At 49.5% G+C, this 56971-nt stretch carries 66 protein-coding genes (1 of these 66 cut by a window edge); 65 read left to right on the top strand and 1 reads right to left on the bottom strand.

Going from position 1 to position 56971, the window contains the following annotated elements; all coding sequences use genetic code 11:
- The 18 genes from ACTQ1O_RS10225 to ACTQ1O_RS10140 form a co-directional block, all read left to right on the top strand.
- Window positions 1–62 carry the 3' portion of an FMN-binding protein gene (locus ACTQ1O_RS10225; protein WP_441487155.1) on the top strand. Its footprint begins 583 nt before the window's first position, so only the last 62 of its 645 coding nucleotides appear in the window; the start codon falls outside the window, past its left edge; it ends in the stop codon at window positions 60–62.
- Window positions 59–898 (top strand): electron transport complex subunit RsxE, encoded by an 840-nt coding sequence (gene rsxE, locus ACTQ1O_RS10220; protein ID WP_441475474.1) that lies wholly within the window; start codon window positions 59–61, stop codon window positions 896–898. The genes ACTQ1O_RS10225 and rsxE overlap by 4 nt, the downstream gene beginning before the upstream one ends.
- The gene (locus ACTQ1O_RS10215; RefSeq protein WP_441475473.1) at window positions 895–1467 is read left to right on the top strand and encodes an electron transport complex protein RnfA; all 573 of its coding nucleotides are present in this window, start codon (window positions 895–897) and stop codon (window positions 1465–1467) included. The genes rsxE and ACTQ1O_RS10215 overlap by 4 nt, the downstream gene beginning before the upstream one ends.
- A gap of 21 nt (window positions 1468–1488) precedes the next feature.
- On the top strand, window positions 1489–2280 hold the full coding sequence (locus ACTQ1O_RS10210) for an RnfABCDGE type electron transport complex subunit B (RefSeq protein WP_441487154.1): 792 nt from the start codon (window positions 1489–1491) through the stop codon (window positions 2278–2280).
- Window positions 2281–2503: 223 nt separating this feature from the next.
- The gene (locus tag ACTQ1O_RS10205; protein WP_441487153.1) at window positions 2504–3061 is read left to right on the top strand and encodes a NusG domain II-containing protein; all 558 of its coding nucleotides are present in this window, start codon (window positions 2504–2506) and stop codon (window positions 3059–3061) included.
- 31 nt (window positions 3062–3092) lie between these two features.
- A complete protein-coding gene (locus tag ACTQ1O_RS10200) occupies window positions 3093–3605 on the top strand; it encodes a Gx transporter family protein (RefSeq protein WP_441487152.1) in 513 nt (170 codons plus the stop codon).
- A 242-nt stretch (window positions 3606–3847) separates the two neighbouring features.
- Entirely contained in the window at window positions 3848–4969 is a 1122-nt protein-coding gene (locus ACTQ1O_RS10195; RefSeq protein ID WP_441487151.1) for an FAD:protein FMN transferase, read from the top strand.
- A gap of 164 nt (window positions 4970–5133) precedes the next feature.
- A complete protein-coding gene (locus ACTQ1O_RS10190) occupies window positions 5134–6339 on the top strand; it encodes a metallophosphoesterase family protein (RefSeq protein ID WP_441487150.1) in 1206 nt (401 codons plus the stop codon).
- Entirely contained in the window at window positions 6336–9149 is a 2814-nt protein-coding gene (locus ACTQ1O_RS10185) for an AAA family ATPase (RefSeq protein WP_441487149.1), read from the top strand. The genes ACTQ1O_RS10190 and ACTQ1O_RS10185 overlap by 4 nt, the downstream gene beginning before the upstream one ends.
- 70 nt (window positions 9150–9219) lie before the next feature.
- Window positions 9220–9990, top strand: a complete 771-nt coding sequence (locus ACTQ1O_RS10180) for a type III pantothenate kinase (RefSeq protein ID WP_441487148.1) — start codon at window positions 9220–9222, stop codon at window positions 9988–9990.
- 182 nt (window positions 9991–10172) lie between these two features.
- Window positions 10173–11042: a class B sortase gene (locus tag ACTQ1O_RS10175; RefSeq protein WP_441487147.1), complete on the top strand. Its 870-nt coding sequence runs from the start codon at window positions 10173–10175 to the stop codon at window positions 11040–11042.
- Window positions 11043–11079: 37 nt separating this feature from the next.
- Window positions 11080–11265, top strand: coding sequence for a DUF951 domain-containing protein (locus ACTQ1O_RS10170; protein ID WP_441475464.1), 186 nt, complete (start codon window positions 11080–11082; stop codon window positions 11263–11265).
- Window positions 11266–11603: 338 nt separating this feature from the next.
- A complete protein-coding gene (locus ACTQ1O_RS10165; protein ID WP_441487146.1) occupies window positions 11604–12083 on the top strand; it encodes a single-stranded DNA-binding protein in 480 nt (159 codons plus the stop codon).
- Window positions 12084–12168: 85 nt separating this feature from the next.
- Window positions 12169–14220 (top strand): DHH family phosphoesterase, encoded by a 2052-nt coding sequence (locus tag ACTQ1O_RS10160; RefSeq protein ID WP_441487145.1) that lies wholly within the window; start codon window positions 12169–12171, stop codon window positions 14218–14220.
- The gene (gene rplI, locus ACTQ1O_RS10155; protein WP_441099062.1) at window positions 14220–14669 is read left to right on the top strand and encodes a 50S ribosomal protein L9; all 450 of its coding nucleotides are present in this window, start codon (window positions 14220–14222) and stop codon (window positions 14667–14669) included. The genes ACTQ1O_RS10160 and rplI overlap by 1 nt, the downstream gene beginning before the upstream one ends.
- Before the next feature lie 46 nt (window positions 14670–14715).
- The gene (gene dnaB, locus ACTQ1O_RS10150) at window positions 14716–16068 is read left to right on the top strand and encodes a replicative DNA helicase (protein ID WP_441099061.1); all 1353 of its coding nucleotides are present in this window, start codon (window positions 14716–14718) and stop codon (window positions 16066–16068) included.
- A gap of 216 nt (window positions 16069–16284) precedes the next feature.
- Window positions 16285–16458, top strand: a complete 174-nt coding sequence (locus ACTQ1O_RS10145; protein ID WP_441099060.1) for a DUF362 domain-containing protein — start codon at window positions 16285–16287, stop codon at window positions 16456–16458.
- Between the two features lie 199 nt (window positions 16459–16657).
- The gene (locus ACTQ1O_RS10140) at window positions 16658–16888 is read left to right on the top strand and encodes a DUF1858 domain-containing protein (RefSeq protein WP_441487144.1); all 231 of its coding nucleotides are present in this window, start codon (window positions 16658–16660) and stop codon (window positions 16886–16888) included.
- Between the two features lie 11 nt (window positions 16889–16899).
- On the opposite strand, the gene ACTQ1O_RS10135 is transcribed toward ACTQ1O_RS10140, so the two are convergent.
- On the bottom strand, window positions 16900–17652 hold the full coding sequence (locus ACTQ1O_RS10135; RefSeq protein ID WP_441487143.1) for a GNAT family N-acetyltransferase: 753 nt from the start codon (window positions 17650–17652) through the stop codon (window positions 16900–16902).
- 403 nt (window positions 17653–18055) lie between these two features.
- Between ACTQ1O_RS10135 and ACTQ1O_RS10130 the strand changes: the two genes are divergently transcribed.
- The 47 genes from ACTQ1O_RS10130 (at window position 18056) to glgA (ending at window position 56660) form a co-directional block, all read left to right on the top strand.
- The gene (locus tag ACTQ1O_RS10130; RefSeq protein ID WP_441487142.1) at window positions 18056–19093 is read left to right on the top strand and encodes a hypothetical protein; all 1038 of its coding nucleotides are present in this window, start codon (window positions 18056–18058) and stop codon (window positions 19091–19093) included.
- 589 nt (window positions 19094–19682) lie between these two features.
- A complete protein-coding gene (gene rpsJ / locus ACTQ1O_RS10125; RefSeq protein WP_441099056.1) occupies window positions 19683–20000 on the top strand; it encodes a 30S ribosomal protein S10 in 318 nt (105 codons plus the stop codon).
- 103 nt (window positions 20001–20103) lie between these two features.
- Window positions 20104–20739, top strand: coding sequence for a 50S ribosomal protein L3 (gene rplC / locus ACTQ1O_RS10120; protein WP_441487141.1), 636 nt, complete (start codon window positions 20104–20106; stop codon window positions 20737–20739).
- A gap of 28 nt (window positions 20740–20767) precedes the next feature.
- The gene (gene rplD / locus ACTQ1O_RS10115) at window positions 20768–21388 is read left to right on the top strand and encodes a 50S ribosomal protein L4 (protein WP_441487140.1); all 621 of its coding nucleotides are present in this window, start codon (window positions 20768–20770) and stop codon (window positions 21386–21388) included.
- Window positions 21388–21687, top strand: coding sequence for a 50S ribosomal protein L23 (gene rplW, locus ACTQ1O_RS10110; RefSeq protein ID WP_441099053.1), 300 nt, complete (start codon window positions 21388–21390; stop codon window positions 21685–21687). The genes rplD and rplW overlap by 1 nt, the downstream gene beginning before the upstream one ends.
- Window positions 21688–21743: 56 nt before the next feature.
- Window positions 21744–22583 carry a 50S ribosomal protein L2 gene (gene rplB / locus ACTQ1O_RS10105; protein ID WP_441099052.1) on the top strand — a complete coding sequence of 280 codons (840 nt, stop codon included), beginning with the start codon at window positions 21744–21746 and terminating at the stop codon, window positions 22581–22583.
- A gap of 16 nt (window positions 22584–22599) precedes the next feature.
- Window positions 22600–22878: a 30S ribosomal protein S19 gene (gene rpsS, locus ACTQ1O_RS10100; RefSeq protein ID WP_441099051.1), complete on the top strand. Its 279-nt coding sequence runs from the start codon at window positions 22600–22602 to the stop codon at window positions 22876–22878.
- Window positions 22879–22905: 27 nt separating this feature from the next.
- Entirely contained in the window at window positions 22906–23292 is a 387-nt protein-coding gene (gene rplV / locus ACTQ1O_RS10095) for a 50S ribosomal protein L22 (RefSeq protein ID WP_441099050.1), read from the top strand.
- A gap of 12 nt (window positions 23293–23304) precedes the next feature.
- Window positions 23305–23961, top strand: coding sequence for a 30S ribosomal protein S3 (gene rpsC / locus ACTQ1O_RS10090; RefSeq protein WP_441099049.1), 657 nt, complete (start codon window positions 23305–23307; stop codon window positions 23959–23961).
- Window positions 23962–23963: 2 nt separating this feature from the next.
- Window positions 23964–24401, top strand: a complete 438-nt coding sequence (rplP, locus tag ACTQ1O_RS10085; RefSeq protein WP_441099048.1) for a 50S ribosomal protein L16 — start codon at window positions 23964–23966, stop codon at window positions 24399–24401.
- Complete coding sequence (gene rpmC, locus ACTQ1O_RS10080; protein ID WP_441099047.1) at window positions 24391–24600, top strand: 50S ribosomal protein L29; 210 nt, start codon at window positions 24391–24393, stop codon at window positions 24598–24600. The genes rplP and rpmC overlap by 11 nt, the downstream gene beginning before the upstream one ends.
- 44 nt (window positions 24601–24644) lie before the next feature.
- The gene (gene rpsQ, locus ACTQ1O_RS10075; protein WP_441099046.1) at window positions 24645–24902 is read left to right on the top strand and encodes a 30S ribosomal protein S17; all 258 of its coding nucleotides are present in this window, start codon (window positions 24645–24647) and stop codon (window positions 24900–24902) included.
- A 28-nt stretch (window positions 24903–24930) separates the two neighbouring features.
- Window positions 24931–25299 carry a 50S ribosomal protein L14 gene (gene rplN / locus ACTQ1O_RS10070; protein WP_441475456.1) on the top strand — a complete coding sequence of 123 codons (369 nt, stop codon included), beginning with the start codon at window positions 24931–24933 and terminating at the stop codon, window positions 25297–25299.
- A gap of 11 nt (window positions 25300–25310) precedes the next feature.
- Window positions 25311–25619 (top strand): 50S ribosomal protein L24, encoded by a 309-nt coding sequence (rplX, locus tag ACTQ1O_RS10065; RefSeq protein ID WP_441099044.1) that lies wholly within the window; start codon window positions 25311–25313, stop codon window positions 25617–25619.
- 18 nt (window positions 25620–25637) lie between these two features.
- Complete coding sequence (gene rplE / locus ACTQ1O_RS10060; protein ID WP_441099043.1) at window positions 25638–26177, top strand: 50S ribosomal protein L5; 540 nt, start codon at window positions 25638–25640, stop codon at window positions 26175–26177.
- A gap of 19 nt (window positions 26178–26196) precedes the next feature.
- Window positions 26197–26382 carry a type Z 30S ribosomal protein S14 gene (locus ACTQ1O_RS10055; protein ID WP_441099042.1) on the top strand — a complete coding sequence of 62 codons (186 nt, stop codon included), beginning with the start codon at window positions 26197–26199 and terminating at the stop codon, window positions 26380–26382.
- A 19-nt stretch (window positions 26383–26401) separates the two neighbouring features.
- Entirely contained in the window at window positions 26402–26803 is a 402-nt protein-coding gene (gene rpsH / locus ACTQ1O_RS10050; RefSeq protein WP_441475455.1) for a 30S ribosomal protein S8, read from the top strand.
- Between the two features lie 133 nt (window positions 26804–26936).
- Window positions 26937–27476 (top strand): 50S ribosomal protein L6, encoded by a 540-nt coding sequence (rplF, locus tag ACTQ1O_RS10045; protein WP_441099040.1) that lies wholly within the window; start codon window positions 26937–26939, stop codon window positions 27474–27476.
- Window positions 27477–27494: 18 nt separating this feature from the next.
- Entirely contained in the window at window positions 27495–27863 is a 369-nt protein-coding gene (rplR, locus tag ACTQ1O_RS10040; protein WP_441475454.1) for a 50S ribosomal protein L18, read from the top strand.
- A gap of 21 nt (window positions 27864–27884) precedes the next feature.
- Window positions 27885–28394 (top strand): 30S ribosomal protein S5, encoded by a 510-nt coding sequence (rpsE, locus tag ACTQ1O_RS10035; protein WP_441099038.1) that lies wholly within the window; start codon window positions 27885–27887, stop codon window positions 28392–28394.
- Window positions 28395–28408: 14 nt separating this feature from the next.
- Window positions 28409–28591 carry a 50S ribosomal protein L30 gene (gene rpmD, locus ACTQ1O_RS10030; RefSeq protein ID WP_441099037.1) on the top strand — a complete coding sequence of 61 codons (183 nt, stop codon included), beginning with the start codon at window positions 28409–28411 and terminating at the stop codon, window positions 28589–28591.
- 17 nt (window positions 28592–28608) lie between these two features.
- Entirely contained in the window at window positions 28609–29049 is a 441-nt protein-coding gene (gene rplO / locus ACTQ1O_RS10025; protein ID WP_441099036.1) for a 50S ribosomal protein L15, read from the top strand.
- Entirely contained in the window at window positions 29049–30359 is a 1311-nt protein-coding gene (secY, locus tag ACTQ1O_RS10020; RefSeq protein ID WP_441475452.1) for a preprotein translocase subunit SecY, read from the top strand. Before rplO ends, secY begins: the two co-directional genes overlap by 1 nt.
- A 267-nt stretch (window positions 30360–30626) precedes the next feature.
- Complete coding sequence (locus ACTQ1O_RS10015) at window positions 30627–31268, top strand: adenylate kinase (protein WP_441487139.1); 642 nt, start codon at window positions 30627–30629, stop codon at window positions 31266–31268.
- A 30-nt stretch (window positions 31269–31298) separates the two neighbouring features.
- A complete protein-coding gene (map, locus tag ACTQ1O_RS10010) occupies window positions 31299–32060 on the top strand; it encodes a type I methionyl aminopeptidase (protein WP_441487138.1) in 762 nt (253 codons plus the stop codon).
- Window positions 32061–32070: 10 nt separating this feature from the next.
- Complete coding sequence (locus ACTQ1O_RS10005; protein ID WP_441099032.1) at window positions 32071–32337, top strand: RNA-binding protein; 267 nt, start codon at window positions 32071–32073, stop codon at window positions 32335–32337.
- Complete coding sequence (infA, locus tag ACTQ1O_RS10000) at window positions 32337–32555, top strand: translation initiation factor IF-1 (protein ID WP_441099031.1); 219 nt, start codon at window positions 32337–32339, stop codon at window positions 32553–32555. The genes ACTQ1O_RS10005 and infA overlap by 1 nt, the downstream gene beginning before the upstream one ends.
- 316 nt (window positions 32556–32871) lie before the next feature.
- Window positions 32872–32985 (top strand): 50S ribosomal protein L36, encoded by a 114-nt coding sequence (rpmJ, locus tag ACTQ1O_RS09995; RefSeq protein WP_003022746.1) that lies wholly within the window; start codon window positions 32872–32874, stop codon window positions 32983–32985.
- Window positions 32986–33282: 297 nt separating this feature from the next.
- Window positions 33283–33654: a 30S ribosomal protein S13 gene (gene rpsM / locus ACTQ1O_RS09990; RefSeq protein WP_441099030.1), complete on the top strand. Its 372-nt coding sequence runs from the start codon at window positions 33283–33285 to the stop codon at window positions 33652–33654.
- Window positions 33655–33736: 82 nt separating this feature from the next.
- Entirely contained in the window at window positions 33737–34129 is a 393-nt protein-coding gene (rpsK, locus tag ACTQ1O_RS09985) for a 30S ribosomal protein S11 (RefSeq protein ID WP_441099029.1), read from the top strand.
- Window positions 34130–34153: 24 nt separating this feature from the next.
- Complete coding sequence (gene rpsD, locus ACTQ1O_RS09980; RefSeq protein WP_441475449.1) at window positions 34154–34747, top strand: 30S ribosomal protein S4; 594 nt, start codon at window positions 34154–34156, stop codon at window positions 34745–34747.
- A gap of 93 nt (window positions 34748–34840) precedes the next feature.
- The gene (locus ACTQ1O_RS09975; RefSeq protein WP_441099027.1) at window positions 34841–35803 is read left to right on the top strand and encodes a DNA-directed RNA polymerase subunit alpha; all 963 of its coding nucleotides are present in this window, start codon (window positions 34841–34843) and stop codon (window positions 35801–35803) included.
- Window positions 35804–35953: 150 nt separating this feature from the next.
- On the top strand, window positions 35954–36490 hold the full coding sequence (gene rplQ / locus ACTQ1O_RS09970) for a 50S ribosomal protein L17 (protein WP_441099026.1): 537 nt from the start codon (window positions 35954–35956) through the stop codon (window positions 36488–36490).
- Between the two features lie 315 nt (window positions 36491–36805).
- A complete protein-coding gene (locus ACTQ1O_RS09965; RefSeq protein WP_441487137.1) occupies window positions 36806–37744 on the top strand; it encodes a diacylglycerol/lipid kinase family protein in 939 nt (312 codons plus the stop codon).
- A gap of 202 nt (window positions 37745–37946) precedes the next feature.
- Window positions 37947–38810: a class II fructose-1,6-bisphosphate aldolase gene (gene fba, locus ACTQ1O_RS09960; RefSeq protein WP_441099024.1), complete on the top strand. Its 864-nt coding sequence runs from the start codon at window positions 37947–37949 to the stop codon at window positions 38808–38810.
- A gap of 316 nt (window positions 38811–39126) precedes the next feature.
- A complete protein-coding gene (locus ACTQ1O_RS09955) occupies window positions 39127–41253 on the top strand; it encodes a glutamine synthetase III family protein (RefSeq protein WP_441487136.1) in 2127 nt (708 codons plus the stop codon).
- A 423-nt stretch (window positions 41254–41676) separates the two neighbouring features.
- A complete protein-coding gene (locus tag ACTQ1O_RS09950; RefSeq protein ID WP_441475446.1) occupies window positions 41677–42768 on the top strand; it encodes a PucR family transcriptional regulator in 1092 nt (363 codons plus the stop codon).
- Window positions 42769–42805: 37 nt separating this feature from the next.
- Entirely contained in the window at window positions 42806–43492 is a 687-nt protein-coding gene (gene ftsE, locus ACTQ1O_RS09945) for a cell division ATP-binding protein FtsE (RefSeq protein WP_441487135.1), read from the top strand.
- Window positions 43482–44402, top strand: coding sequence for a cell division protein FtsX (locus ACTQ1O_RS09940; protein ID WP_441099020.1), 921 nt, complete (start codon window positions 43482–43484; stop codon window positions 44400–44402). The genes ftsE and ACTQ1O_RS09940 overlap by 11 nt, the downstream gene beginning before the upstream one ends.
- Window positions 44403–44550: 148 nt before the next feature.
- A complete protein-coding gene (locus tag ACTQ1O_RS09935; RefSeq protein WP_441487134.1) occupies window positions 44551–45930 on the top strand; it encodes a S41 family peptidase in 1380 nt (459 codons plus the stop codon).
- A 106-nt stretch (window positions 45931–46036) separates the two neighbouring features.
- Window positions 46037–48019: an excinuclease ABC subunit UvrB gene (uvrB, locus tag ACTQ1O_RS09930; protein WP_441475444.1), complete on the top strand. Its 1983-nt coding sequence runs from the start codon at window positions 46037–46039 to the stop codon at window positions 48017–48019.
- Between the two features lie 163 nt (window positions 48020–48182).
- The gene (locus ACTQ1O_RS09925; protein WP_441487133.1) at window positions 48183–49184 is read left to right on the top strand and encodes a LacI family DNA-binding transcriptional regulator; all 1002 of its coding nucleotides are present in this window, start codon (window positions 48183–48185) and stop codon (window positions 49182–49184) included.
- Window positions 49185–49458: 274 nt separating this feature from the next.
- On the top strand, window positions 49459–51363 hold the full coding sequence (locus ACTQ1O_RS09920; protein ID WP_441487207.1) for a glucose PTS transporter subunit IIA: 1905 nt from the start codon (window positions 49459–49461) through the stop codon (window positions 51361–51363).
- The gene (locus tag ACTQ1O_RS09915; RefSeq protein WP_441487132.1) at window positions 51357–52790 is read left to right on the top strand and encodes a glycoside hydrolase family 32 protein; all 1434 of its coding nucleotides are present in this window, start codon (window positions 51357–51359) and stop codon (window positions 52788–52790) included. Before ACTQ1O_RS09920 ends, ACTQ1O_RS09915 begins: the two co-directional genes overlap by 7 nt.
- Before the next feature lie 132 nt (window positions 52791–52922).
- A complete protein-coding gene (locus ACTQ1O_RS09910; protein WP_441099014.1) occupies window positions 52923–53180 on the top strand; it encodes an HPr family phosphocarrier protein in 258 nt (85 codons plus the stop codon).
- Between the two features lie 189 nt (window positions 53181–53369).
- Window positions 53370–55028 (top strand): phosphoenolpyruvate--protein phosphotransferase, encoded by a 1659-nt coding sequence (gene ptsP / locus ACTQ1O_RS09905; protein ID WP_441487131.1) that lies wholly within the window; start codon window positions 53370–53372, stop codon window positions 55026–55028.
- Window positions 55029–55214: 186 nt separating this feature from the next.
- Complete coding sequence (gene glgA / locus ACTQ1O_RS09900) at window positions 55215–56660, top strand: glycogen synthase GlgA (RefSeq protein WP_441487130.1); 1446 nt, start codon at window positions 55215–55217, stop codon at window positions 56658–56660.
- The last annotated feature ends 311 nt before the right edge of the window (window positions 56661–56971 follow it).

The following is a 56971-nucleotide window of genomic DNA, read 5'->3' as shown; positions in this document are numbered from 1 at the left end:
CCAAGGCCGTCAACGGTGCTCTGGCTGCAGTGGAATATCTGGAGGGAGGCAGTGCATCATGAAATTGAAGAAAAACTCTCCGGCAGAACGGCTCTGGAACGGACTGTTCGTCGAAAATCCGGTATTTGTTCTGGTTCTCGGAACCTGCCCGACCCTTGCGACGACGACTTCCGCAATGAACGCGATCGGCATGGGGCTTTCTACCACCGTGATTCTGGCGCTGTCAAACCTGATTATTTCTGCGCTGCGCAAGATCATTCCCGAGCGGATGCGGATGCCGGCGTATATCGTCGTAATAGCTTCCTTTGTAACCATGGTCGACTTCCTGATGGAGGGATTCACACCTGCGCTTTACGCATCACTGGGCATCTATATCCCTCTGATCGTCGTGAACTGCATTATCATGGGCCGTGCTGAAGCGTATGCCGGCAAGGAACCAATGATCCCGTCCTTCTTCGACGGTCTCGGAATGGGAATCGGTTTCACCGTGGCAATTTTCTGTATTGCCTCGATCCGTGAGATCATCGGTGCCGGCACCTGGTTCGGCATGCAGGTTATGCCTTCCGGATACGTTCCGGTAAATATCTTTGTCCTTGCTCCCGGCGCATTCCTGGTTTACGCTTTCCTTGTTGCCGTGATGAACAAGCTGAAGATCGGTGCAGGACGCCGTCCGAAAAAGGACTGGGATCCCACCGAGAAAATCTGCGGCGACTGTCTGAGCTGCATGAAGCTCGGAATCTGTGACGAAAAACCGGAGTCCTGCTCCGAAACACCCGCACAGACCATTGCACGCAGCAAGGGAACCGTCGCGGATGCAATTGCGGCACCTGCCGGCGAAAAGTCTGCCGCACAGACGGCAGCTCCCTCATCTGAGAAAAAGGAGGCGACTAAGTCATGACATTACTTCTGCTGGCTGTAAATGCCTGCCTGATCAATAACGTCGTTCTCAGCCAGTTCCTCGGCATCTGTTCGTTCCTTGGCGTGTCCAAGAAGCCCGATACCGCGGCCGGCATGGGAATGGCGCTGACCTTCGTACTGACTCTTTCCAGTCTCGTCTGCGGAATTCTGTACCATTTTCTTCTGATTCCCTTCGGGCTGGAATATCTGAAGACCATTGTATTTATACTGATTGTTGCGGCCCTGGTTCAGTTCGTGGAGATGTTCCTGAAAAAATTCGCAAAGGCACTCTATGACGCACTCGGAATCTATCTTCCGCTGATTACCACAAACTGTGCGGTACTGGGAGTTGCGCTGATCAACGTGCAGAAGGATTACAGCATCCTCACTGGTACCGTTTACGGCTTTGCCACAGCGATCGGCTACACGATTGCAATCATTATTCTCGCAAATATCCGTGATAAGATGGTAAACAACGATGTTCCCGAATCCTTCCGTGGATTCCCGATCGTAATGATTACTGCCGCTCTGATGTCGATCGCATTCTTCGGATTCTCGGCACTGAAGTAAAGCGTAAAGGAGGTTATGGTTATGAGCGTAAGTACTATACTGGCGGCAACGCTGATGGTCGGCGGCGTCGGTTTATTCGTCGGCATCTTCCTCAGCTTTGCCAGTAAGGTCTTTGCCGTTCCTGTTGATGAGAAGGAACAGGCAATCGCAGAGGTCCTGCCCGGGGCGAACTGCGGCGGCTGCGGATTTTCGGGTTGCGCCGCTCTGGCGGCTGCAATCGCGTCAGGAAACGCGCCTGTCAATTCCTGCGTGGTGGGACAGAAACCTGTTGCCGATAAAATCGCGGAGATCATGGGAACTTCTGCCGGAAGTGACGAACGGAAAGTTGCCTTTGTCCGCTGTGTCGGGGACTGCGAGAAAACAACAGAGAACTACGTGTACACAGGCCCGAAGTCCTGTAACGTCGTAAAGTTCGCACCGACGGGAGGGCCGAAGTCCTGCCGCTTCGGCTGCACCGGATTCGGCGAGTGCGTCCAGGCGTGTGAATTTGGCGCGCTTTCTATTCAGAAGGGAGTTGCCCATGTGGACGAGGAGCTCTGCAAGGACTGCAAAAAATGTATGGCTGCCTGCCCGAAGGGACTGATCATAGAGGTTCCGTATCATTACGTATCGCATATCGGATGCGTCAATCCGGAGAAGGGAAAGCCGGTCATGAACAACTGCAAGATCGGCTGTATCTCCTGCCAGAAATGTGTGAAGACATGCCCGCAGCAGGCAATCGAGATGGCAGGCGGATTCCCGGTCATCGATTACGGCAAATGCACAAACTGCGGAGAATGCAAAGCAAACTGCCCGCGCAAGTGCATTGTCTGATACGTCCGCTCCGGAATTTCGAACAGAACCATTGTGCTGTACCGTAAATTTCGGGTAGAATCGTTGCGATTGTACCGTAAATTTCGCACAGAACCGTTGCATCTGTAAATATTTGTGATATTCAGATATCTTTCAGAGGCCGCCGCACATACGGCGGCCTCTTTTTACCCGAACAGTGAGACACATCAATCCCTCTGTTCCGGTGCAGACAAGAGGTTTGTTTATGAACAGAAAAAACTTCGGACGAAATGATTTACTCCTGATTCTCTGCATTTTCACTGCCGCGGTTCTGATGCTTGCCGCATATTCCCGGTATATGAGTCATGAAGATTCTCCCATGCTCGAAATCACTGTTGACAACAGAGTATTTGGCACTTACGATCTGAAGCATGACACGGTCATAAAAATTAATGACACAAATGTCTGCGAAATCAAAGACGGTGCCGTGCGAATGATCTCTGCCGACTGTCCGGATCAGATCTGCGTCCATTCCGTGCCGATCACCGCGAATGGAGGCAGCATTGTCTGCCTCCCGAACCGGGTGGTTCTCAAAATTATAAATGCCGATAGTTCCGGCTCTTCGCACGCTTCCCGAAGTACGGGCACCGAAGGCAAGAACATTTCCTCCGGGCAGGACACCGCCGGGATCCATTCCTCATCCGGTCAGGGAACAGATAAAAACAGCTCTGTATCCGGACAGGAGACCGATCACTCCGATTCTTCCACAGAAGATACAGATTCTGAGCCGTCCTCTCCGGAAATTGATACACTGGCAGAATAACCAAGTCGGGACAAGAAAGGCAGAACGCATCATGGATCAGAGAAACAAATCGAAAAGAGCAGCATACCTTGGCCTTATGACCGCACTTGCCATTCTCTGCGGATACATCGAAAGCCTTATTCCCTTCAGCTTCGGAATACCCGGCATCAAGCTCGGGCTCTGCAACGTGGTCATCCTGATCGTGCTTCTGCTGTTCGGCTGGAGGGAAGCCGTGCTCGTATCCGCCGCCAGAGTCGTGGTGATCGGTTTTCTCTTCGGAAATCTGTTCAGTATCGCGTACAGCATGGGCGGCGCCATGCTCAGCATCCTCGTCATGGTTCTGCTCATCCGCACTGGAAAATTTCACGAAACCGGCATCAGCGCAGCCGGCGGAGCCGCGCACAATATCGGCCAGATTCTGGTCGCATATCTTGTCACCCCCGATCTTCCTCTTCTCTGGTATCTCCCGATCCTGATGATTGCCGGCCTCATTACCGGAATCCTGATAGGCATTGCGGTCTGGGCAGTTCTCCTGAGAGTTCCGTCTTTTCCAAAGCAAATCTAAGATTCTGCTGCGTTTATTTTCCGGACTCGTTTAAAGCCGCTGTGTAAAAGGCTCACGGATGCGCAGATTTGCGCTTGATTATAAGAGAGTGTATAATAAAGCCCTGAACTTATGAAAAAGCAGCCCGCTGTTTGCGCGGGCCTTCGATGGAACATTTTTATCAGTTCCACGGATACCGGCAACTCGCTGTTCGCGCGGACTTCCGATTCGGACAGAAGATGAAAGCAACGGAGAAACCGATTATGAGAAAATTTCAGAGCATTCAGTCATATACCGCGCATGCGAAACGACGTCGGCGGCTATATCCCCGGATCGTCCCCTGTGTCCTCTGCGCCGCCCTCATTCTGGGCAGCTTATCCGCCGGATGCGGCATACCCTCCGGAGCTTCAGCGGCCCAGGGAACTTCCGCGGATGCGGAGATGGCTGAGGATGCCGGGACATACTTTGACACGGTAATTGACATCCGGGTATACGGGAAACAGGCTGAAAAGCTTCTGAAGGGCTGCTTTTCTATCTGTGAAGAGATGGAGAATACCCTTTCCGCACAGAAGGAGACCAGTGAGCTGTACAAGCTGAACCACCGCTCTGCCACCACCGTTGAGGTCTCGGACGACCTTGCGGAATGCATCCGCAGAGGGCTCCAGTACGGTGAGATGTCCGACGGCGCGTTTGACATCACGATCTATCCGGTAAAAGAACTGTGGGATTTTGAGGGAGACACCGATGATCCGGAGGTTCCGGACGACGCAGATATCCAGAAGGCTCTTGAGTTTGTGGACTATCGAAAGGTTCACATCGATGGCAATACGGTAACCTTTGATTCTCCGGATACGCAGATCGACCTCGGCGGAATCGCCAAAGGGTACATCTCACTGAAATTAAAGAACTATCTGAAGAATAACGGCTGTACCTCCGCTCTGATCAATCTGGGCGGCAACGTGAGCGTCCTTGGCGAAAAGCCGGATGGCAGCCCGTTTGTCGTCGGAATCCAGAAGCCGTTCGCTGACCGGGGAAGTGTTCTGACCACCATTAATGCCACAAATGACAGTGTGATATCCTCCGGCGTGTATGAGAGATATTTCCGGAAGAACGGCAGGCTCTATCATCACATTCTGGATCCGAAAACCGGGTATCCGGCAGATACCGGCCTGAACCAGGCCACGATCATCGGAACCGATGATGTACTCGGGGACGCTCTTTCCACCATCTGCATCCTGCTCGGCCGGGATCGGGCAGAAGAGCTGATCCGCAAAAACAGCCTGGATGTCACCGTACTGTTTACAGATACCGACAATCAGATGAGCTGGTATCCGGAGCCGCTCTCTGACACGTCTGACTCGGCTTCATCCGTCTCATCACCCTGACAGACCGATGAATGAAAGGATATCCTCCGTCATCAGCGGACAGTCTGACGTTCCTGACGCACCCTTTTCCGGTGTCAGCATTTGACAGAAAAGAAACACACTTATTCGGCATTTCTTTATGCCAGACGGCTGCGTCCATGGATAATCACAGGAGATGAAAAGTATTGAAGATCATACATTGTGCGGATCTGCATCTTGATTCCAGAATGACCTCTATTTTAAGCGCGTCAGAGGCGCGGGAGAGAAGAGCGGATCTGCTGAAGACGTTTATGAACATGGTCCGGAGCGCAAGCGAAAGCTCTGTGAAGGCCATCCTGATCAGTGGAGATCTGTTTGACTCCGAGCGAATTTCCGCGAACGCGAGAAACACGGTATTCGAGACAATCCTCACGCACCCGGGAATCCTTTTTTTCTATCTCACGGGGAACCATGAGCGCGACGGCTTTCTCAACAGGCTTTCGCGCCGGCCGGACAATCTGCTTACGTTCGGACCGGGATGGAAAACCTATACCATCCGTGTGGATCGCGCCGGAAGGCCCCATGCGGAGCCGGCCGGGGAGGATGATCCTGCCGGGGGAAGAATAACGATCAGCGGGCTGGAACTGAATGAGGCAAATGCGCCGGTCGCGGCGGCAGGCCTTCGTCTTTCTCCGAAAGATTTCAATATTGTCATGCTGCACGGTCAGGTGGCAGATTATCCCGTTAAGGGCAGACCGGAAATCATTGGCCTGCATCAATACGCAAACAGAAATATCGATTATCTGGCTCTTGGGCATGTTCACCGGTATCATCAGGATGTCCTTCCTCCCGGCGGCGCATGGTGCTACCCCGGCTGCCTTGAGGGAAGAGGCTTCGATGAGTGCGGGGAACACGGCTATGTTCTTCTTGAAATTGAGGACAGGAGCGATTCACGGCAACAGGAGGTTCCGGAACCGAACAGCCGCAAACCTTCCGGGAGCGGATTTGTCCTGAATGGAAGCTTTGTGCCGGTGCCCCAGCGTCATTTTCATGAGGAACCCGTAGACATTACAGACTGCGCCAGCACGCCGGCGATCATCTCGAAGATAGAGCGGCAGCTTGATTTTCCGGCAGGGGATCTGGTGAAGGCAATATTGACCGGAACTCCCGATGTGAGCGGTGAGAAAAATCTGGTACAAATTCAGAATTATTTTAACGCCAGATTTTTTGTCTTCCGCCTGGAGGACCAGACCAGACCCGCGGTGGACTATAACGCCTATGCGCTCGACGCTTCACTGAAGGGAGAATTCGTGCGGACCGTAGAAGAGGACCCGGACCTCCCGGAGGAGAGAAAGGCAGAAATCATCCGCTGCGGAATCCTTGCGCTTGCGGGGGAGGATACAGATCTATGAAATTAATCAGCTGCCACATTGAAAATTTCGGCCGCCTCAATAATCTTGACCTTGAATTTCACGACGGGCTCAATCCGATTCTCCGGGAAAACGGCTGGGGGAAAAGCACTTTTGCGCATTTTCTGCTGGTCATGTTCTATGGATTTGCAAACGAGCGCAAGAAAAATGACCTGGAGAACGAAAGAAGGCGATTTGCTCCGTGGCAGAACGGTGTGTACGGAGGAAGCATCACGTTCATCTGGCGCGACCGGAAATACCGTCTGGAGCGGACCTTCGGTCCGAGGGACGGAAAAGAAGACGCTCTGGCACAGTTCGATGCAGACACAGGCCTTGTCTGCCGCGACTTCTCTGCCGTTCCCGGCGAGGATATTTTTTCTCTTGACAGGCCATCCTTTGAACGAACGATCTTTATCGGACAGCAGTCCGTTCACACAGATGTAACCGCCGGCATTCATGCGAAAATCGGAGATCTGACCGGAGAGCAGGCCGATATGAGCATGTACGATGAAGTGCAGAAACGCCTTAAGACAGAGACCGACCGGCTGACTCCCTCCAGAAAAACGGGTGAAATTCATCAGCTGAAGACTCATCTGGCGGAGCTTTCCGCCACAATTTCCGGAAAATCCGGAGAAGAAGCCGCTTATCACCAGAATAATCTCCGGATCGCTTCTCTTCAGGAAGAGAAGCGGGATCTCCTCTCTCAGCTGGAGCAGCTGCAGAATGATCAGCGTGCGCTGAGCCGTGATAAGGATCTGGGCGTCAGAAGAGAAATCTATGAAAATTTCCGGCGTGAGGAGGCTGCAGCACTGAAGGATCGCGATGACATGCGGAATCAGTTTCCGGATGAGGTTCCGGATCCTGCGGATGTTGATGAGTGGCTGGAGACTGCCAGTTCGCTGGACCGTGTTACAGCTTCGGATCCAAACGATGATCTTTCCCCGGAGCAGCAGCAGGAATATATCCATCTGCGTTCCACCTTCCGGAATGAGGTTCCCGGGGAATCCGCGATTGCCCGTGCGGAGGAGCTGAACCGCAATCTTCAGATCGCTGTTCATCGCGCGTCCAGAAGCCGTCTCTCCCCGGAAGAGGAGAAAAAACGTCAGGAGGACGCGGACTTTTTCTCAAGTTACCTTCCGGAAAGTGATGAGCTCTCGGAGGCAATCCGGAGCTGGAACCGGAGAAATGCCATTGTGAGCGCGCTGCCGCAGAAAAAAGCAAACGCGCGTCTTCTGAAAAATATGCTGGACCGTGACTCCGGAGAAGAATCGCCGCGACGGCCTGCGCATTCCTTTGCCGGTATCTTTCTGATTTTCTGCGGTATCGCGATGATTGCTGCGGGATTTTTCATCAGCAGCAGTCCTTCCGGAGGCTTCGGAATCCCTGTTGTCGCGCTGATGGGCGCCGGAATTCTCAGTCTGCTCATCGGCTCCGGGCTGGAATTCGTAAACGGCAGAGGCGGGAGATCCAAAAGACGTCCTGCCCGACAGACAGCCACAGATTCCGATGACACTACATCTTCTGCTTCCCCGTCCGTATCTTCCGGTGCGCAACACAATTCTCTTCCGGAATCATCAGAGGAAGAGCTTCGACAGCTTTCCTATGAAATCCGGGCAGATGAAGCAGAAATCGACGAGATCGAACAGACGATCCGGGCTGTTTTCGACCGAATCGGCATCGATGTGCCGCCTGAAGACACCTATCAGACGCTTTATGACCTTCGCGGAAAGGTGAGAGAGTATCAGGAACTTGAGCGCCGGGACGAGAGGTTCCGGTCCGGCGAGGAAAACCGGAACATCAAAGAGATGGAAGATCAGCTGTACCGGTTCCTGACCGCCTTTTATCCCGCTCTCGATGAGGGCACCGACATGAGCCAGTCGCTTCAGGAACTGAAGTATGATGTCAGGCGATACCGTGAATTCCTCGACCGCAGGGAAAAACAGCGGCTCGCGGACGACCGCAGAAGCCGGAAGGAAAATGATCTTCGGGAATATCTGCGGAGCATCGGCTATCTGCCGGAACGCGATATGGCGAAGCAGCTCAGTCGCATTCGGGATCAGCTGAGACGGCTTTCCTCTCTTGAGGAAATCTATCAGAACCGTAAGACAGCGCGCGAACAGTTCGAGGATCGTCACAACATGGGACAGATTCTGGCGGGAACCTCCGGAACAGGCGCAAGCTATACTTCCGGAAGGCAGGGACAGACGCTGGAAGCCATTTCTGCCCGTCAGGAGGAAATCCACGAAAGGATCTCAGATCTGGAATCGAAAATCCAGTCCTGTCAGAGAGATTCCGAACGAATCAACGGCCGGCTCGAGGAAATCGCGGACGCAGAAAATGCACATGACCTCGGCGAACAAAAGCTGAAAAAGCTTGAGCACCGTTATCAGGTTCTCATGGCAACCCGCCGGTACCTTGAAGAGGCCAGAGCCCGTTTCTCCGCGAAATTCATGGAGCCGGTCCGTAAAGAATACATGAAATACTATCAGCTTCTTTCACCGGGCGACGGAAAGGAATACACCCTCGATGCGGACCTGAACATCCGGGTACGGGAGGCAGGTGCCTCGAGGGATGTCGGTTATCTGAGCGAAGGCTATCAGGACCTGATCGGACTCTGCCGAAGAATGGCAATGATCGATATCATGTACAGGAACGAGAAGCCGTTCCTGCTCTTCGATGATCCCTTTGTCAACCTGGACGACCAGAAACTGATCGGCGCCCGGGATTTTCTGACAAGGATTGCCGAAAATTATCAGATCATCTACCTGACCTGTCAGAATGCCCGGAACTATGGGGAAACTATTCGTCCGTGATCTCTTCCGTCCGAGTCCCGGATCCGTATCAGACAGAGACATACTGAAACAACAGATAGAGAGGACACAGATGTTTATTGCAATTGACGCAGGAAATACCAATATTGTCTTCAGCGTAATGGATGAGGAAACGGTCTGCTTCGCCAGCCAGCTCAGAGCCGACCGCTACAAGACGAGTGATGAGTACGCGGTTTTCTTTCGGGAGCTTCTGCACATCCACAGCATTTCTACCGGCGATGTAGAAGGCGGAATCATCTCTACCGTCGTCCCGTCCCTCAAGAAAAAACTATACGACGCAGTTCTCGCAATTACCGGAAGAAAATGCAGGATCGTCGGACCCGGCCTGAAAAATGGCCTGAAAATCCGTATCGACAACCCCGCGCAGCTCGGCAGTGACAGGGTCGCAGAGGGCGTCGCTGCCATAAATCTGTATCCGGCTCCGATTGTTATTTTTGACATGGGAACGGCGAGCACTTTCTCTGTCATCAGCCGCGACGGCAATTACATCGGAGGCATGATCATGCCGGGCACCCTGATCAGTCTGGACGCGCTGACCGAAAGAACAAGCCAGCTGCCGCAGATTGATCTGACGGAGCATCCGGAACATCTGATCGGCACAAATACCGTTGATTGCATGAGAAGCGGCATCATTTTCGGTACCGCAGCGATGTTGGACGGGATCATTGACCGCATTGCAGAAGAACTGGGAGAGAGGCCGTCTGTAATCGCGACCGGAAGCCTCTCCGAGGCTATCATTCCTTACTGCAGGCAGAAGATCATTCTGGACAAATACCTGCTTCTGAAGGGCCTTCGCATCATCTACCTGAAAAACCGCCGCTGAGAGCATTCTCGCATACGATGATCATCTGCGGCAGGCGAAGCCGGCAGCGGCATCACAAGATCATACGCGCGCATTGCCGGACGCCAAGGTCCAGGCTTTTTGCAGGTGATCTCACAAGATCATACGCGCGCATTGCCGGATGCAGCCGGCAGTTCGAATAATAAGGATACGGAGAATCAGAAATGGCACAGATACAGCCTGATAAGAAAAAGAAAAAAATAAGCGACAAGGTGCTGATTTTCGGCATTGTTCTCTGTCTTGCAGTCATGGCATTTTCCCTTTATCAGATCATAAAAACAGCCATGGCGTACCGTGAGGGAGAGGAGGAATACAACCAGCTGCGGCAATACACCACCGCACAGCAGGATTCCGGCGGAGACGGCGGGGAAAGCGTCTCCGGGTCTTCGGCTTCCACAGTTGCGAAAAGTTTGAGCGCAGTCTCTGTCTCCGGCGACCCGGAAGAGGAAACGCTCAAGGCACCGATCTCTGTCGACTGGAATTCTCTGAAATCCATTAACCAGGACATTGTAGGCTGGATCTACATCGGTGCGCTCAAACTGAGCTATCCGGTAACGCATTACACAGATAACGATTTCTATCTGCACCGGACCTTTGAAAAGAATGACAATTTTGCGGGTTCCATCTTTGAAGAGTATCAGAACAGCACAGATTTCAACGATCCGAATACCATCATCTACGGCCACAACATGAAAAACGGGTCCATGTTTGGAACACTTTCCCATCTGGAGGAAAAATATGCAGAGGATCCCTATATCTGGATGCTGACTCCAAACGGAAATTACTGTTACCGTATCTTCAGCATGAAAAATGCTGCAATCTCGGATGAGACATATACACTTTTCATGGGAACGGATGACACCTTCACGGACTGGTGTAATAAAATGAAATCATCATCAGATATCGATACCGGTGAGTTTTCCTTTACAACAGAAAGCAAAATTCTAACCCTTTCCACCTGCACGACAGACAGTGGACATCGTTTTGTTGTTCAGGCGCAGCGCATTGCAGACACAGATCGCAGCAGATCATAACAGATCACAGAAGGCCATGACACAGGAGGTTTTCGTTATGGAATATAAGGTCGGGCAGATTGTCAGACTCAGAAAAAAACATCCCTGCGGTTCCGAAGAGTGGGAGATTCTCAGGGTCGGCGCAGATTTCCGGCTGAAATGCCTGGGCTGCGGGCATCAGATTATGGTTCCCCGAAAGATGGTAGAGAAAAATACACGCGGTCTCAGAGATCCCGATACATAAGCGCCCCTGCTGTCCGGCACAGGCGGTGATGTCGTCGGAATTCCAATTCCGGCGTCATTCTGATCCCTGTGATGAAGCGGAAGTATCTCCGCTGTACAGGTATCGGAAACCGTGAGAGAATCCGGTGTTCCCTTTAATTGGCAGATATGCTAAAATAGGCATGTCGAAATATTATAGGCTTCCGGCCATGCTCCTCATCTGTTGCCGGCGATGACGGGCATATAGGCTGTTCCCCTTCGCGGGAAATGCTGCCGCAGTACAGGGTCATGCCCCGGAGACGGGACATCACGAACAGTACAAACACATTTTTTCAAAATACCAAAATACGAGGTAAAGCGATGAACAAAGTCATTTTAATGGGAAGATTAACAAGAGATCCCGATATCCGTTATTCACAGGGCGAGAACTCGCAGGCGATCGCGAGATATACGCTGGCGGTAGACCGGCGTTTCCGCAGAGAGGGGAGCGAGCAGACTGCCGACTTTATCGGCTGTGTTGCCTTCGGCCGCCAGGCGGAATTCGCGGAGAAGTATCTCCATCAGGGAATCAAGATCGCCATCACCGGACGGATTCAGACCGGAAGCTACACAAGACAGGACGGTACCAAGGTTTATACGACAGACGTCGTCGTGGAAGAGCAGGAATTTGCCGAGAGCAAAGCGGCAAGCCAGCAGAATGCGGCAGCTGCTTCTCAGCAGTACAGCAGATCTGCGGCTCCTGCTGCTCCGCAGGCCGGCTCAGACGCGGGAAGCGAAGCGCCCGGTGACGGATTCATGAATATTCCGGACGGAATTGACGAGGAGCTTCCGTTCAAGTAATCGGACATCGTTACAAACCAGCATTCCGGAAGGGCGGCCTTTGAACTTCTTCACTGGCCGCCCCTGTGTGTAAAGAGGATCAAATATGAGCAGAGTAAAAATGACCGGTCAGCTGAGAAGATTTCTGTTTTTCCCTCAGGTGTTGCTGATTCTTCTGGTCGTCTTCAACATTGCCATCTATTTCATCAATGTGAACGCCGGTCTTCTGGCAAGTGCCGGGCTCGCAATTTATGTGGTTTTTGTCGCTGTTGTGTACGCGAGGCAGCGTTCAGGGATCACAAATGAACTTGTCACCTTTGCCACCCAGTACGGACAGATCCAGCGCCAGCTGATGATGGATCTCTCTCTTCCCTATGCCATCACCGATGACCACGGAAGGCTGCTGTGGTTCAACGACGCCTTTGCGGATCTGACCGGTAAGAGCCGGAAGAATTTCTGCAAATCCATTGCCAGCATCTTCAACGGCCTTTCCCCGGACAAGTTTCCGGCGAGAGATCAGGAAGCTGATTATGAGATTATTTACAATAAACGTGACTATCGAATCCAGATCAAAAGCGTTGTACTCGATTCACTAATCGACGATTCCGGTCTCATTGACAGGAAGACCAGGGAAAAAAGCAGCTATATTTACGCATTTCTTCTGTACGATGATACGGAGCTGAACGAGTATATCCAGAAATACGAAGATGAGACGATGGTCTGCGGCATGATCTATCTGGACAACTACGACGAGGCGCTCGAAAGTGTCGAGGAGGTCCGCCATTCCCTTCTGACAGCTCTGATTGACCGGAAAATTAACAAGTATTTTCAGGACCTCGACGGAATTGTAAAGAAATACGAAAAGGACAAATATATCGTCCTGATGCGAAGCAGCACACTCAATGAACTCAAGTCCATGAAATTCAACATCCTTGAAGATGTGAAGACCGTAAATATCGGAAATGACATGGCCGTAACCCTCAGCATCGGCATCGGCGCCAATAACGGTTCCTACAACCGGAACGCTGACTGCGCCAGGATGGCGATTGATCTCGCCCTCGGAAGAGGAGGAGACCAGGTCGTGCTGAAGGACGGTGACAGCATTACCTATTTCGGCGGAAAGTCGCAGGCAGTAGAGAAGAGCACACGCGTGAAAGCCCGAGTAAAGGCGCACGCGCTCCAGGAATTTATCGAGAGCAAGGAAAAGGTCGTCGTTATGGGCCACAAGCTGCTGGACATCGATTCCTTTGGCGCCTCGATCGGTATCTACCGCGCCTGCCGCACCTTGAACAAGAAGGCCTATGTGGTCATCGACAGTCCCACTTCTTCCACAAGCCCCTTTATTCAGGAATTCGAGGACAATCCGGATTATGATCCGAAAATGCTCCTGAATATTCATGACGCAAAGGAAATGGTCGACGAAAATACCCTTCTCGTCGTGGTGGATACCAATAAGCCGGATTACACCGAATGCGAAGAGCTGCTTCACCAGACAAAGACCATTGTCGTGCTCGATCATCATCGTCAGGGGAACAATTATATCCGAAATGCGGTCCTTTCTTATATAGAACCGTATGCATCCTCGACCTGTGAAATGGTCGCCGAGATTCTTCAGTATTTTGCGGAAGGCGTAAAGCTGAAGAATATCGAGGCGGATTCTCTTTATGCCGGAATTATGGTGGATACCGACAACTTTATGTCGAAGACCGGCGTGCGGACCTTTGAGGCCGCCGCCTATCTGCGCCGAAGCGGCGCTGATGTCACCCGCGTAAGGAAGATGTTCCGCGAGGACCTCGGTGATTACCGCGCAAAGGGAGAGACTTTCAGCAACGCAGAGATTTACCGAGAGCATTTCGTAATCGCGGAATGCCCGAGTGAAAATGTTGAGAGTCCGACGATCGTCGGTTCTCAGGCCGCAAACCAGCTGCTGAATATCAAAAACGTGAGGGCCTCGTTTGTCCTCACAAGTTACAAAAATATTGTCTATATCAGTGCCAGAGCGATCGACGAAGTCAACGTCCAGATCATCATGGAACGACTCGGCGGGGGCGGCCATCTGAACATGGCCGGAGCCCAGATGCCGAGGGTGACTGTTGATGAGGCGAAGACAAGACTGAAGAATGTTCTGGACAACATGCTTGACGGAGGAGAAATCTGATGAAAGTTATTTTGCTTGAAGACGTAAAATCTCTTGGAAAAAAGGGCGACCTTGTGAATGTAAGCGACGGATATGCACGCAACATGCTGCTTCCGAAGAAGAAGGGCGTTGAGGCGACACCCGCCAATCTCAACACCCTGAAGCTGCAGAACAAACACGCGGAAAAGCTCGCCGCGGAGGCTCTGGAGGCCGCCAAAGAGCTGAAGGAACAGATCGAAAAGAAATCCATTTCCCTGAAAATCCGCACCGGAGAAGGCGGACGGGTTTTCGGCTCCATCTCCGCCAAGGAAATCGCGGACGCCGCAAAAGACCAGTTGGGATATGAGATTGACAAGAAGAAAATCTCCATGGACGGACCGCTGAAAGAGCTTGGGACCACTAAGGTTGATGTCCGCCTCCATCCGCAGGTAATCGCAAAGCTTGCCGTCAATGTGACAGAAGAAAAGTAATCATTCTTCCCTGATATGTGATTTGAAACAGAATGGGTGACGATTTATGGATGAATCCGTAATTAAAAGAATACTGCCGCACAGCGAGGAGGCGGAACAATCGGTCATCGGCTCCATGCTCATGAGCCGGGAAGCGATCGCCGCGGCATCGGAGACACTGACCGGTGCCGATTTTTACCAGCAGCAGTACGGTATTATTTTTGACACAATGGTAGAACTGAATAACGAGGGCGTCGCCGTTGATGTTGTCACCCTGCAGAACCGCCTGCGGGAGAAAAAGGTTCCACCGGAGATCTCAGATATGGAATATGTGAGAGATCTCCTGAAGGCGGTCCCGACGTCCGCCAATATCCGGCACTACGCGGGAATCGTAGCCGAGAAGGCACTCCTGCGGCGGCTGATCCGGGCTTCAGAGGAAGTAGAAAACAGCTGTTATCAGGACGATCTTCCCATAGAACAGCTTCTGGATGAGTCCGAGAAGAAGATGTTTCAGCTGTTTCAGCAGAAAACCGCGTCGGATTTTGTGCCCATCAAGCAGGTCGTGCTGAACGCCCTGAATACAATAGAGAAGGCCTCCCGGACGACAGGAAATGTCACCGGTCTCGCGACCGGATTTACCGATCTGGACTACAAGACCTCCGGTCTCCAGAACTCAGATCTTATCCTTGTGGCTGCCCGGCCTTCCATGGGAAAAACAGCCTTTGTACTGAATATTGCAGAGTACATGGCCTTCCGTCATGACAAGCACGTCGCGATTTTTTCTCTCGAGATGTCAAAGGAACAGCTTGTGAACCGTCTTCTGTCGATGGAATCGCATGTCGGATCACAGAACATCCGGAACGGAAATCTGAAGGACGATGAGTGGAAAAAGCTGATCGAGAGCGCGAATGTCATCGGCAAGTCGAATCTCATCATCGATGACACGCCCGGTATTACTGTCCGCGAGCTTCGCACCAAATGCAGAAAATATAAGCTGGAGCACGGGCTCGATATAGTAATGATCGATTACCTGCAGCTTATGAGCGGAAGCGGTGTCAGAAAATCCGATTCCCGCCAGCAGGAAATTTCCGATATTTCCCGGTCATTGAAGGCTCTTGCCCGTGAACTAAATGTACCGGTCGTTGCTCTTTCCCAGCTCAGCCGTGCCGTTGAGAGCCGGCCGGATCATCGGCCCATGCTGTCGGACCTCCGGGAATCCGGAGCAATTGAGCAGGACGCCGACGTCGTCATGTTCCTTTACCGGGATGACTACTATCATAAGGATTCAGAGAACAAGGGCATCTGCGAAATAATCATCGCAAAGCAGCGAAACGGCCCGATCGGAACAATCAATCTGGTCTGGCTTCCGGATTTCACAAAGTTCGAAAATGCGGCGCCGCGGGACCAATATGGAAACTGATCGCTGCCGCGCAAAGGTTAAATTTATACGCATGATTTGGACAGTCAGGCTCATCAGAGTGTGAGCATATGTGTCAGATGGGTCATCGGATGTTCTTGATTTTGTACTTGTCTTAAATGAGAAGATAGTATAGAATACTACTTGACAAGGCGGATGATGGGTTCCGCCGAGTTCTCTATTTGATATTAAAGTTTTCATTTAAGGAGGATTTTTAAGATGGCACGTGTTATTTCTGATGATTGTGTATCCTGCGGAACATGTGAGGGTGAGTGCCCGGTTGGAGCAATTTCTCAGGGCGATGAGCATTATGTAATCGATGCAGATACCTGCGTTGACTGCGGTGCCTGCGAAGCTGCATGCCCGACCGGAGCGATCAGCGAAGCTGAATAATCCGGATAACACATGACGAAAAACGCCGGCGCTGCTGCGTCGGCGTTTTTCTGTATAAGGCCAGCCGCACGTTCCTCGCCCTCGGGGGAGTCTTCCCGCCAGTGGACCAGGAGAACATTAGCGGTTCAAAAGCTGCGAGAGTTATAAAGCAGCTGGCTTGACACATGATCATAAGCCGTATAGGCTGTGGAGGACAGAAATGAAGATAAATAAGAATATGACTGTTACCGAAATCCTGAATGTAGATCCGATGATCAGCAACATTCTTGCCGGACACGGTATGAGCTGTCTCTTTTGCGGTGCCGCTGTCAATGAGACCCTGGAACAGGCCTGCCGTGTTCACGGAATCACCGCGGATCAGGTAGATCTTATGGTCGCGCAAATCAATGATTTTATCGGCGGACCGGAATCCACTGAAGAATCCTGCTGATCGGCCAAGGGTCAGCACAGCTTTTTCACGCGAAACGAATCTGTATAGAGATAACGGAAACCAAGCGACTCATACAGACGAATTGCTGCCGTGTTGCCTTCCACCACCTGAAGATATGCGTGAGATGCGCCCATTTTCTTCCCGTTCATCAGAATCGTGCTCACAATGGCGCGTGCAAGTCCCCTTCTTCGAAAATCCTGGCGGACATGAATGGCGTAGACACCGATATAGTCTCTGTCCAAAATCCCAAGCCCCGTTCCGATGATAGATTCACCGTCATGAATCGAAACGCATACCGTCTCCTTCGGGATTGCGCGGTACATGGAGGGAACGACCTGCCGATGCATGACGTTTGTCGTTCCCTTCAGGGCAAAGAGCCCTTCTATCCAGGATGAAGGAATAAAGCGTGATACATCTGTCCGAATGCCCGGCTTCAGATTCATCCGGTCCGGAAAATCCATCACCATATTATAGTTTACATGTTCCCTCACATAGCCGTTATGTTCCAGAAATGTGTCGAATGAGGCATCAAGGAGCGGTGAAATCTTGAAGATACAGGGAGTCCCCCACTTCCGGTAAACACTTTCGGTATATCGGAGTTTCTCTTCCAGCGGAATTTCCGATACGCCGATCTGTTCCACGCAATTTGTTCTGTGTGTATAAAAATAGGAAAATCGCAGAAGCCAGCCGTCATAGATCTCAATCTGATGGGACGGCCAGGCGTTCAGTGATAAATCTTCAATTGTTTTTACCAACGGATTCATTTGTAACCTCCGGAATCGGTGAAGACGCACGCAGTCTGTTTCGCAAGCCTACCGCGCGGCAATCCTGCATGCATTTTTATAGCGCCATTTACATCTTCATCATATTTGAAAAAACGGCTTCAAGCCGCGCGAAACTGCTGCCACATAAAGATCATGACAAAAAAGGGTTGATCGGAATGGCTTTATACCGCGCGCACCTGCAGCTTTATACGTATGAGCATAGCACAGATGCTGCACGAACTTCAATGACCTGTCCGGCATTTCTTCTATATAATATACAATTTCTTGCATTCAAAATTCTGTTGGGTTATAATTACGCTGTATGTACGGGATTATCAACCTTTCATCCCGTTACGTGGCAGAAAAAGCATGTTTTGTATGCATGTTACAAGGGGAGTACAATATGTCAAAAACACTTAAGATCATTGTGGGAATTATTCTTGCGCTGTTTATAGCATCCGGAGCGGCTCTTATCATTCCGCCGTTTGCCGGATATGACATGCGAGTTGTGCAGCAGCAGACGACAGGAAATATTCCTGTTGGAAGTGCTGTTTACTCGAAGGAACTCGATTCCTCCTCCATTTCAGCCGGCGAGAAAATTCTGGGAATCGGCACGGACTCGCTGAATATCTATACGGTTGAGAAGTACAGTTCTTCAGACGGGACGGTTCTTGTGAGCGACGGCACAAATGAGCAGACCTTTCAGGTCTCCGCGAAATATCTCAAGGTAATGTTTACCGTTCCGCTTATTGGATTTCTGATGATCGCCACACAGTCACTGGGTGGAATCATTGCTCTTGCACTTGTTCTTGCGCTTGTCATATTCCTTTTCATCTCAGCCGAGATCATTCGGAGGGGAGAAGAAATGGAGGAAGAGGAGGAAGAACAGGATCCGGAGGAAGACGAATTCTACCGCACGCTTGCAGCACGTAAGAAGAAACGGGACGCAGAATCCGATGTATCTGAGGAGTTAAATAGAAATGCGGCGCATCGTCAGGCTGCGCAGATGAAAAAACAACAGGCAAAAAATGACCCGGCAAAGGAACAGCCTTTATCCTCCGCTTTCGACAACGCAAATGGGATGACTGAAATCTCCGGTTCTGACGCAGAGCCCTCCTACGACATTCCCCGCGCAGTACCGGAGGAGAAGGATCTTGGAACGGATTCCCTCCCGGATGTTCAGGCGGCACTGGAAGCTGCGCTGGAAAGCCAGCCCTTGAATCACACAGCGGAAACATCCAGAATCAATATTCCGGCTGAGGAAACCGCTTCGGATTCCGATGCCACAGGAACAGCGCCGACGGGAGAAATCGAGCTTGCAATGCCTGTCCACACAGCAGATGAGCTTCTCTCCAAGGCATACAGCGATGGCCTTGACCCCAAGGTAAGGGATGATGAGATCACCGGGGTGACACTTGTTGATTACTCCGATTGTCTGTAAGAACCGAGATGAATTTGTTCCGTCTTACGGTGATTTTATAACAGAATCACCGTAAGACGGTTTTTTTACGCGAACAGTGAGCCGCAGCCGAATGCGAAGTATTCGTGTGCGGCGAGCGTCGCGATAGCAAGATAAAACTCGCGCAGCGTGTTTTATCTCGTTTCTTTATCCGTCTCTTTATCCGAACGGGTAGTGCCGAGATATTCCCTTCTATAAAAAGCATTACACAGCTTCCTGATACAGACTGCACACAGCTTCTTATCCACACTGTACACTTTTGTCCGGCTCAGGTTACCGACAGGTAGATTTATACAAAATTTCCGAAGAAAGTTCTTGCATTTTTTCTTACATGCTCGTATAATCATCATTGTTGTGACATAAAAGCGATGAAACATAAGATTGCAGCATTCCCGGCTGGTAACTTATGCGGAGCGAATGTCTAGTCATGATACAGGCGAAACGTCACTGTACAATCGAAAAGTCCGCCATAGAGCGGAAACGCCGGATGCCAGTTTAAGGACACACCCGGAAATGTGTACAGTCACCACCGCCGTGCTATCAAAAGTACGATAAGGAGGCGACTTTTTTTATGGCAAGTCAAGTAATGAGAATCACCCTGAAAGCGTATGATCATCAGTTGGTTGATGCATCTGCCGCAAAAATCATCGACACTGTGAAGAAAACCGGAGCAGTTGTCAGCGGACCGGTTCCGCTTCCAACCAAGAAGGAAGTAGTAACCATCCTGAGAGCCGTACATAAGTACAAAGACTCCCGTGAGCAGTTTGAGCAGAGAACCCACAAGAGACTGATTGATATCATAACACCGACACAGAAGACAGTCGATGCGCTGTCTCGCCTTGAAATGCCGGCTGGAGTCTACATCGATATTAAGATGAAGACAAAGTAACACCACGTAACTCTATAATGAGCTTCCCCATACAGGATGCTCCGCTGTAGGCTGACATGAGCTTGAACAGGAATCAGGCTCCGCTGTAGAAATGAGGTTTATCATGAAGAAAGCTATTTTAGCTACAAAAGTTGGAATGACTCAGATCTTCGATGAGAATGGTCTGGCTATTCCGGTAACTGTTCTTCAGGCAGGCCCCTGTGTTGTCACACAGGTAAAGACCCAGGAGAACGACGGCTACAGTGCCGTACAGGTAGGATTCGGCGATATCCGCGAGAAACTCGTCAACAAGCCGAAAAAAGGTCTGTTTGACAAGGCTGAGACTCCGGTAAAGAGATATCTTCAGGAGTTCCGTTTTGACAACGCGGAAGACTACGAAGTAAAGCAGGAAATCAAAGCCGATATCTTTGCTGCGGGAGACCACATTGATGCGTCCGCAATCAGCAAAGGTAAAGGATTCCAGGGTGCCATCAGAAGACATGGACAGTCCAGAGGACCCATGGCTCATGGTTCCAAATATCATCGTCATGCAGGTTCCAACGGTTCCTGTTCTGATCCGTCAAAGGTATTCAAGGGAAAACACATGCCCGGACATATGGGACATGTAAAGGTTACCGTTCAGAATCTGGAAGTCGTAAAGGTAGATGCTGAAAACAATCTGCTTCTTATCAAGGGCTCTGTTCCGGGACCGAAGAAGTCTCTTGTAACAATCAAAGAGTCTGTTAAGACAGTTCAGTAATCTCTAACGAGAAAGGAGGAACTTACAGATGGCAAACGTATCTGTTTACAATATGGAAGGCAGCGAAGTGGGAACACTTGAGCTTTCCGATGCCGTATTCGGCGTTGAAATAAAAGAAAATCTTGTTCATCAGGCAGTTGTTCAGTACCTTGCGAACAACCGTCAGGGAACGCAGAAGGCAAAGACCCGCTCAGAGGTAAGCGGCGGCGGCGCAAAGCCATGGAGGCAGAAGGGAACCGGTCACGCAAGACAGGGATCCACTAGAGCTCCGCAGTGGACGGGCGGCGGTATGGTTTTCGCCCCGGTTCCGCGCGATTATTCCTTCAAGATGAACAAGAAGGAGAAGAGAGCGGCTCTTAAGTCCGTTCTTACCGATAAGGTTCATGAGAACAAGTTCCTGGTTCTGGATGAGCTGAAGTTTGATGCTCCGAAAACCAAGGATATGAAAAAGGTTCTGGATGCTCTCAAGGTTGAGAAGGCACTCATCATTGTCGGAAATGACAGTGATAACGCAGTTATCTCCGCAAGAAACATTGCGGGCGTTGCTACTGCTTCACCTGAGACCATCAACGTATTCGATCTTCTGAAATACAACACCGTAATTGCTACAAAGAGCAGTGTAGCAGCAATTGAGGAGGTGTACGCATAATGGCATCCGTTCAGTACTATGACGTTATCATCCGTCCGGTAATCACCGAGAAGAGCATGAGCCAGATGAGTGACAAGAGATATTCCTTCCTTGTTCATCCGGACGCTACAAAATCTCAGGTTAAGGAAGCTGTTGAGAAAATGTTCGACGGAGTTAAGGTTGCGAAGGTCAACACCGTTAACTACGCGGGCAAGACAAAACGCCGCGGCGCGAATGTCGGCAAGACAGCTGCTACCAAGAAGGCCGTTGTGACACTCACCGAAGACAGCAAGGAAATAGAGATCTTCGAGGGCCTGTAAATATACAGTTTATGCGCGGCGACGCGCGATAACAAACATCGAAAGGAGATACTGTAATGGGAATCAAATCTTATAACCCATATACACCTTCCAGAAGACATATGACCGGATCGGATTTCGCGGAGATCACAAAGACCGTCCCGGAGAAATCCCTTACCGTATCACTGAAGAAGACTTCTGGCCGTAACAATCAGGGAAAAATCACCGTAAGACATCACGGCGGCGGAAACAGAAGAAAATACAGAATCATTGATTTCAAGAGATTCAAGGATGATGTTCCCGCAGTTGTAAAAGCGATCGAGTACGATCCGAACCGTACCGCAAACATCGCTCTGATCTGCTATGCAGACGGTGAAAAAGCATATATCCTCGCACCGGAAGGCCTTAAGGTCGGCATGAAGGTCATGAACGGAAGCAACGCTGAAGTTCGTCCCGGAAACTGCCTGCCGCTGAAGGACATCCCGGTTGGTACTATGGTACATAACGTTGAGCTGCACAAAGGTAAAGGCGGACAGCTTGTTCGCTCTGCCGGAGTAGGAGCGCAGCTGATGGCAAAGGAAGGCGGCTATGCTACCCTTCGACTTCCGTCAGGTGAGATGCGTATGGTATCCCTTGAGTGCCGTGCAACAATCGGTATCATCGGAAACGGTGACCACAACCTGGTAAATATCGGTAAAGCCGGAAGATCCCGCCATATGGGCATTCGTCCTCATGTTCGTGGATCTGTCATGAACCCGAACGACCATCCGCATGGTGGTGGTGAAGGTAAGGCTCCGGTCGGACGTCCGGGTCCCTGCACACCTTGGGGTAAGCCTGCTATGGGTCTTAAGACCAGAAAGAAAAACAAAGCATCTAACAAACTGATCGTTCGCAGAAGAAACGGTAAGACGTTATAATTAAGGAGGATAAACGATGGCTCGTTCATTAAAAAAAGGCCCGTTTGCTGATGAGAGCTTACTGAAAGCCGTTAATAAGGCTGTCGAGTCCGGCGACAAAACAGTCATTAAAACATGGTCTCGTCGCTCTACAATATTCCCTAACTTCGTTGGACTTACAATTGCGGTTCACGACGGAAGAAAGCATGTTCCGGTATACATCACCGAGGATATGGTAGGCCACAAGCTCGGAGAGTTCGTAGCAACCAGAACCTACAGAGGACATGAGAAGACCGAGAAGAGAACCGGCGCGTAATTGTAGATCGAAAGGAGGTTATTTGAAATGGCAAAGGGACATAGAAGCCAGATTAAACGTGAAAGAAATGAAAATAAAGAAACCAGACCGTCCGCAAAGCTTTCTTACGCAAGAATGTCTGTTCAGAAGGCCTGCTTCGTACTGGACGCAATCCGCGGCAAGGATGTCGAGACCGCTCTTGGCATTCTGACTTACAGCCCGAGATATGCTTCCTCTGTTATCAAGAAACTGCTGGAATCCGCTGTCGCAAACGCAGAGAACAACAACGGTCTTTCCAGAACAAATCTTTATGTAGCTGAGTGCTATGCAAACAAGGCACCGACGATGAAGAGAATTCAGCCAAGAGCACAGGGACGTGCGTACAGAATTGAAAAACGTACAAGCCATATCTCTGTTATCCTTGATGAGCGATAAGAGGAGGAAAGCATGGGACAGAAAGTAAATCCAAACGGATTAAGAGTCGGAATTATTAGAGACTGGAATTCCAAGTGGTATGCAGAAGCTGATTTTGCAGACAACCTGGCAGAGGATTACAAGATCCGCACATACCTGAAGAAGAGACTGTACACCTCCGGTGTATCCAAGATCGAGATTGAAAGAGCATCTGACCGCGTTAAAATCACCGTTTACACTTCCAAGCCTGGTGTGGTAATCGGAAAAGGCGGCGCTGAGATCGAGAAAGTTAAGAAAGAGCTCAAGCAGTTCACAGACAAGAAGCTTGTCGTTGATATCAAAGAGGTAAAGAGACCGGACCGCGACGCTCAGCTCGTTGCTGAGAACATCGCTCTTCAGCTTGAGAACCGTATGTCCTACAGACGCGCGATGAAATCCGCTATGCAGAGAACAATGCGCGCAGGAGCAAAGGGAATCAAAACCAGCATCTCCGGACGTATCGGCGGCGCTGATATCGCCCGCAGAGAGTTCTACAGTGATGGAACGATCCCGCTTCAGACCCTTCGCGCAGACATTGATTACGGTTTTGCTGAGGCAGATACCACATACGGAAAAGTCGGCGTAAAAGCATGGATCTACAACGGTGAAGTACTTCCAACCAAGAATCATAAGGAAGGGAGCGATAAATAATTATGTTAATGCCAAAGAGAGTAAAACATAGAAAGCAGTTCCGTGGTTCTATGAAAGGCAAAGCCCTGAGAGGCAATGCCGTAACACAGGGTGAGTATGGACTTGTTGCTACCGAGCCCTGCTGGATTAAGTCAAACCAGATTGAGGCTGCCCGTGTAGCTATGACCAGATACGTAAAACGTGGCGGTAAGGTTTGGATCAAGGTATTCCCGGATAAGCCAGTCACAGCAAAACCTGCTGAAACCCGAATGGGATCCGGAAAAGGTTCTGTAGAGTACTGGGTAGCTGTTGTTAAGCCGGGTCGCGTTATCTTCGAGATTGCTGGTGTTCCGGAAGAAGCTGCTCGTGAGGCGCTTCGTCTTGCTATGCATAAATTACCTTGCACCTGCAAGATTGTTGCCCGTGAGAAAGTAGAAGGCGGTGAAACAAGTGAAGAGTAAAAAGTACGTAGAAGATTTAAGAACAAAATCCGCAGCCGAGCTGAATGACGAGCTTGTTGCAGCAAAGAAAGAGCTTTTCAACCTGAGATTCCAGAATGCTACAAATCAGCTCGATAATACCGCACGTATTACCGAAGTTCGCAGAAACATTGCCAGAATTTCAACTATCATCGCGCAGAATGCGAAGTCAGCTGACTGATTTTTTCAGGTCAGAAATTCGTAACGATTGAAAGGAGACAGATCGTGGAAGAACGTAATTTAAGAAAAACACGTGTCGGCAAGGTTGTCAGCGATAAGATGGACAAGACCATCACAGTTGCAATCGAGGATCACGTTGAGCATCCGCTTTACCACAAGATTGTAAAAAAGACATACAAGCTGAAAGCACACGATGAGAATAACGAGTGCAAAATCGGCGATACCGTGCGTGTAATGGAGACCAGACCGCTGTCCAAGGACAAGAGATGGAGACTGGTTGAAATTATTGAGAGAGCGAAATAATCAGGATTGCTAAAGGAGGTTTACCAGAATGGTTCAGCAGGAAACCAGATTAAGAGTTGCTGATAATACCGGTGCCAAAGAGATCCTTTGCATCCGTGTTATGGGCGGTTCTACCAGAAGATATGCAAATATTGGTGATATCATCGTTGCTTCGGTCAAAGATGCAACACCAGGCGGCGTTGTTAAAAAGGGTGATGTAGTGAAGGCTGTCGTTGTACGTACCGTAAAGGGCGTACACCGCAAGGATGGTTCCTACATCAAGTTCGATGAGAACGCAGCAGTAATTATCAAGGATGACAAAACTCCAACAGGTACACGTATTTTCGGACCGGTTGCCAGAGAGCTTCGTGATAAACAGTTTATGAAGATTGTTTCCTTAGCTCCGGAAGTATTATAAGGAGGACGTCGATGTCAGTTAAGATTAGAAAAGGCGATACCGTCCGTGTAATCGCCGGAAAAGATAAAGACAAAGAAGGAAAAGTTCTCTCTGTTGACGCAAAGAATCATCGCGTGCTTGTTGAAGGCATCAACATGATCACAAAGAGTGTAAAACCGAATGCTGCAAACCAGCAGGGCGGCATCATCAACAAAGAGGCTCCGATCGATATTTCCAATGTTGCTTACCTGAAAGACGGCAAGACAACACGTATCGGATATAAGTTCGACGGAGACAAGAAAGTACGCGTAGCCAAGAAGACCGGCGAAGTGATTGATTGAGGAGAGGAGGCATAAAACATGAGCAGATATAAAGAGTTATACAGTAATACGATTGTTGATGCCATGACAAAGAAGTTCGGTTACAAGAACGTCATGGAAGTGCCGAAGCTCGCCAAAATCGTAATCAACATGGGTGTCGGTGAGGCCAAGGAGAATGCTAAGCTCCTTGACTCTGCCGTATCCGATCTGGAGAAGATTTCCGGCCAGAAACCCGTTGTTACAAAAGCGAAAAAATCCGTTGCAAACTTCAAGATCCGTGAGGGAATGCCGATCGGATGCAAGGTTACTCTTCGCGGAGAACGTATGTATGAGTTCGCTGATCGCCTGATCAACCTCTCCCTTCCCCGTGTACGTGACTTCCGCGGCGTAAATCCGAATGCATTTGACGGCAGAGGAAACTACGCTCTGGGAATCAAAGAGCAGCTGATCTTCCCCGAAATCGATTATGACAAGATCGACAAGGTAAGAGGAATGGACATCATCTTTGTTACTACCGCAAAGACAGATGAAGAAGCACGTGAGTTACTGGCACAGTTTGGCATGCCATTCGCAAAGTAATTGAGGAGGAATCGAATTCATGGCTAAAAAGTCAATGAAAATCAAGCAGGCACGGAAACCGAAATTCTCCACAAGAGCATACACACGCTGCAGAATCTGCGGACGTCCGCACTCTGTATTAAGAAAATACGGTATCTGCCGTATCTGTTTCCGTGAGTTAGCATATAAGGGAGAGATCCCGGGCGTAAAGAAAGCAAGCTGGTAAAGAAAGGAGGAAATGTAAAATGTCAATAAGCGATCCGATTGCAGATATGCTTACGAGAATTCGTAATGCAAACGCAGCAAAACATGATACTGTTGATGTTCCTGCATCTAAAATGAAGATTTCCATCGCTGATATTCTTGTTAACGAAGGATATATCGAGAAATATGATCTTGTTGACGAGGGTGCGTTCAAAAACATCCATATTACACTGAAATACGGTGCTGATAGAAACGAGAAGATCATCACTGGTATGAAGAGAATCTCCAAACCAGGTCTTCGTGTTTACGTCAATAAGGATGAGCTTCCAAAGGTTCTCGGCGGACTGGGTATTGCAATCCTTTCCACCAACCAGGGAGTAATCACCGACAAGGAAGCCAGAAAGCTTAAGGTCGGCGGTGAGGTTCTTGCATTCGTATGGTAATGCAGGACGCGGCATTCTGCCGCATTGAATTATGTTTGTAAGCAGGTTATACACACCTTTTACGAAATGTAACTGAAAACAGGGGGCTCGCACAGAGCTTCCCGAAAATCTAAGTTAATGGAGGAAATTGGCAATGTCACGTATTGGTAGAATGCCAGTGCCGGTACCTGCAGGGGTAACGGTTAATGTCGGAGAGGGCAATGTAGTTACAGTCAAGGGCGCTAAGGGTGAGCTTGTAAGAACTATGGCACCGATTCTGACAATTGAAGTAAAAGATGATGCAGTTGTAGTAACAAGACCTAACGATGAGAAATCAACAAAGGCTCTTCACGGACTGACCCGTTCCCTGATCCACAACATGGTAGTCGGAGTCAGCGAGGGATTTGAGAAGAAGCTTGAGATCAACGGTGTTGGTTATCGTGCTGCAAAACAGGGTAAGAAACTGGTTCTGAACCTGGGTTACTCTCACCCGGTAGAGATGGAAGACCCGGATGGTATTGAGACTGTTGTTGACGGCAACAATATCACCGTTAAGGGTATCTCCAAAGAGAAAGTCGGACAGTACGCTGCTGAAATCAGAGGCAAGAGAGCACCTGAACCTTACAAGGGCAAGGGAATCAAATATGCGGATGAAGTAATCAGACGTAAAGTCGGCAAGACCGGTAAGAAATAATTAAAGGAGAGTGTGATTATGATTAGTAAAGTATCCAGAGCACAGGTTCGCCAGAAAAAACATAGAAGATTGCGCAATCACATCGCAGGAACCTCCGAGAGACCGCGTCTTTCTGTCTTCCGCAGCAATGAGAACATTTATGCACAGATCATTGACGATAGTCAGGGCAAAACTCTTGTATCCGCTTCTACACTTCAGAAGGATGTCAAGAGCGAGCTTGAGAAGACAAATGATGTAGCTGCAGCAAAATATCTCGGTACAGTGATCGGCAAGAAGGCAATCGAAGCCGGCATCACCGAGGTAGTATTTGATCGTGGCGGTTATATTTATCACGGTAAAGTACAGGCCCTTGCTGACGGTGCAAGAGAAGCAGGACTGAAATTCTAAGGAAGGAGAAGAACACAGAATATGAGACACGTAATCATTGATCCCAGCCAGCTCGAGCTGGAAGATAATGTAGTATCCATCAAGAGAGTCTCCAAGACTGTAAAAGGTGGTCGTAACTCCCGCTTTACCGCACTTGTTATCGTAGGCGATCGCAATGGTCATGTAGGTGCAGGCCTTGGAAAAGCAGTTGAGATTCCTGAGGCAATCCGCAAGGGAAGAGAGGACGCTGTAAAGCATCTGATCTCTGTCGCAAGAGATGAGAACAACAGTATCACTCATGACTTTATCGGAAATTACGGAAGCGCTTCCGTTCTTTTGAAGAGAGCTCCCGAAGGTACCGGTATCATCGCAGGCGGCACAGCTCGTGCTGTCGTTGAGCTTGCCGGAATTCAGAACATCCGTACCAAATGTCTTGGTTCCAACAACAAGCAGAACGTAGTTCTTGCTACGCTTGAGGGACTGAAGGCTCTGAAGACTCCTGAAGAAGTTGCAAGACTCCGCGGAAAATCTGTTGATGAGATTCAGGCATAAGGAGGACAGTTAAGATGGCGGATAAGAAGATCAAAGTTACACTGGTTCGCTCTACAATCGGTTGTGTTCCGAAACACAGAAAGATCGTAGAGGGAATCGGGCTCAGAAAATTAAACCACTCAGTAGAGCTGCCTGACAACGAGTCTACTCGCGGCATCATTCGTCAGGTCGGCTATCTGCTCAAGGTTGAAGAGTAATTGGAAGGAGGTACCAAATGGACTTATCAAATTTAAGCCCTGCTGAGGGCTCCAGACAGAGCGACAACTTCCGCAGAGGCCGTGGACATGGTTCAGGAAATGGTAAAACTGCCGGTAAGGGACACAAGGGACAGAAGGCTCGTTCCGGAGCACCGAGACCGGGTTTTGAAGGCGGTCAGATGCCTTTATACAGACGTCTCCCGAAGAGAGGCTTCACCTGCAGAAACAGCAAGGATATCGTTGCCGTTAATGTAGATGTTCTCAACAGATTCGAAGACGGTTCAGAAGTGACAATCTCCTCACTCGTTGAGAGCGGTATTGTCTCCAATCCGCGCGATGGTGTTAAGATCCTTGGAAACGGCGAGCTTACAAAGAAGCTCAATGTCAAGGTTACCGCAGCCAGCGCAAGTGCAAAAGAAAAAATCGAAGCAGCCGGTGGAACAATTGAGGTGATCTGATGTTAAAGACATTGCGTGATGCATTCCGAATCAAGGAAATACGGCGGAGACTTTTTTATGTGTTTCTCATGCTTGTCATCATACGATTGGCTTCTCAGGTTCCGGTTCCCGGTGTGGACACCAAGTTTTTTGCAAACTATTTCAGCAGCAACTCGACGGATGCGTTCAACTTTCTGAACGCATTCACGGGTGGTGGATTTACCAACTTTTCTATCCTCGCGTTAAGTATTACGCCTTACATCACTGCTTCCATTATTGTACAGCTTCTGACCATCGCGTTTCCCGCGCTGGAGGAGATGACAAGGGACGGCGAAGAGGGCAGGAAAAAGCTTGACCGCATCACCAGATACCTTACCGTGGCTCTTTCCTTATTTGAATCTGTCGCAATGTGTATCGGATTCGGCAATGAGCTGATTCTCGATCTTAATGTCGTAAACGTCATTGTCGTCGTTGCCAGCCTTACGGCAGGCTCCTGTTTCCTGATGTGGATCGGTGAACAGATCAATGACAAAGGCGTTGGAAATGGTATCTCCATCGTACTTCTGATCAACATCCTGTCCCGCGTTCCGCAGGATATGATCACTCTTTACGATAACTTTGTAAAGGGCAAGACCATTGCGAAAGCAGCGGTTGCCTGGGTGGTAATTGCGGTTATTATCCTGGCAATTGTCGTTCTTACGCTTATCCTGAACGGGGCAGAAAGGAGAATACCGGTACAGTATTCTCAGAAAATGGTCGGTCGGCGTCTTATTGGCGGTCAGTCTTCCAGTATTCCCCTGAAAGTAAACACCGGTGGTGTAATTCCGATTATCTTTGCATCATCCATTATGTCTTTCCCGGGAATCATCGTTGCCTTTACTGGAAAATCCCCTGCAGGATGGGGCGGCAAGATCATAAAGATGCTCAGTTCAAGCAACTGGTTTGATACTTCAGACTGGTTCTCTACTCTGGGGCTCGTGCTCTATGTCCTGCTTGTTATCTTCTTTGCCTACTTCTATACTTCAATTACCTTCAATCCGATTGAAGTTGCAGACAACATGAAGAAACAGGGCGGTTTCATCCCGGGTATCCGGCCGGGAAAGGCTACCGAAGACTATCTGAATTCCGTTCTTAAATATGTAATCTTCATCGGCGCTGTCGGTCTGATTATCGTTTGTGTGATTCCTTACATATTTAATGGCCTGTTCAACGCAGATGTATCTTTCGGCGGAACTTCTCTGATCATTATCGTATCCGTCATTCTGGAGACACTGACACAGGTGGAATCTATGATGCTTGTTCGCAATTACAAGGGATTCCTTTCAGAATAATGAAATCATAAAATAGTTTTCGGAGGAGCTGCAGATATCTGCGGCTCCTTTTACTTACGCGAACAGTGAGCCGCAACCGAATGCGAAGTATTCGTGTGCGGCGAGCGTCGCGATCGCGAGATAAAACTCGCACAGCGTGTTTTATCTCGTTGTCTTGACGCCTTCTCGCAAAATGTATACAATAATAAAATAATGGTCGGTCTGCGCTGATTTCTGCGCAGAAAGACAGAATTCAGATATAACCATCATATCCGGGAGGTACACGTAATGAAAATCATCATGTTGGGCGCACCTGGCGCAGGTAAGGGAACACAAGCCAAGAAAATCGCCGCAAAATATGGAATTCCGCATATTTCCACGGGAGATATCTTCCGTGCGAACATCAAAGAGGGAACAGAGCTGGGCAGAAAAGCAAAGGAGTACATGGATCAGGGACTTCTGGTACCGGATGAGCTCACCTGCGATCTCGTTGTGGACAGAATCTCACAGCAGGATGCTTCCAACGGATACGTTCTGGATGGTTTCCCGAGGACAATTCCTCAGGCAGAAGCTCTCACCAAGGCTCTGGAGGCCCGCGGAGAGAAAATCGATTATGCAATTGATGTCACCGTGCCGGATGAGAACATCGTCAGCCGTATGTCGGGAAGACGTGCCTGCCTGAAGTGCGGAGCCACCTATCATCTTGTCTACAATCCGCCGAAGAAGGAAGGGGTCTGTGACAACTGCGGAGCAGAACTCGCACTTCGCGACGACGACAAACCGGAAACGGTTCAGAAACGACTGAACGTCTATCATGCACAGACACAGCCCCTGATCGATTACTATTCAAAAGCCGGCGTCCTGTTCTCTGTAGACGGCACACAGGATATTGACAAAGTTTTTGCCGATATCGTTGCAAAACTGGGCTGATTCTGTATAATAAAGCAGTTGGGGCAGATTATGTCAGTAACCATCAAGAATTCAATTGAAATTAAGGCAATGCGCAAGTCAAACCGTCTTTTGCAGGACGTCTTCGCAGGGCTGAGGGAGATGATCCGGCCGGGCGTTTCTACCTGGGAGATCAACGAGGCAGGTGAGAAACTGATCCGGGATCTGGGAGGAGTTCCGAACTTTCTGAATTATTCCGGCTATCCGGCATCCGTCTGCACCTCAATCAACGAAGAGGTTGTTCACGGGATACCAAGCAGAGAACGAATCCTCAGGGAGGGAGATATTATCAGTCTGGATGCCGGTCTGATCTATGACGGATACCATTCGGATGCAGCCAGAACATACGCGGTCGGAGAAATCAGCAGTGAGGCCAGGGATCTGATAGATGTCACACGACAGTCTTTTTTCGAGGGCATCCGTTATGCCAGAGCAGGTCTTCACCTGAATGATATCTGTACTGCCATCGGAGCTTATGCGGAAAGCAAAGGATACGGAGTCATCAGGGATCTCTGCGGACACGGCATCGGCAGAGAGATGCATGAAGATCCTCAGATTCCGAACTTTGCCCAGAAGACACGTGGAATTCGTCTTCAGCCGGGCATGACTCTCGCGATCGAGCCGATGATTTCCACCGGGTCTTATGAGGTTGAATGGCTCGACGACGGCTGGACCGTTGTGACAAAAGACAGATCACTTGCGGCTCACTACGAGAATACTATCCTCATTACAGAGGGGGAGCCTGAGATTCTGACTCTCTCATCAAATGAGTAAGGGGTAATTTATGAGACAGCTGAAGGAAGGAATGTATGCCAGAAGCCTTGCAGGACACGACAAGGGAAAGCTGTACATCGTAGCAAAAGTATCAGGCGGCGACATCTGGCTGACGGACGGAGCGTGCAGGAATCTGGCTCATCCGAAAAAGAAGAAACGGATACACATCCAGCCATGTTTTCAAACCGCGACGTCTCTGGAGTCCATGATCCTGAGACAGCAGACCCTGACCGACACCGATATCAGAGATGCACTTAAATGCAAGGAGGAACTTTAATGTCAAAAGCAGATGTAATTGAAGTAGAAGGCGTCGTGCTCGAAAAACTTCCGAACGCGATGTTCCGTGTTGAACTTGAGAACAAGCATGTAGTACTTGCTCATATCAGCGGCAAGCTGCGGATGAATTTTATCCGTATCCTTCCCGGCGACAAGGTGACACTGGAACTTTCCCCTTATGATCTTGACAAGGGCAGAATTATCTGGAGAGATAAATAATCGTCCCTGCGGGGCCTTTCTGACGGAGCAGTCCAGGCGGACGTGACGGCAGAAAGCCCCGTTTTTCGTCTATAAACAATATCTGATATTACCTTAATTAGTACAGTTCCCTAATTTTTGCAGCTTCCTGTCTATTGGCATTTCACACGAAAAAATCCTTTAAATTTCAGTAATTTTCTCTTGCATAAATCGAGCCTCAATGATACAATGCTATACGTATCTTTTTGTGCCGCTATAAGGACTAACCCACCGTAGGACGGCCGCTAAGGTACAGGCAATATCAATTATGCTTTCATCAAAGGAAAGGAGGATACTCATGAAGGTAAGATCTTCTGTAAAACCGATCTGCGAGAAATGCAAGGTTATCAAGAGAAAAGGCAGTATTCGTATCATTTGTGAGAATCCAAAGCATAAACAGAGACAGGGTTGATTCCCTTTAATCACTCTGACCTTCTGCTTATGCGGAACTGATATTATAAAGTGAGACCTGACTGGCTGCGTCAGGATACCTCCGGCGGACATCACCGGAACAGGGTATTTGCTCCGGGATTGATCCCTTATAATATCGCTTAAAACCTTACCGGCGCCGTCGTGACCGGGAAAGGAAAGGCTGCCGACGTCTGGGCAGCTGGATGTATCATACCGACATCCCATTTAAGATGGTATTAACCAGACCAGCTGAATTTCAGCAAATCATGACTGGTCAGAATCAAAGGAGGAAACGCACATGGCTCGTATAGCTGGTGTAGATTTACCAAGAGACAAACGTGTAGAGATAGGTCTTACCTATATCTATGGAATTGGAAGAACAACTTCCAATCGTATCCTTGCGCAGGCTGGAGTTAATCCGGATACACGTGTAAGAGATCTGACAGACGAAGAAGTAAAGAACCTTGCTGCCGCAATCGAAGAGCTTCAGGTTACTGTTGAGGGTGATCTGAGACGTCAGACGGCAATGGATATCAAACGTCTTCAGGAGATCGGCTGCTATCGTGGAAAACGTCACAGACAGGGACTTCCTGTTCGCGGACAGAAGACAAAGACCAATGCAAGAACACGCAAGGGTCCGAGAAGAACAGTTGCCAACAAGAAGAAATAATTGTTGCTGACAGTTCCGATAGAACATTTTGACAATCAGAAGATAAAGCGATTAATTTGGAAAAGGTAGGTTAGTTTTTATTATGCCAAAAGCAGTAAAGAAAGCGACAAAACGTCGCGTTAAGAAAAACGTTGAACGTGGACAGGCTCATATTCAGGCATCTTTCAACAATACAATCGTTACTCTGACAGATACTGCAGGTAACGCACTGTCTTGGGCAAGTGCCGGCGGGCTTGGCTTTAAAGGTTCAAGGAAATCTACTCCATATGCGGCACAGATGGCTGCAGAGACTGCCACAAAGGCAGCTCTTATTCATGGATTAAAGAGTGTTGACGTATTCGTAAAGGGACCTGGTTCAGGCCGTGAGGCGGCGATCCGCGCACTGGCTGCAGCAGGACTTGAGGTTACAAGTATCTGTGATGTTACACCGGTACCGCACAACGGATGCCGTCCGCCGAAACGTAGAAGAGTCTGATTGACAACAGGAGGTCATATATAAATGGCAGTAGATAGAACACCGGTCCTGAAGAGATGCAGATCCCTTGGACTTGATCCGACATATCTTGGAATTGATAAGAAATCCAATCGTCAGCTGAGAAATAACCGCCGCAAGATTTCCGAGTACGGCGCACAGCTGCGTGAAAAGCAGAAAGCAAAATTCATTTACGGAGTGCTTGAGAAGCCCTTCCGTAATTACTATGCAAAGGCTGACCGCATGAAAGGTCAGACTGGTGAGAACCTCATGGCTCTGCTTGAGCTTCGTCTTGACAATGTTCTTTTCCGCCTTGCATTCGCAAGAACCAGAAAAGAGGCAAGACAGATGGTAGATCACAAGTTCGTAACCGTTAACGGCAAGGTTGTAAACATCCCTTCTTATGAAGTAAAGCCGGGAGACGTTATCGAAATTAAGGAAAGCAAGAAATCCACCCAGCGGATGAAAGATATCGCTGACGCAACATCCGGACGCGTTGTTCCGTCCTGGCTGACTGTAAATGCAGAGGCCCTGCAGGGCACAGTCGCTCAGGTTCCGGCACGTGATCTGATCGATGTTCCGGTTAACGAGATGCAGATCGTCGAGCTGTACTCCAAGTAATCTCTGATATTCACTGATCACACATGCAATTGATGAATACAGAGTTATTTGCAGGAAATCGGACGACCGTGTATAAGAAGGAGGGACTTGAAGGTGTTTGATTTTAACAAACCCAAAATTGAAATTAGCGAGATTTCAGAAGATAAGAAATTCGGCAGATTTGTCGTTGAACCTCTGGAGCGCGGATACGGCACGACCCTTGGAAACTCTCTTCGCAGAATCATGCTTTCGTCCCTGCCGGGAGCTGCTGTCAGCCAGGTAAAGATCGAGGGTGTACTGCATGAGTTTAGTTCCATTCCGGGTGTAAAAGAGGATGTAACTGAAATCATCATGAACCTTAAGAGCCTTTCCATCAAGAATAACAGCAGTTCCGACGAGCCGAAGGTCGCATACATCGAGTATGAGGGCGAAGGTGTCGTGCGCGCTTCTGATATTCAGGTTGACCAGGATATTGAGATCATGAACCCGGATCAGGTGATTGCGCATCTCAATGGCGGCGCTGACTGCAAGCTCTACATGGAGCTCACAATCACAAACGGCCGCGGATATGTAGGCGCTGACAAGGGCAAGACCGATGATATGCCGATCGGAGTAATTGCGGTTGACGCGATTTACACACCGGTTGAACGTGTCAACATGACGGTTGAGAATACCCGTGTCGGGCAGGTGACCGATTATGACAAGCTGACACTGGATGTTTACACGGATGGAACACTCGGTCCGGATGAGGCTGTCAGTCTTGCCGCAAAGGTTCTCAGTGAGCACCTGAAGCTTTTCATCGACCTCTCTGAGAATGCAAAGACGGCAGAAGTCATGATTGAAAAAGAAAGCAACGAGAAAGAGAAAGTTCTTGAGATGAACATCGACGAGCTTGAGCTTTCCGTTCGTTCCTATAACTGCCTGAAACGTGCCGGTATCAATACGGTAGAAGAGCTCTGCAGCAAAACTTCTGAGGATATGATGAAGGTCCGGAATCTTGGACGCAAATCCCTCGAGGAAGTTCTCGCGAAGCTGAATGAGCTCGGATTGTCTCTTGCCCCGAGTGAAGAGCAGTAAGAATCATTTTTTTATTATTGCAGATATACAGTTAACCCGTAAGACCAGAAGCGCAGGGTGAACGTGTTCTATTTGTAGATTACGGCGGATGTTCAGTAAGTCCAAAGAAGCATGAATATCCGTTCCACAAATAATGGAGGAATTACAGAAATGGCTAAATACAGAAAGCTTGGCAGAACATCATCTCAGAGAAAAGCCCTTCTCAGAAACCAGGTTACAAACCTGCTCTATCACGGAAAAATCCGCACAACTGAGACCAAGGCCGGTGAAATCCGCAAGATCGCGGAGAGCCTGATTGCTCTTGCGGTTCGTGAGAAGGACAATTTTGAGACAGTTACCGTCACTGCAAAGGTTCCGCAGAAGGACGCCGATGGCAAGCGTGTGAAGAAGGTAGAAAACGGCAAGAAAGTTACCGTTTATACTGAGGTTCAGAAAGAACTCAAGAAAGATCTTCCTTCCAGACTTCATGCACGTCGTCAGATGAACAAGGTATTCTATCCGATTACCGAGGTTCCGGCAGAGGCGAAGGGCAGAAAAGCCAATACAAAGACTGTCGACATGGCAGCAAAAATGTTCGATGAAATCGCTCCGAAGTATGCAGACCGTAACGGTGGTTACACAAGAATCATCAAGATCGGTCAGCGCAAGGGCGACGGAGCAATGGAAGTCCTGATCGAGCTTGTATAATACGCTGTATTGTTACAGCCGGATATGACCGCATTCATTATGAATGCGGTCTTTTTATAGTTTTTTAATTTTTTCTCTGTTTATGACTGATTGAAACAGAAATCCTCTTGATGTAAAATACCTATTATCGTTATTCACAGTACTATATCTCCCGGATAATTACACCTTTTTGTTTCATTCTGATCATTGGCAGCTGTCTGTTCAGCCTGCTTATTACAGCCAGAATCCTGTTTCAATTCTGCTGCTTTTGGATCTGCTCTCTATTGTCACTAATACCTGCTGTTATCATTTATCAAGAATATTTAAGGACTATTTATGGGTAAAAAACTCCTGTTCGTTTACAATATGCATTCCGGCAAGGGAATGATCAAGGACCGGCTCGCGGACATCATCGATATTTTTACGCAGGGCGGATATGATGTGATTGCTCACCCCACGCAGGCGGTGGGGGATGCCACACGATTTGTGCGGAATTACGCCGCTATGAGTGACTGTGTGGTCTGCAGCGGTGGAGACGGAACCCTCGACGAAGTGGTAGACGGTGTAATGGACACAATACCCGGACTTCCCGTGGGATACATCCCGGCCGGCAGCACAAATGACTTTGCCAACAGCCTGGCAATTCCGCGTGACATGCTCCAGGCCGCCCGCGACATTGTTCTCGGCGACCTGTATCAGTGCGACGTCGGAGCCTTCAACGATAAGTTTTTCACTTATGTCGCGGCATTCGGCATGTTCACAAATGTATCCTACGAGACCGATCAGACACTGAAGAATAATCTCGGTCATCTCGCATATCTTCTGCAGGCAGGGAAGGAGGTCTTCCGAATTCCCAGCTATCACCTGGTCATTCAGGCAGATGGACGCCGGATCGAGGGCAACTACACCTACGGAATGATCACAAACACACGTGTCGTCGGCGGCATGCGGAATCTGACCGGCACATCGGTTGACATGAATGACGGCCTTTTTGAGGTGACACTTGTGCGCACACCGACAAACCCCATCGAGGTCAATGAGATCGTCCAGAATCTTCTGAATATCAATGAGAACAGCTCGCCCCTAGTGGACAAGCTGAAGGCACACCGGATTGTGATTGATTCATCTGAAGAGATTGCCTGGACTTTGGACGGCGAATATGGGGACTCTCATAACCATGTCAATATCGAAAACTGCTATAAGAAGCTTAATCTGTTCCTGAACCGCAGAAACAAGAGCTATCCAGACCAGAACAATGTGGCCGAGAAGCATTGAACAGCAAAACTGTCGCCATTTTTTGACATATAATTCACAAGCTATTGCAATAGCCAAACTATTTAGTATATAATGGGTGCGTCAGAAGATCAGTATCCGTCTGTATACAAGCTCACGCAGAGTCAGAATCAGACAGTGTTGCTTCTTCTATCAAAACGGTACACAGTAACAATGTACGCAGTAATCCTAAGGAGGATAAGATATGTTAGTTAACGCAGCTGAGATGCTTAAAAAAGCACAGGCCGGTCACTACGCAGTAGGCCAGTTCAATATCAACAATCTGGAATGGACGAAATCAATCCTTGAGACAGCGCAGAAGCTGAACTCCCCGGTTATTCTCGGTGTCTCCATGGGTGCCGGAAAGTACATGACAGGCTATAAGACAGTTGCTGCTATGGTTAAGGCAATGGATGAATCTCTCGGAATTACGGTTCCGGTTGCGCTTCATCTGGATCACGGCGACTATGATGCCTGCTACGCCTGCATCAAGGCCGGATTTACTTCCATCATGTTTGATGGCTCTCACCTTCCGTTTGACGAGAACTACGCGAAGACAACGGAACTGGTATCCGTATCTCATAAGCTTGGCCTTTCCATTGAGGCTGAGGTCGGAGCAATCGGCGGAGAAGAAGACGGTGTCGTAGGTATGGGCGAATGCGCAGATCCAGAAGAGTGCAAGAAAATTGCGGATCTCGGCGTAGATTTCCTCGCTGCAGGCATCGGCAACATCCACGGTGTATATCCCGCAAACTGGCCGGGACTTTCCTTCGACACTCTGGCAGCGATCAAGGCAAAGACCGGTGATATGCCGCTTGTACTTCACGGAGGCACAGGTATTCCGGATGATCAGATCACAAAGGCCATCTCTCTTGGCGTTTCCAAGATCAATGTAAATACCGAATGCCAGATTGTATTCGCGGAAGCGACACGTAAATACATTGAGGCCGGCAAGGATCAGCAGGGTAAGGGATTTGATCCCAGAAAGCTCCTGAAGCCCGGCGCTGAAGCAATCTGCGCAAAGGTAGAAGAGAAGATCAGGCTCTTCGGTTCCGTAGATAAAGCCTGAGGAAAAGGAGATAAAGGCACGCCACACATGTCTTTATCTCTCCATTGCGATGCATGACTCATCCGTTCCCTTTGCAGACGAATACGGTTCATGTTTCGCGTAAACGAGATAAAACACGCTGCGCGAGTTTTATCTCGCTATCGCGACGCTCGCCGCACACGAATACTTCGCATTCGGCTGCGGCTCACTGTTCGCGTAAATATGAAGACTGCCGCACTAGCCGCATTAGTGCGGCAGTCTTTTTGCAGTCATCATTTTCTGTAACTGCCCGGGCTGCAGCTGACAGAAACAATTTCCAGACAAGCAGGAGGAAATCATGACAGACGATTATAATCCCTATGTAAACCCGGCCGACATCTTCGGCGAACTCGTATTTAATGATGAAACCATGCAGGAGCGTCTGCCGAAGAAGGTTTACGCAAAACTGAAAAAAATCATCAATGAGGGCGGCGATCTGGATCTGGATACCGCAGATGTCATCGCACATGAAATGAAAGAGTGGGCGATCGAGAAGGGCGCCACACACTACACCCACTGGTTCCAGCCCCTGAACGGACTCACTGCCGAAAAGCATGATTCCTTTATCACCTCACCGCTTCCATCCGGGAAAACCCTGATGAGCTTCTCCGGAAAAGAGCTGATTAAGGGAGAACCTGACGCTTCCTCCTTCCCTTCCGGAGGGCTGCGCGCGACCTTCGAGGCAAGGGGATATACGGCGTGGGACTGCACCTCTCCGGCCTTTATCCGTAAGGATGCGGGTGGAGCCACTCTTTGCATTCCGACTGCATTCTGTTCCTATACAGGAGAAGCTCTGGATCAGAAGACGCCACTGCTTCGTTCCATGGAAGTGATCAATCGGGAATCGCTCCGTCTGCTGAAACTGTTCGGTAATACGACCTCCACAAAGGTGACTCCTTCCATCGGCGCAGAGCAGGAGTATTTCATCGTCGATGAAAAAAAATACCTGCAGAGAAAAGATCTGATCTATACCGGACGCACTCTGTTCGGAACTATGCCTGCGAAGGGACAGGAGATGGATGATCATTATTTCGGAATCATTCAGCCCCGCATCGCTTCTTTTATGAAGGACGTCGATATCGAGCTCTGGAAGATGGGGGTGACAGCAAAAACCGAACATAATGAGGTAGCTCCAGGGCAGCATGAACTTGCTGTCATTTATTCCGAGGCTAATGTAGCGACGGACGACAACCACCTCGTGATGCAGACTCTGAAGCGGGTTGCCAGAAAACATGGCCTGAAATGTCTTCTGCACGAAAAGCCCTTTGAGGGAGTCAACGGATCCGGAAAGCATGACAACTGGTCTCTGACAACGGATGACGGGATCAATCTGCTGGACCCGGGCAAAACCCCTCATGAGAACATTCAGTTTCTGTTGATTCTTTCCTGTATCGTAAAAGCGGTAGACGAACATGCAGGCCTTCTCAGAGAGTCCGCGGCAGATCCCGGAAATGACCACAGACTCGGCGCAAATGAGGCGCCGCCGGCTATTCTGTCTATTTTCCTCGGTGAACAGCTCGAGGATGTCGTGGAGCAGTTGATCAGCACCGGAGACGCAAAACGAAGCCTGAAAGGTGAACGGCTCTCTACAGGCGTATCCAGTCTGCCGGACCTGTACAAAGATGCGACCGACCGGAACCGTACCTCACCCTTCGCCTTTACCGGAAATAAATTTGAATTCCGCATGGTTGGTTCTCAGGATTCCATTGCAGAGCCGAATGTCGTACTGAATACGATCGTAGCGGAGGCTTTTTCCGACGCCTGTGATATCCTGGAGAAAGCAGATCAGTTCCAGCTGGCGGTTCACGATCTGATCAAGAAGAATTTCACGGAGCACGAACGGATCATCTTCAACGGCGACGGCTACTCTGACGAGTGGGTGAAGGAAGCTGCCAGAAGAGGTCTTCCCAATATCACCTGCGAAGTAGACGCGATACCGGAGCTCGTCACAGAGCAGACGGTCCGCATGTACGAAAAGTTCCATGTCTTCACCAGGACCGAACTTGAGTCCCGTGCTGAGATCAAATACGAGAACTACGCAAAGACAATCAATATCGAGGCAAAGGCAATGATCAACATCGCCAGCAAGCGTCTGATCCCTGCCGTTGTACGTTATACCACCGCACTTGCGGATTCCATCAATGCAGTGCGTGCTGCTGGTGTCGATGAGGTTTCTGTGCAGACAGAACTGCTTCAGAAGACCAGCGCCCTTCTTCGGGAGAGCATGAATGCACTCCGCGCTCTTTCTGAGGTTGACGGACAGGCCAACACGATGGCCAGGGGGCGGGATCAGGCGAAGTTCTGCCATGACAAGGTGACTCCGGCGATGGAGGCTCTCCGCAGACCGATCGACGAACTGGAGCAGATTGTTGATAAATCTCTCTGGCCTATGCCCTCTTATGGAGACCTTCTCTTCGAGGTATAAGCCGGATTTTCATAAAACCGCCGAGTCAAAAGCCTGCGTTTCATAAATTCCTACCGGCAGGAGTCTGAATTTCATATGACAATCAGGATAAAAGCTGCTGCCGCCGCATAACCGCGCGGCAGCAGCTGGCTTTATACCTCTCGCGAGACGGGGAAATCACGCATGACCATCTGTACGGACCACCACCCCGCTATATTTTGTCTTCTGCATGTAAAGGTTGCAATATATTTACGAAAGTGTTACAATTCGAACGTTGGTTTTAGGCCGTCGGACCTTGAAAATCGCGTAATCCAAAATAATGCACAAATATGCTTCCATTTTTGTGTCATTTATTATAGAATGTACTTGTTTAATTGCGTTTTGATCAGATTAAATGAGTAGAGGCGCGGTTTCCGGCAGCTTAGAATGAAAGAGGGTAGCAAAATGATTTCGAACCAGATTCTGCAGAGCACGATTGAGGGACTCAAAAACATCTCCAAGATGGATTTCGGTGTATATGATACTGCCGGAAAGCTCTTGGTCTCTACGTCCTCCCAGGCGGACGCGGCAAAAGATGATCTGCTTGATTTTGCCCAGTCACAGGCAGATTCCCAGACGATCCGCGGCGTACAGTTTTTCAAGGTGTACGATGAACATCAGCTCGAATATATTCTGCTTGCCCAGGGATCCGGCGACGAGAACCTTCTTGTCGGAAAAATGGCCGTATTTCAGCTTCAAAGTCTGCTGACCGCATATAAAGAGCGCTTCGATAAGGACAACTTCATCAAGAATCTGCTTCTGGACAATCTTCTCCTTGTCGATATCTATAATCGCGCCAAAAAGCTGCATATCACCCCTGACGCCAGAAGAGTGGTCTACATTCTGGAGGCTTCTCAGGAAAAGGATCATCCGGGAAATCTTGAAAATATCAGGAATACCATAAATGGCAAGAATTCTGATTTTATCACGGCCATTGATGAGAAGAGCATCATTATCGTAAAGGAATTGGAAGAGGATGACGACTACCCGGAGGCAGAGAAGTTCGCGAATTCCATTCTGGACGCCGTAGGAAGAGATCCGGAGGGAGAGGTCCATATTGCGTTTGGCACCATCGTCAAAGAACTGAAGGAGGTATCCAGATCCTACAAGGAAGCCAAGATGGCCATGGACGTAGGAAAGATCTTCTCCGATGGAAAGGATGTTTACGCATATAATCAGCTTGGAATCGGCCGTCTGATCTATCAGCTTCCCATCCCTCTGTGCAAGATGTTTATTCGGGAGATCTTCGCAAATAAATCCCCGGATGATTTTGATGAGGAGACCCTGACCACGATCAATAAGTTCTTTGAGAACAATCTGAATGTGTCAGAAACATCCAGACAGCTTTATATTCACAGAAACACCCTTGTATACCGGCTGGACAAGCTACAGAAGAGCACCGGTCTTGACCTGAGAGTATTTGAGGATGCCATCACATTCAAGATTGCACTCATGGTCGTGAAGTATATGAAGTATATGGAGACACTGGACTACTAATGCCCGGCTCTCCGGCCACACAGCAGGAGGAGTATAAATGATAACATTCGATAATGTTACAAAGATATATGAAAAAGGACAAAACCCTGCGATCGATCATATATCTCTGAACATCGAAAAGGGAGAGTTCGTATTCATTGTCGGCAACAGCGGATCCGGAAAAACAACCATGATCGAGCTGATGCTGAAGGAACTCAGTCCGACATCTGGGAAGATTACCATTAACGGACACAATCTGAACCGGATGAGAAGCAGCAGGATTGCGAAATATCGCCGAGGGATCGGCGTTGTATTCCAGGATTTCCGTCTTCTCAAGGACAGAAATGTATATGAGAATGTCGCTTTTGCCCAGCGTGTGATCGAGAAACCGAACCGCATCATCAAGAAGCGTGTGCCGGAGGTTCTCACTCTGGTCGGTCTTGCCACCAAGTACCGTTCCTATCCAAATGAGCTCTCCGGAGGAGAGCAGCAGAGAGTTGCGCTTGCCCGGGCTCTTGTCAATCGTCCGGATATCCTTCTAGCGGACGAACCGACCGGTAACCTTGATCCGAAGAATTCCGCTGAGATTATGGAGCTTCTTGAAGAAATCAATATGCGGGGAACCACCGTTGTAGTAGTTACTCATAACCGGGAAATCGTTAACAAAATGAAGAAACGAGTAATCCGATTGAGAAAAGGCGTCATTGTAAGCGACGAACAGGAAGGTGGTTATATTGAAGATTAGAAGTATCTTTTACAATGCCGGACAGGGTGCCAAGAACATCGTCAGAAACAAAATGTTCTCCCTGGCCTCCATTGCGACAATGGCAGCATGTATATTCATATTCGGCGTATTTTTCTCGATCGTATTGAACTTCTCCTATATTCTCCGGAATGTAGAGACAAATGTAGGCATCACCGTTTTCTTTAATGAGGATGTGGACCAGGCAGGAATTGACCGTATCGGCGCCGAGATCAGCAGCCAGACAGATATGATCAAGGAAATGCGCTATGTATCCGCGGATGAAGCCTGGGAAAGCTTTTCCGCCAGATACTTCAGCGGCAACGAGGAGGCTGCAGAGGGATGGAGAAATAACAACGACAATCCTCTGGCGAACTCCGCTCATTTCGAGGTTTACCCGAATAATATCGAGCAGCAGGACAAGCTGGTCAGCTACATCAAGGGACTGGACGGTGTCCGTCAGGTCAACCAGAGTGAGCAGGCATCCACGACCTTGTCAACGATGAATCGTCTCATTGCTACAATATCCATCATCATCATCCTTGTGCTTCTCGTTGTCTCTGCATTCCTGATTAACAATACCGTCACCGTCGGTATCAATGTCAGAAAAGAGGAGATCGCCATACAGAAGCTGATCGGAGCGACGAACGCGTTCGTCCGGCTTCCGTTTATTCTTGAAGGTATCCTGATCGGGCTGATCGGCGCTGCCATTCCGCTTGTGATTATATATTTTGTATACAATAAGGCGGTGAGCTACATACTCTCACGTTTCAGCGTACTGAGCAGCTTTATGAACGGACTGCTTCCGGTTAATTCCGTTTACCGCATTCTTCTTCCGGTCGGAATTATCCTGGGCGTCGGAATCGCCCTGATCGGATCCCTGGCAGCGATCCACAAGCATCTGAAAGTATAATCATGCCCGGACTCTGCCGCTATCTCAGGCAGAGTCGGACCGCCACAATATCACCCCGCCTTTTTCCATCTGATTTTTCATTAATCCGGACGGAAAAAGACGGGGTTTTCCTATCACACGCAATCCAAAAATTCAGGCAGGTTTACAAATGGCAGACAATAACAGCAATCATCCGGATACACATTCTTTTTTAACTCGTCTTCTTAAAAAATTATACAGAAATTGGAAGCCTTTCCTCGCAGGCATCCTGGTAACAGTCATCTCGGGGGCAGTCTTCTTTTCCGTTTATCTCAATCTCGGACCACTTGCCGCTCCCTCCAGTCCCACGAGCCTTTCCGCCTACCGGAAAACGCGTCAGATCCAGGATATCGTCCGGCGATATTATCTGAATGATATCGACGAGCAGGCTGAGACAGACACCATGTATCTCGGGCTCGTAACCGGACTCGGAGATAAATACTCCACCTACTACACGGCGGAGCAATACAGCAAAATAAAAATGTCGAACGATGGCAAGATGGAAGGAATCGGAATTACAATCTCAAAAAGTGAAGAAGACAAAGCTTTAAAGATTGAATCTGTGATGAATAATTCTCCGGCTGAAAAGGCGGAACTTCAAGAGGGAGATCTGATCACCGTGCTGAACGGAAAAGGCACGGAGGATATGACCTCCTCAGACGCGGTCTCGCTGATCCAGAACAGTGACAGCGATCAGGTCACTATGACCGTCGTATCTGCGTCAGGCGGGAATCCCAGAGAAGTCACTCTGACGAAGGAAACGCTGACCCGCGATGTCGTGACCGGCAGCATGCTGGACGGCGATATTGGGTACATTCAGATTACCAGCTTTAACCGCCTTACTTCCGGCCAGTTTCAGAATGCCTTCGACAGCCTCAATCAGCAGGGCATGAAGGGACTGATCATCGATCTTCGGGACAACCTCGGCGGACTGGTCAGCGCGTGCTGCGACACGCTTCGAATCTTCATGCCGGAGGGACCGCTGGTCTATGAACAGGATCGCAATGGAGAAGAGCGGCAGCGGGACAATGACACGGACCACCGGACGAGTCTTCCCGTTGTTCTTCTGGTCAACGGAAACACCGCCAGCGCATCCGAAATGTTTGCCGGAGCCGTACTGGATTACAATGTCGGCATTGCCGTCGGCACCGTCACCTATGGAAAGGGAATCGAACAGGACTCCTATACACTCTCGGACGGAAGCGTCCTGAAAATCACAACAACACATTATTACACACCGGACCACCATGACGTAAACGGCAACGGTATCACGCCGAACATTACCGTTAAAGCGGATAAGGATACCTCATCAGACATTCAGCTCGAGAAGGCATCCGCTGTAATCAGGGAAGAGCTCTCCGGAAAGTCAGCAGATCAGGTCATAAAGGAAAACGGAGGAACAACGAAAAACTACAGCAGTTCTGATCCGGACCAGGATGGTACGGAAAATGTTACCTCCGTCTCCGGCGCAGCAGACGGGAATGTATCAGACACCTCATCCCGCTCATAAGAAGACCGGAAAAACTATTTGATCAATTCTCCGGCGAAACGCCCGACAAAATACAGGATAATTAATAGAATTATAAAAAGGCAGAAACTGCAGAAAGGAAATACGTATGCCCGAGTTCAAGCTGCATTCTGAATACAAGCCCACCGGCGACCAGCCGCAGGCGATTGACAAACTGGTAAAAGGATTCCGGGAGGGGAATCAGTGCGAGACGCTTCTTGGCGCTACCGGATCCGGAAAAACCTTCACGATGGCAAATGTCATCGAAAAACTTCAGAAACCGACACTGATCATTGCGCACAACAAAACGCTGGCCGCGCAGCTTTACAGCGAGTTCAAGGAATTTTTTCCTGAAAATGCTGTGGAATACTTTGTGTCCTATTACGACTATTATCAACCGGAAGCCTACGTTCCGTCCTCTGATACCTATATTGCGAAGGATTCCTCCCGAAATGAGGAGATTGACAAGCTGCGTCTCTCTGCCACCTCCTCACTGATTGAACGCAGAGATGTCATTGTAGTATCTTCCGTTTCCTGTATATACGGTCTGGGGAGCCCTGCGGATTATGAGAAAATGATTATCCCCCTTCGCCCGGGCATGGAAATCGACCGCGATGACGTCATCCGGAAACTGATCGATATTCAGTATGAACGAAATGAAATCGATTTTCACCGCGGCACCTTCCGGGTACATGGGGACGTCCTCGACATTGTCCCCGCAGACGAAAGCGATATCGGTATCCGCGTCGAATTCTTCGGTGATGAAATTGATTCGATCAAACGCTTTGATCTGCTCACCGGACAGGTAAAGCAGGAGCTCAATTTTGTCTCAATAGCTCCGGCCTCTCACTACGTGATGCCCCAGGAGACAATCAACCGTGCGACAAAGGCGATTGAGAAAGAGCTCGAAGAAAGGGTTCGTTACTTTAAAAGCGAGGATAAGCTCCTGGAAGCACAGAGGATCGAGGAGCGGACAAATTTCGACATTGAAATGCTTCGTGAAACCGGTGTATGCTCCGGAATCGAGAATTACTCCCGCCATATGTCGAATCTGAAACCGGGAGAACCGCCCTATACACTCATGGATTTCTTCCCGGATGATTTTCTGATCATCATCGATGAGTCTCACCGGACCATCCCCCAGATCGGGGCCATGTATGCCGGAGACCGTTCCAGGAAGACAACACTCGTCGATTACGGATTCCGGCTTCCGTCTGCTCTGGACAACCGTCCCCTCAGTTTTGAAGAATTTGAGAACAAAATTGATCAGATCCTGTTTGTCTCCGCAACCCCCGGAGAATATGAAGCAAACCATGAGATGCTGCGGGCGGAACAGATCATCCGTCCCACCGGTCTCCTGGATCCCGAGGTTGAGGTACGGCCGGTGGAAGGACAGATCGATGATCTGATCAGCGAGGTGAAAAAAGAGGTCAGCGGCCACCACAAAGTCCTGGTAACCGCTCTTACCAAGCGGATGGCGGAAGATCTGACTACGTATCTGAAGGAGGCAGGCATACGGGCGAACTACCTGCACTCCGACATCGACGCTCTGGAGCGGACCAAAATAATCCGTGACATGCGTCTGGATGTTTTTGACGTTCTCGTCGGCATCAATCTTCTGCGAGAGGGGCTTGATATCCCTGAAATCACACTGGTCGCAATTCTGGACGCCGATAAGGAAGGCTTCCTCCGCTCGGAAACCTCCCTGATCCAGACGATCGGCCGCGCGGCCCGCAACTCGGAGGGCCATGTCATCATGTATGCCGACACGATCACCGATTCGATGCGGAGCGCCATCGATGAAACCAGACGAAGAAGAGCGATTCAGCAGAAATACAACGAAGAGCATCACATTACGCCGAAGACCATTCACAAAAAGGTAAGCGACCTGATCAGCATTGCCAGAGATGTAGCCGCCGATGAGAAAAAGCTGGAGAAGGACCCAGAATCCATGTCTCCTTCTGAAATCGAGAAACTCATCCGGAAACTGGAAAAACAGATGAAGGCGGCTGCAGCGGAGCTCAACTTTGAAATGGCTGCAGAGCTTCGTGACCGGATTGTTGAACTCCGGAAATTTCTGAATGGCGAATAACCACATCCAGCAGAATTCCTGATCCTTGCACTGTCCGGACATGCAGCAGGCGGAAGAATTTCAGATTTATTCGCTTCCCGATTGCATACCACACGCGGTTAAAGGTATAATCTTTCTGTGGAATGGATTCCACGCCTTACTCTTACCTAAAGGACGACAGCTTATGACAATCAATGAAATTGCAAGAATGGCCGGTGTTTCAAGAACCACCGTATCAAGATACCTCAATGACGGCTATGTAAGCCGGGAAAAAGCGGACCGTATCCGGTCCGTCATCGAATCGACCGGATATCAGCCTTCCAGACAGGCTCAGATGCTCAGAACCAAGCGCACAAATCTGATCGGTGTGATTCTCCCAAAATTGAATTCCGATTCGATCAGCCGGGAAATCGACGGCATTACGACCGTCCTCGCAAAAGCAGGCTATGAGGTACTTCTGGCCAATACGAATAACCAGGAGCAGGAGGAGATCAAATATCTGAAGCTTTTTGCCGCGAACGGCAGTGTCGATGCGGTCATACTCATCGGTACGATATGGACAAAGGAGCATGACGACATCCTCAGGGAGTATCCGCTCCCCGTAGTTGTTCTCGGACAGCACTGCAGCACATGCTCGTGTGTCTATTTTGATGACTACAAAGCCGCAAAGCAGCAGGCGGAGATTCTGGCCAGAACCGGAAAACGGATCGGATACATCGGGGTAACTGAACTGGATGAGGCAGCGGGACACAACCGCAAAGCGGGATTTCTCGACGCCATGAGCGAGGCCGGAATCGCTGTTCCGCCTGAAGCGATGGTTGTAACCGGCTTTCGTATTCAATCCGGCTATGAGGCTGCCGAGGAACTGCTCAGCCGTTATCCGGACCCGGATTCCATCTTCTGCGCCACGGACAGCATAGCGGTCGGCGCCATGGTCTGCCTCCGTGAAAGAGGGTACCGCATTCCAGAAGATATTCAAATCACCGGAATCGGCGATTCAGAGAAGGGACAGGTCGTCACACCGCGCCTTTCCACCGTCCACTATTACTATAAGACAAGCGGAAAGGAGACCGCCCGACTCCTCCTGGGTCTTCTCTCGGGCAGCAAACAGGACAACAGAGCTGTCCGGATGGGATGCAAGCTCACCAGCGGAGAATCCATCCGCCTCCCGAATACCGACTTCTGACTGTGAAAGTTGCACCAAAATGTCCCTCTATTTTCATGTATTAATTCTTTCCCGTTTTAGTTTACAAAAAATTTAGAAAGCCATATAATGAAAACATGTGAGAACGATTCCACATTTGTGCACAGCCTCTGCGGCAGGGCACTCCGCTTTCCGTTTTCTGTCTGTTAACGACGGCAGAATATGTCAGGAGATTACCCAACCGGACACACGTTTAGCCGGCTGCACCGCCTCAGATCTGACGCACACTACCTACAAGGAGGAAAGAAATATGGCACTGGATTACAGGAAAGCAGCGCAGGGCGTTCTGGACAATATCGGCGGCGCATCCAACGTCGCCTCCGCCGCTCATTGTGCTACGAGGCTGAGACTTGTCATCAAGGACAACAGCAAGGTCAACAAGGAAGCCGTTGAAAATGTAGAAGGCGTGAAGGGATGCTTTGAGGCGTCCGGTCAGCTTCAGGTCATTTTCGGCACAGGAACCGTAAACAAGGTATTCGATGAATTCATCAGCATCTCCGGCGTTGAAGCAGGAACGAAGGAGACCGCGAAGGAGGCGGCTGCTCAGAAGCAGAACCCGTTCATGCGCGCGATCAAGACTCTCGGTGATGTCTTCGTTCCGATTATTCCCGCAATCGTTGCATCCGGACTTCTGAACGGTATTCTCGGAGGCCTTGCAAATGCATTCCCGAACCTTGCGGGCAGCGATTATTACAACATGATCAACCTGTTCGCAGGCGCGGCTCTGTCCATGCTTCCGATCCTGATTGCTGTCAGCGCGGCGAAGAAGTTTGGCGGCAATCCGTATCTTGCCGCAGTTATCGGCTTCATCATGATTCATCCGAATCTGATTAACGCATGGAGCGTTGCTACAATGAAGGCCGCTGATATCCCGGTGTGGAAGGTATTTGGCCTGACTATACAGCAGACCGGATATCAGGGGCATGTCATCCCCGTCATCATCGCCATCCTGTTCATGAGTACGCTTGAGAAGTGGCTTCACAAGCATGTGCCCGAGATCATCGATCTCTTCGTAACTCCGCTTGTAACTGTACTGGTTACCGGTGTTCTGACCATGACAATCATCGGACCGATCTTCAAGGTAGTCGAGGACTGGATCCTTCTTGCAGCTCAGACACTGATCGGCCTTCCGTTCGGAATCGGCGGCCTGCTGATCGGTTTCTTCTACGCGTTCACCGTTGTAGCAGGCTTCCATCATATGTACAATATGATTGAGGCACAAATGGTCAGCCAGGATCCTCCGGCAAATATCTGGATGCCCGTTGCCACCGCCGCTAACGTCGGACAGGGAGCAGCAGCCATGGCTGTCGCATTCAAGACCAAAAGCGAAAAAACAAAATCGCTGGCACTCCCGGCTTCTCTTTCCGCGTTTCTGGGAATTACAGAGCCTGCAATCTTCGGTGTCAACATCCGTTACCGCACACCATTTATTGCCGGCTGCTTCGGAGGCGCGATCGGAGGCATGATTGCATCTCTGTTCGGAATCAAGGCAACCGCATACGGAATCACAGGTCTGTTCGGGTTCCTGATCACCACGGATTTCTGGCTGCAGTATGCCATTGTCATGATCGCATCCTTTGCGGTAGCGTTCATTATATCCTTCATTCTGTATAAAGACCCGGAGACGGTTGCAAAAGCTGCTCCTGAAGCCGCAAAGGCTGCCGATCCGTTGGAAAAGGATGTGCAGCAGGCAGTAGAATCTCCGGTCAAGGAGACTATTGTCTATGCTCCAGCAGAAGGCGAAGCCATTCCATCCTCAGAGGTAGAGGATCCTACTTTTGCATCTGAGGCTCTCGGAAAGGGCATGGCGATCCGCCCGTCTTCCGGTAAAATCTTTGCGCCCTTCGATGGAACCGTCGATATGGTATTCGACACAAAGCACGCCGTTGCCGTTTCGTCTGATAGCGGCGTCGAGGTTCTGATTCACGTCGGCATCGACACCGTGAATATGAAAGGAGAGGGCTTCACAGCGCATGTGAATTCCGGAGATTCCGTGAAGAAAGGCGACCTTCTTCTCGAATTTGACATGGACAAGATCCGCGCTGCCGGATACAAGACCACAATTCCTGTTATTGTCACAAACAGCGACGATTACAATGATGTGAAGGCTATGAAGACCGGTCCCGTAAAGCCTGGAGATGAGGTCCTCAAGGTATGCTGAAAGACAGAAAAGGCTGGAGGCTTCAGTATCACCTGATGCCTCCGGACGGCTGGCTGAATGATCCGAACGGCCTGTGTCAATTTCAGGGAATTTATCATATTTTCTTCCAGTATTCACCAAACACCCCGGGACCGGATGGCAGATTTGCCAGAACTTGGGGGCATTATGCCGGAAGAGATCTGCTTCATCTGAAATACACAGGCGTTCCGTTCTGGCCAACAGATCCGATAGACTGTAACGGATGTTATTCCGGATCCGCTCTCACGGAAGGGGATCACATCCGCCTCTACTATACGGGCAATGTAAAAGAACCGGGGAATCACGATTATACTTACAGCGGAAGACAGGCCAACGAGATTCTGGTTGAAACCGACGGTGAGAATTTTGGCGAAAAGAACTGTCTGCTGACGAATCGTGACTACCCGGAAAACTGCAGCTGTCACGTACGTGACCCCAAAGTCTGGAAAGAAGGGGACACATACTATATGATCCTCGGCGCCAGGGTCAAGGGGCCGGATCTCTCCGCCGACACTGACTTCGGAGAGGTACTGTTCTATCAGAGTGACGACGGTGTTCACTGGAACTTTCTGAAAGCGCTCACATCGGAGAAGCGTTTTGGATACATGTGGGAATGCCCGGATTACTTCTGCCTTGGCGGCAAGACCTTCCTCTCACTCTGTCCCCAGGGGCTTCCGGAAGAAGAATACCGGTATCAGAACATTTATCAGTCCGGTTACTTCACCGTGGAAGGTTCCCTCAATGACGCCCAATGCCTTCATGATTTCCGTGAATGGGATTACGGCTTTGACTTTTATGCGCCCCAGAGCTTTGTCGATGAACGGGGACGCCGTCTCTTCATAGGCTGGGTAGGAATGCCGGATGCTCCTTACGCCAATCCGACCGCCGAGCCGGCGGGCAAAGGATGGGAGAACTGCCTCACCGTTCCAAGAGAGCTCTCCTTTGAGAATGGAATCATTCACCAGAACCCCGTCGAGGAGCTGAAGGATCTGCGGTATGATGAGACGCCGGTAATGCCGCACGGGAGCATGATTCTTCCTGACGGAGCCGGAGATTTCGAGATTTCTTTTCTCGAAGGAACCGGAGATCTGGACTGGAGTATCTGTTTCGGAGACGGAGCAGTGCTGTCATACCAGGAGGATGTGCTGCGTCTCACTATCAGCGATTCCGCAGGGTTCGGGCGGAAGGAACGCAAGGTGATCATTCCGGACATTGAATTCCTGAGAATTCTTGTAGATTCCTCACTGCTTGAAATCTACGTCAACGATGGCGAGTATGTCATTACATCAAGATTCTACCCTGCATACACGGGAGACCATCAGAATCTCAATGTAAGGTTCAGCTGCGATCTTGCCGCAGTCACCGGGTGGAAGATGAAAACGATGGAAACCAATATGAATCTGGTATAACTTTCTTAAGGTGCCCGATAAACTTTTAATAAAGTGCTTAACGATAATCCTGCCTTAGGTTATAATGAAAGAAATTACCCGAGGCTGTTTCATATTCTATTATTCATTATTCGTTCAGGAGGTTCAGATACCATGAAAAGTTTTAAATATGTCATCACGGATCCTGTTGGAATTCACGCAAGACCGGCAGGTGATCTGGTTGCCGCAGCAAAGAAATACAGCTCTGATATCACCATCAAAGCACACGGAAAGCAGGCAGGAGCGAAGAAACTGATCCAGCTGATGGGGCTCGGTGTGAAGCAGGGCGATGAAATCGAAGTGATCGTTGAAGGCGCGGATGAAGAAACTGCTGCTTCCGGACTGGAAGCATTCCTTAAGGACAATCTTTAATCTTCCTCTTCGCAGAGGTCTGCCCGGGAATTCATAAGTATGTATAAAGCCAGCTGCGAGAGTTGCCAAGCAACGAATGCAGCTGGCTTTATACATAATTGTGCCACTGACGGATACTGCCTGTGGCGCAGCATGACCGTTCAACACAGATAATAACCGGGGTTCGTTTAAGAAAGGATATAAGGTCATATGGAAAAATTTGAGGGAAAAGCCATTTTCAAGGGTGTCGCAATCGGAAGAATCATGTTTTACGGAAAAAAGGAGAATATCGTAAAACGCTTCAAAATTGAGGACACCGCTGCGGAAATTGAGCGATATGATAAGGCAAGAAAGGAAGCAATCGAACAGCTCCAGAGGCTTCACGACGATGCGGTGAAGAAAGTCGGCGAAGAGAATGCCGCTATTTTTGAAGTCCACGCCATGCTGCTTGAAGATGATGACTTCAACGACTCGGTGCACAATATGATAGAAAACGAAGAAGTGAATGCCGAATACGCGACCGCAGTTACCGGCGAAAATTTCTCCAAAATGTTTGCCGAAATGGAAGATGAGTACTTTAAAGCTCGCTCCGCAGATATGAAGGACATCTCCGAGCGGGTGATTTCTGTGCTTTCCGGCAAAGATACAACGGCCACCTTCGATCAGCCGGTAATCATAGCTGCTGACGATCTCATGCCCAGTGAAACCGTTCAGCTGGACAAGGACAAGGTCCTCGCATTTGTAACAAAATACGGCTCCGCAAACTCCCACACGGCAATCCTCGCAAGAACCATGAATATTCCCGCACTCATCAATATTCCGGCAGACCCCTCCTGGGACGGAAGAATGGCCGTCGTTGACGGACATACGGGCACCTTCTATCTGGACCCGGATGAGGAAATTATCCATGAGATGACGGCAAAACAGGACAAGGATCTGGAGGAACGGCGCCTGCTCCAAGAATTGAAGGGAAAGGATAACGTATCTGTTGACGGCAGGAAGATCAATCTGTACGCCAATATCGGAGGCCTTAAGGATCTTGCCTCTGTTCTGGCAAATGACGGAGGCGGTGTCGGACTGTTCCGAAGTGAATTTCTCTACATCGGGCGTGACAGCATGCCCACGGAAGAAGAGCAGTTTCAGGCCTACAAGGCCGTTGCGCAGACACTTGCTGGCAAAAAAGTCATTATCCGCACACTCGACATTGGTGCCGACAAGCAGGCGGATTATCTCCATCTCGATAAGGAAGACAACCCTGCGCTCGGCTTCCGTGCCATTCGCATCTGTCTGACCCGTCCGGAGATTTTTAAGACTCAGCTCCGTGCCATCTACCGTGCAAGTGCCTACGGGACCATCTCCGTAATGTATCCGATGATCACCTCCACGGAGGAGGTTGAAGAGATCAAGAAGATCTCGGCAGCTGTACGTGCAGAGCTGTCCGCCGATGGAGTTCCCTTTGGTAATGTGGAAGAAGGTATTATGATCGAGACTCCCGCCGCAGCGATCATATCCGATGAGCTTGGCAGGATGGTGGACTTCTTCAGCATCGGAACCAATGACCTCACACAGTATACACTTGCCATGGACCGTCAGAATGACAAACTGGACCGCTTCTATAACCCGCATCATCCGGCAGTGCTCCGGCTGATCCAGAAGGTCATCGAGAATGGTCATGCCGGCGGCGCCTGGGTCGGCATCTGCGGTGAGCTCGGTGCAGACACCTCCCTGACCGAAACATTCCTGCAGATGGGCGTCGATGAGCTTTCGGTATCTCCGTCCATGATACTTCCCGTAAGAGAAGCCATACGGAAGAGCTATGCCGGAAAGGACACAAAGTCCTGTTGTTTTTCACAAGAAGAACAGATATAATAAAATTATACAAAACTCTTTAAACTGCACGGCATTATATCATGCATAATGATGATTTTTCCTGCAGTCTCTGGTTCCGACGCATTTTTCTATTAACAGCCGCGTCCCAGACTCCGGAATTTTCCCGCAGACGAGGGGAGAATTCCGGAAATTATTTAATTTGCCCGAGGAGGTTTTTCAGAAGCGATGAAGAAAATACTATTTGCAGCATCTGAGTGTGTCCCTTTTATCAAAACCGGAGGTCTTGCGGACGTCGTCGGTTCTCTTCCAAAATGTCTGAACAAGGAATATTACGACTGTAGGGTGGTAATCCCGAAATACACTAAGATCGCCGAGAAATATTCCAGCCAGATGGAATATGTCACCAATTTCTACATGGATCTCAACTGGAGACAGCAGTACGTAGGTATCTTCAAGATGGAATACGAGGGCATCACCTATTATTTCATTGATAATGAGGAGCATTTTGCAGGTGATCAGATCTATGGCGGCATGCCCTGGGATCTTGAAAAGTTTGCGTTTTTCTCCAAGGCTGTTCTGTCAATCCTCCCGATCATCGATTTCCGCCCGGATGTTATTCACTGCCATGACTGGCAGACCGGACTGATTCCCGTCTATCTGCATGAACGGTTCCAGGGCAACGAATTTTTCCGTGGTATAAAGAGCGTGATGACCATTCACAACCTGAAGTTCCAGGGCATCTGGGATACCGCGACAATGAAGAACATCACGGGCCTTTCAGACTACTATTTCACACCGGACAAAATGGAATACAACAAGGACGGCAGCTATCTGAAGGGCGGGCTTGTCTATGCAGATGCTATCACCACCGTGAGCAAAACCTACGCCGAGGAAATCAAGACGCCGTTTTACGGAGAGGGCCTTGACGGCCTGATGCGCGCCCGTGCGCACGATCTGCGGGGTATCGTCAACGGCATTGATTATGACGTTTACAACCCGGAAACAGATTCGCTTATCGTTCAGAATTATAACGCAAAGAATTTCCGAAAGGAGAAACAGAAGAATAAAACCGCGCTTCAGGAAGAGCTTGGACTCGAAATTGATCCGAAGGTAATGATGATCGGAATTGTATCCCGCCTGACCGACCAGAAGGGTCTCGACCTGATCGCTTACATGATGGACGAGATCTGCCAGGATGCCATTCAACTCGTCGTTCTCGGAACCGGTGATCCGAAATATGAGAACATGTTCCGTCATTTTGCATGGAAATATGACAAGAAGGTATCCGCGAACATTTATTATTCGAATGACCTCTCACACAAGATCTATGCTTCCTGTGATGCCTTTCTCATGCCGTCGCTCTTTGAGCCGTGCGGTCTCAGCCAGCTGATGGCTCTGCGCTACGGAACGGTACCGATCGTCCGCGAGACAGGAGGTCTCAAGGACACCGTAGAGCCGTATAATGAATATGAAGGCACAGGAACCGGCTTTTCCTTCGCAAACTACAATGCACATGAAATGCTGGGAACTATCCGGTATGCAGAACGGATCTACTATGACAAGAGAAGAGAGTGGAACAAAATCATCGACCGGGCAATGGCTGCTGATTTCTCTTGGTATCGTTCCGCACTGGAATATCAGGAGCTCTATGACTGGCTTATCGGCTACTGATAAACCGCTTCCAGGCTCTTTCGCGCGCTTCGCGTGCGACGAACCTGGAAAGCGTTTTCCTTCTTGTTCGCTCCATAAGCTCCGGATTGCTCCGTGCTTCGCACTCCCGCAATCCTCAACAAGTATGAGTACTCCCGTGCCGCTTTCGCGTCACTTCGTCCTCATACTTGTTGCCTTCGAAATCGCTTCCAGGCTCTTTCGCGCGCTTCGCGTGCGACGAACCTGGAAAGCGTTTTCCTTCTTGTTCGCTCCATAAGCTCCGGATTGCTCCGTGCTTCGCACTCCCGCAATCCTCAACAAGTATGAGTACT

Source organism: Bilifractor sp. LCP21S3_A7, assembly GCF_052118825.1.
Taxonomy (GTDB): Bacteria; Bacillota; Clostridia; order Lachnospirales; family Lachnospiraceae; genus Bilifractor.
Note: the sequence above shows the minus strand (reverse complement) of the source record. Positions and strands in the feature narration are given on the sequence as shown.

Coding starts and splice junctions, on each gene's coding strand:
- rplW (WP_441099053.1), top strand. CDS start 21,388: ATGGCATCCGTTCAGTACTATGACGTTATCATCCGTCCGGTAATCACC.
- rplE (WP_441099043.1), top strand. CDS start 25,638: ATGAGCAGATATAAAGAGTTATACAGTAATACGATTGTTGATGCCATG.
- ACTQ1O_RS10055 (WP_441099042.1), top strand. CDS start 26,197: ATGGCTAAAAAGTCAATGAAAATCAAGCAGGCACGGAAACCGAAATTC.
- rplR (WP_441475454.1), top strand. CDS start 27,495: ATGATTAGTAAAGTATCCAGAGCACAGGTTCGCCAGAAAAAACATAGA.
- ACTQ1O_RS10140 (WP_441487144.1), top strand. CDS start 16,658: ATGAAGATAAATAAGAATATGACTGTTACCGAAATCCTGAATGTAGAT.
- rplF (WP_441099040.1), top strand. CDS start 26,937: ATGTCACGTATTGGTAGAATGCCAGTGCCGGTACCTGCAGGGGTAACG.
- ACTQ1O_RS10165 (WP_441487146.1), top strand. CDS start 11,604: ATGAACAAAGTCATTTTAATGGGAAGATTAACAAGAGATCCCGATATC.
- ACTQ1O_RS10015 (WP_441487139.1), top strand. CDS start 30,627: ATGAAAATCATCATGTTGGGCGCACCTGGCGCAGGTAAGGGAACACAA.
- rpmD (WP_441099037.1), top strand. CDS start 28,409: ATGGCGGATAAGAAGATCAAAGTTACACTGGTTCGCTCTACAATCGGT.
- ACTQ1O_RS09950 (WP_441475446.1), top strand. CDS start 41,677: ATGATTTCGAACCAGATTCTGCAGAGCACGATTGAGGGACTCAAAAAC.
- ACTQ1O_RS10130 (WP_441487142.1), top strand. CDS start 18,056: ATGTCAAAAACACTTAAGATCATTGTGGGAATTATTCTTGCGCTGTTT.
- rsxE (WP_441475474.1), top strand. CDS start 59: ATGAAATTGAAGAAAAACTCTCCGGCAGAACGGCTCTGGAACGGACTG.
- ACTQ1O_RS10170 (WP_441475464.1), top strand. CDS start 11,080: ATGGAATATAAGGTCGGGCAGATTGTCAGACTCAGAAAAAAACATCCC.
- rplC (WP_441487141.1), top strand. CDS start 20,104: ATGAAGAAAGCTATTTTAGCTACAAAAGTTGGAATGACTCAGATCTTC.
- map (WP_441487138.1), top strand. CDS start 31,299: ATGTCAGTAACCATCAAGAATTCAATTGAAATTAAGGCAATGCGCAAG.
- ACTQ1O_RS10215 (WP_441475473.1), top strand. CDS start 895: ATGACATTACTTCTGCTGGCTGTAAATGCCTGCCTGATCAATAACGTC.
- ptsP (WP_441487131.1), top strand. CDS start 53,370: ATGGAAAAATTTGAGGGAAAAGCCATTTTCAAGGGTGTCGCAATCGGA.
- rplD (WP_441487140.1), top strand. CDS start 20,768: ATGGCAAACGTATCTGTTTACAATATGGAAGGCAGCGAAGTGGGAACA.
- ftsE (WP_441487135.1), top strand. CDS start 42,806: ATGATAACATTCGATAATGTTACAAAGATATATGAAAAAGGACAAAAC.
- ACTQ1O_RS10185 (WP_441487149.1), top strand. CDS start 6,336: ATGAAATTAATCAGCTGCCACATTGAAAATTTCGGCCGCCTCAATAAT.
- infA (WP_441099031.1), top strand. CDS start 32,337: ATGTCAAAAGCAGATGTAATTGAAGTAGAAGGCGTCGTGCTCGAAAAA.
- ACTQ1O_RS09965 (WP_441487137.1), top strand. CDS start 36,806: ATGGGTAAAAAACTCCTGTTCGTTTACAATATGCATTCCGGCAAGGGA.
- glgA (WP_441487130.1), top strand. CDS start 55,215: ATGAAGAAAATACTATTTGCAGCATCTGAGTGTGTCCCTTTTATCAAA.
- fba (WP_441099024.1), top strand. CDS start 37,947: ATGTTAGTTAACGCAGCTGAGATGCTTAAAAAAGCACAGGCCGGTCAC.
- ACTQ1O_RS09925 (WP_441487133.1), top strand. CDS start 48,183: ATGACAATCAATGAAATTGCAAGAATGGCCGGTGTTTCAAGAACCACC.
- rpmJ (WP_003022746.1), top strand. CDS start 32,872: ATGAAGGTAAGATCTTCTGTAAAACCGATCTGCGAGAAATGCAAGGTT.
- ACTQ1O_RS10175 (WP_441487147.1), top strand. CDS start 10,173: ATGGCACAGATACAGCCTGATAAGAAAAAGAAAAAAATAAGCGACAAG.
- rpsC (WP_441099049.1), top strand. CDS start 23,305: ATGGGACAGAAAGTAAATCCAAACGGATTAAGAGTCGGAATTATTAGA.
- ACTQ1O_RS09935 (WP_441487134.1), top strand. CDS start 44,551: ATGGCAGACAATAACAGCAATCATCCGGATACACATTCTTTTTTAACT.
- ACTQ1O_RS10160 (WP_441487145.1), top strand. CDS start 12,169: ATGAGCAGAGTAAAAATGACCGGTCAGCTGAGAAGATTTCTGTTTTTC.
- ACTQ1O_RS09955 (WP_441487136.1), top strand. CDS start 39,127: ATGACAGACGATTATAATCCCTATGTAAACCCGGCCGACATCTTCGGC.
- rpsH (WP_441475455.1), top strand. CDS start 26,402: ATGTCAATAAGCGATCCGATTGCAGATATGCTTACGAGAATTCGTAAT.
- ACTQ1O_RS09910 (WP_441099014.1), top strand. CDS start 52,923: ATGAAAAGTTTTAAATATGTCATCACGGATCCTGTTGGAATTCACGCA.
- rplX (WP_441099044.1), top strand. CDS start 25,311: ATGTCAGTTAAGATTAGAAAAGGCGATACCGTCCGTGTAATCGCCGGA.
- uvrB (WP_441475444.1), top strand. CDS start 46,037: ATGCCCGAGTTCAAGCTGCATTCTGAATACAAGCCCACCGGCGACCAG.
- ACTQ1O_RS10145 (WP_441099060.1), top strand. CDS start 16,285: ATGGCACGTGTTATTTCTGATGATTGTGTATCCTGCGGAACATGTGAG.
- ACTQ1O_RS10200 (WP_441487152.1), top strand. CDS start 3,093: ATGGATCAGAGAAACAAATCGAAAAGAGCAGCATACCTTGGCCTTATG.
- ACTQ1O_RS10135 (WP_441487143.1), bottom strand. CDS start 17,652: ATGAATCCGTTGGTAAAAACAATTGAAGATTTATCACTGAACGCCTGG.
- rplI (WP_441099062.1), top strand. CDS start 14,220: ATGAAAGTTATTTTGCTTGAAGACGTAAAATCTCTTGGAAAAAAGGGC.
- rpsS (WP_441099051.1), top strand. CDS start 22,600: ATGGCTCGTTCATTAAAAAAAGGCCCGTTTGCTGATGAGAGCTTACTG.
- ACTQ1O_RS10005 (WP_441099032.1), top strand. CDS start 32,071: ATGAGACAGCTGAAGGAAGGAATGTATGCCAGAAGCCTTGCAGGACAC.
- ACTQ1O_RS10210 (WP_441487154.1), top strand. CDS start 1,489: ATGAGCGTAAGTACTATACTGGCGGCAACGCTGATGGTCGGCGGCGTC.
- rplV (WP_441099050.1), top strand. CDS start 22,906: ATGGCAAAGGGACATAGAAGCCAGATTAAACGTGAAAGAAATGAAAAT.
- dnaB (WP_441099061.1), top strand. CDS start 14,716: ATGGATGAATCCGTAATTAAAAGAATACTGCCGCACAGCGAGGAGGCG.
- rplB (WP_441099052.1), top strand. CDS start 21,744: ATGGGAATCAAATCTTATAACCCATATACACCTTCCAGAAGACATATG.
- rpsE (WP_441099038.1), top strand. CDS start 27,885: ATGAGACACGTAATCATTGATCCCAGCCAGCTCGAGCTGGAAGATAAT.
- ACTQ1O_RS09915 (WP_441487132.1), top strand. CDS start 51,357: ATGCTGAAAGACAGAAAAGGCTGGAGGCTTCAGTATCACCTGATGCCT.
- rplN (WP_441475456.1), top strand. CDS start 24,931: ATGGTTCAGCAGGAAACCAGATTAAGAGTTGCTGATAATACCGGTGCC.
- rplP (WP_441099048.1), top strand. CDS start 23,964: ATGTTAATGCCAAAGAGAGTAAAACATAGAAAGCAGTTCCGTGGTTCT.
- secY (WP_441475452.1), top strand. CDS start 29,049: ATGTTAAAGACATTGCGTGATGCATTCCGAATCAAGGAAATACGGCGG.
- rpsK (WP_441099029.1), top strand. CDS start 33,737: ATGCCAAAAGCAGTAAAGAAAGCGACAAAACGTCGCGTTAAGAAAAAC.
- rpsD (WP_441475449.1), top strand. CDS start 34,154: ATGGCAGTAGATAGAACACCGGTCCTGAAGAGATGCAGATCCCTTGGA.
- ACTQ1O_RS10180 (WP_441487148.1), top strand. CDS start 9,220: ATGTTTATTGCAATTGACGCAGGAAATACCAATATTGTCTTCAGCGTA.
- rpsJ (WP_441099056.1), top strand. CDS start 19,683: ATGGCAAGTCAAGTAATGAGAATCACCCTGAAAGCGTATGATCATCAG.
- ACTQ1O_RS10205 (WP_441487153.1), top strand. CDS start 2,504: ATGAACAGAAAAAACTTCGGACGAAATGATTTACTCCTGATTCTCTGC.
- rpsM (WP_441099030.1), top strand. CDS start 33,283: ATGGCTCGTATAGCTGGTGTAGATTTACCAAGAGACAAACGTGTAGAG.
- ACTQ1O_RS10195 (WP_441487151.1), top strand. CDS start 3,848: ATGAGAAAATTTCAGAGCATTCAGTCATATACCGCGCATGCGAAACGA.
- rplO (WP_441099036.1), top strand. CDS start 28,609: ATGGACTTATCAAATTTAAGCCCTGCTGAGGGCTCCAGACAGAGCGAC.
- rplQ (WP_441099026.1), top strand. CDS start 35,954: ATGGCTAAATACAGAAAGCTTGGCAGAACATCATCTCAGAGAAAAGCC.